46 protein-coding genes (2 of these 46 cut by a window edge) are annotated in these 57671 nt (G+C 61.3%); 17 read left to right on the forward strand and 29 right to left on the reverse strand.

The genetic code is table 11. The features are described from left to right. Window positions 1-460, reverse strand: the start of a protein-coding gene (locus tag E4P32_RS18525) for a LysR family transcriptional regulator (RefSeq protein ID WP_116435767.1). 560 nt of this gene lie to the left of the window's left edge; the window shows 460 of its 1020 coding nt (coding positions 1-460); its start codon is at window positions 458-460; its stop codon lies off the left edge, out of view. Window positions 461-802: 342 nt separating this feature from the next. On the opposite strand from E4P32_RS18525, the gene E4P32_RS18530 reads away from it, so the two are divergent. From E4P32_RS18530 to E4P32_RS18570, 9 genes are all read left to right on the forward strand, one after another. After that, window positions 803-1645 (forward strand): alpha/beta hydrolase, encoded by an 843-nt coding sequence (locus tag E4P32_RS18530; protein WP_116435768.1) that lies wholly within the window; start codon window positions 803-805, stop codon window positions 1643-1645. Between the two features lie 11 nt (window positions 1646-1656). Then, the gene (locus E4P32_RS18535) at window positions 1657-2880 is read left to right on the forward strand and encodes an efflux RND transporter periplasmic adaptor subunit (RefSeq protein ID WP_116435769.1); all 1224 of its coding nucleotides are present in this window, start codon (window positions 1657-1659) and stop codon (window positions 2878-2880) included. A 63-nt stretch (window positions 2881-2943) separates the two neighbouring features. Then, window positions 2944-6156 (forward strand): multidrug efflux RND transporter permease subunit, encoded by a 3213-nt coding sequence (locus E4P32_RS18540; protein WP_116435770.1) that lies wholly within the window; start codon window positions 2944-2946, stop codon window positions 6154-6156. 32 nt (window positions 6157-6188) lie between these two features. Then, the gene (locus E4P32_RS18545) at window positions 6189-7742 is read left to right on the forward strand and encodes an efflux transporter outer membrane subunit (protein WP_116435771.1); all 1554 of its coding nucleotides are present in this window, start codon (window positions 6189-6191) and stop codon (window positions 7740-7742) included. Between the two features lie 243 nt (window positions 7743-7985). Beyond that, window positions 7986-8489 carry a DUF1993 domain-containing protein gene (locus tag E4P32_RS18550; RefSeq protein ID WP_116435772.1) on the forward strand — a complete coding sequence of 168 codons (504 nt, stop codon included), beginning with the start codon at window positions 7986-7988 and terminating at the stop codon, window positions 8487-8489. Window positions 8490-9062: 573 nt separating this feature from the next. Continuing rightward, window positions 9063-9680, forward strand: a complete 618-nt coding sequence (locus E4P32_RS18555; RefSeq protein WP_116435773.1) for a DUF3304 domain-containing protein — start codon at window positions 9063-9065, stop codon at window positions 9678-9680. Further along, complete coding sequence (locus E4P32_RS18560) at window positions 9677-11518, forward strand: DUF2235 domain-containing protein (protein WP_116435774.1); 1842 nt, start codon at window positions 9677-9679, stop codon at window positions 11516-11518. The genes E4P32_RS18555 and E4P32_RS18560 overlap by 4 nt, the downstream gene beginning before the upstream one ends. 169 nt (window positions 11519-11687) lie before the next feature. After that, window positions 11688-12299 carry a superoxide dismutase gene (locus E4P32_RS18565; protein ID WP_116435775.1) on the forward strand — a complete coding sequence of 204 codons (612 nt, stop codon included), beginning with the start codon at window positions 11688-11690 and terminating at the stop codon, window positions 12297-12299. Between the two features lie 36 nt (window positions 12300-12335). Further along, the gene (locus tag E4P32_RS18570) at window positions 12336-12968 is read left to right on the forward strand and encodes a DUF2325 domain-containing protein (protein WP_116435776.1); all 633 of its coding nucleotides are present in this window, start codon (window positions 12336-12338) and stop codon (window positions 12966-12968) included. Here E4P32_RS18570 and E4P32_RS18575 read toward each other — a convergent pair. The 6 genes from E4P32_RS18575 to E4P32_RS18600 all read right to left on the reverse strand — a co-directional run bounded on the left by E4P32_RS18575 (window position 12965) and on the right by E4P32_RS18600 (window position 21849). Further along, window positions 12965-14473 (reverse strand): SulP family inorganic anion transporter, encoded by a 1509-nt coding sequence (locus E4P32_RS18575; RefSeq protein ID WP_116435777.1) that lies wholly within the window; start codon window positions 14471-14473, stop codon window positions 12965-12967. The genes E4P32_RS18570 and E4P32_RS18575 overlap by 4 nt on opposite strands. Before the next feature lie 294 nt (window positions 14474-14767). Continuing rightward, a complete protein-coding gene (locus tag E4P32_RS18580; RefSeq protein ID WP_199525672.1) occupies window positions 14768-16399 on the reverse strand; it encodes a methyl-accepting chemotaxis protein in 1632 nt (543 codons plus the stop codon). Window positions 16400-16445: 46 nt separating this feature from the next. Further along, a complete protein-coding gene (locus E4P32_RS18585) occupies window positions 16446-17429 on the reverse strand; it encodes a M14 family metallopeptidase (RefSeq protein ID WP_116435778.1) in 984 nt (327 codons plus the stop codon). A gap of 111 nt (window positions 17430-17540) precedes the next feature. Next, window positions 17541-18878, reverse strand: a complete 1338-nt coding sequence (locus tag E4P32_RS18590; protein WP_116435779.1) for an MFS transporter — start codon at window positions 18876-18878, stop codon at window positions 17541-17543. Between the two features lie 300 nt (window positions 18879-19178). Continuing rightward, on the reverse strand, window positions 19179-20093 hold the full coding sequence (locus E4P32_RS18595; protein WP_116435780.1) for a LysR substrate-binding domain-containing protein: 915 nt from the start codon (window positions 20091-20093) through the stop codon (window positions 19179-19181). A gap of 124 nt (window positions 20094-20217) precedes the next feature. Beyond that, a complete protein-coding gene (locus E4P32_RS18600) occupies window positions 20218-21849 on the reverse strand; it encodes an HD family phosphohydrolase (protein ID WP_199525673.1) in 1632 nt (543 codons plus the stop codon). A gap of 435 nt (window positions 21850-22284) precedes the next feature. Here E4P32_RS18600 and E4P32_RS18605 point away from each other — a divergent pair, with 435 nt between their 5' ends. Next, window positions 22285-23058, forward strand: a complete 774-nt coding sequence (locus E4P32_RS18605; protein ID WP_116435782.1) for a 3',5'-cyclic-nucleotide phosphodiesterase — start codon at window positions 22285-22287, stop codon at window positions 23056-23058. Between the two features lie 48 nt (window positions 23059-23106). Here the strand turns inward: E4P32_RS18605 and E4P32_RS18610 are convergent, their stop codons facing one another. From E4P32_RS18610 to E4P32_RS18645, 8 genes are all read right to left on the reverse strand, one after another. Further along, window positions 23107-23859, reverse strand: coding sequence for a FecR domain-containing protein (locus E4P32_RS18610; RefSeq protein ID WP_116435783.1), 753 nt, complete (start codon window positions 23857-23859; stop codon window positions 23107-23109). Between the two features lie 20 nt (window positions 23860-23879). Then, a complete protein-coding gene (locus E4P32_RS18615) occupies window positions 23880-28574 on the reverse strand; it encodes a filamentous hemagglutinin N-terminal domain-containing protein (protein WP_116435784.1) in 4695 nt (1564 codons plus the stop codon). Between the two features lies 1 nt (window position 28575). After that, window positions 28576-30180 carry a ShlB/FhaC/HecB family hemolysin secretion/activation protein gene (locus E4P32_RS18620; protein WP_233526723.1) on the reverse strand — a complete coding sequence of 535 codons (1605 nt, stop codon included), beginning with the start codon at window positions 30178-30180 and terminating at the stop codon, window positions 28576-28578. Window positions 30181-30729: 549 nt separating this feature from the next. After that, on the reverse strand, window positions 30730-32913 hold the full coding sequence (locus E4P32_RS18625; protein WP_233526740.1) for an adenylate/guanylate cyclase domain-containing protein: 2184 nt from the start codon (window positions 32911-32913) through the stop codon (window positions 30730-30732). Window positions 32914-33102: 189 nt separating this feature from the next. After that, on the reverse strand, window positions 33103-34353 hold the full coding sequence (locus E4P32_RS18630; protein WP_116435787.1) for an Hsp70 family protein: 1251 nt from the start codon (window positions 34351-34353) through the stop codon (window positions 33103-33105). Between the two features lie 160 nt (window positions 34354-34513). Then, a complete protein-coding gene (locus E4P32_RS18635) occupies window positions 34514-35860 on the reverse strand; it encodes an ATP-binding protein (protein WP_167735732.1) in 1347 nt (448 codons plus the stop codon). Beyond that, complete coding sequence (locus E4P32_RS18640; RefSeq protein WP_116435788.1) at window positions 35857-36555, reverse strand: response regulator transcription factor; 699 nt, start codon at window positions 36553-36555, stop codon at window positions 35857-35859. The genes E4P32_RS18635 and E4P32_RS18640 overlap by 4 nt, the downstream gene beginning before the upstream one ends. 9 nt (window positions 36556-36564) lie before the next feature. Further along, complete coding sequence (locus E4P32_RS18645; RefSeq protein ID WP_116435789.1) at window positions 36565-37359, reverse strand: MipA/OmpV family protein; 795 nt, start codon at window positions 37357-37359, stop codon at window positions 36565-36567. Between the two features lie 226 nt (window positions 37360-37585). Between E4P32_RS18645 and E4P32_RS18650 the strand changes: the two genes are divergently transcribed. The 3 genes from E4P32_RS18650 to E4P32_RS18660 all read left to right on the forward strand — a co-directional run bounded on the left by E4P32_RS18650 (window position 37586) and on the right by E4P32_RS18660 (window position 40062). Next, entirely contained in the window at window positions 37586-37966 is a 381-nt protein-coding gene (locus E4P32_RS18650) for a hypothetical protein (RefSeq protein ID WP_116435790.1), read from the forward strand. Window positions 37967-38077: 111 nt separating this feature from the next. Continuing rightward, on the forward strand, window positions 38078-38311 hold the full coding sequence (locus E4P32_RS18655) for a hypothetical protein (protein ID WP_116435791.1): 234 nt from the start codon (window positions 38078-38080) through the stop codon (window positions 38309-38311). A 206-nt stretch (window positions 38312-38517) separates the two neighbouring features. Beyond that, window positions 38518-40062, forward strand: coding sequence for a methyl-accepting chemotaxis protein (locus tag E4P32_RS18660; protein WP_116435792.1), 1545 nt, complete (start codon window positions 38518-38520; stop codon window positions 40060-40062). A gap of 47 nt (window positions 40063-40109) precedes the next feature. On the opposite strand, the gene E4P32_RS18665 is transcribed toward E4P32_RS18660, so the two are convergent. Continuing rightward, window positions 40110-40556 carry an Lrp/AsnC family transcriptional regulator gene (locus E4P32_RS18665; RefSeq protein WP_116435793.1) on the reverse strand — a complete coding sequence of 149 codons (447 nt, stop codon included), beginning with the start codon at window positions 40554-40556 and terminating at the stop codon, window positions 40110-40112. Window positions 40557-40688: 132 nt separating this feature from the next. Between E4P32_RS18665 and E4P32_RS18670 the strand changes: the two genes are divergently transcribed. Then, window positions 40689-41579 carry a DMT family transporter gene (locus E4P32_RS18670; protein WP_116435794.1) on the forward strand — a complete coding sequence of 297 codons (891 nt, stop codon included), beginning with the start codon at window positions 40689-40691 and terminating at the stop codon, window positions 41577-41579. Here E4P32_RS18670 and E4P32_RS18675 read toward each other — a convergent pair. From E4P32_RS18675 to E4P32_RS18710, 8 genes are all read right to left on the reverse strand, one after another. Continuing rightward, the gene (locus tag E4P32_RS18675; protein WP_116435795.1) at window positions 41576-42466 is read right to left on the reverse strand and encodes an IclR family transcriptional regulator C-terminal domain-containing protein; all 891 of its coding nucleotides are present in this window, start codon (window positions 42464-42466) and stop codon (window positions 41576-41578) included. The genes E4P32_RS18670 and E4P32_RS18675 overlap by 4 nt on opposite strands. Window positions 42467-42550: 84 nt before the next feature. After that, the gene (locus E4P32_RS18680) at window positions 42551-44110 is read right to left on the reverse strand and encodes an AMP-binding protein (protein WP_116436032.1); all 1560 of its coding nucleotides are present in this window, start codon (window positions 44108-44110) and stop codon (window positions 42551-42553) included. 31 nt (window positions 44111-44141) lie between these two features. Further along, window positions 44142-45893 carry an ABC transporter permease subunit gene (locus E4P32_RS18685; protein ID WP_116435796.1) on the reverse strand — a complete coding sequence of 584 codons (1752 nt, stop codon included), beginning with the start codon at window positions 45891-45893 and terminating at the stop codon, window positions 44142-44144. A 30-nt stretch (window positions 45894-45923) separates the two neighbouring features. Then, on the reverse strand, window positions 45924-46982 hold the full coding sequence (locus tag E4P32_RS18690) for an ABC transporter ATP-binding protein (protein WP_116435797.1): 1059 nt from the start codon (window positions 46980-46982) through the stop codon (window positions 45924-45926). A 14-nt stretch (window positions 46983-46996) separates the two neighbouring features. Continuing rightward, the gene (locus E4P32_RS18695) at window positions 46997-48070 is read right to left on the reverse strand and encodes an ABC transporter substrate-binding protein (RefSeq protein WP_116435798.1); all 1074 of its coding nucleotides are present in this window, start codon (window positions 48068-48070) and stop codon (window positions 46997-46999) included. 116 nt (window positions 48071-48186) lie between these two features. Then, window positions 48187-48960, reverse strand: coding sequence for an enoyl-CoA hydratase/isomerase family protein (locus tag E4P32_RS18700; RefSeq protein ID WP_116435799.1), 774 nt, complete (start codon window positions 48958-48960; stop codon window positions 48187-48189). A 339-nt stretch (window positions 48961-49299) separates the two neighbouring features. Further along, window positions 49300-49935 (reverse strand): LysE family translocator, encoded by a 636-nt coding sequence (locus E4P32_RS18705; protein WP_116435800.1) that lies wholly within the window; start codon window positions 49933-49935, stop codon window positions 49300-49302. Window positions 49936-49950: 15 nt separating this feature from the next. Beyond that, the gene (locus E4P32_RS18710) at window positions 49951-50655 is read right to left on the reverse strand and encodes an SDR family oxidoreductase (RefSeq protein WP_116436033.1); all 705 of its coding nucleotides are present in this window, start codon (window positions 50653-50655) and stop codon (window positions 49951-49953) included. Between the two features lie 363 nt (window positions 50656-51018). Between E4P32_RS18710 and E4P32_RS18715 the strand changes: the two genes are divergently transcribed. Then, window positions 51019-53130, forward strand: a complete 2112-nt coding sequence (locus tag E4P32_RS18715; RefSeq protein ID WP_116435801.1) for a TonB-dependent siderophore receptor — start codon at window positions 51019-51021, stop codon at window positions 53128-53130. A 90-nt stretch (window positions 53131-53220) separates the two neighbouring features. Here the strand turns inward: E4P32_RS18715 and E4P32_RS18720 are convergent, their stop codons facing one another. Further along, window positions 53221-53991 carry an SDR family NAD(P)-dependent oxidoreductase gene (locus tag E4P32_RS18720; RefSeq protein WP_116435802.1) on the reverse strand — a complete coding sequence of 257 codons (771 nt, stop codon included), beginning with the start codon at window positions 53989-53991 and terminating at the stop codon, window positions 53221-53223. Window positions 53992-54153: 162 nt separating this feature from the next. Between E4P32_RS18720 and E4P32_RS18725 the strand changes: the two genes are divergently transcribed. Further along, window positions 54154-54603, forward strand: a complete 450-nt coding sequence (locus E4P32_RS18725; protein ID WP_348533518.1) for a helix-turn-helix domain-containing protein — start codon at window positions 54154-54156, stop codon at window positions 54601-54603. Window positions 54604-54699: 96 nt separating this feature from the next. Here E4P32_RS18725 and E4P32_RS18730 read toward each other — a convergent pair whose 3' ends face one another. Together E4P32_RS18730 and E4P32_RS18735 are read right to left on the reverse strand one after the other, a co-directional pair. Continuing rightward, window positions 54700-54942: a hypothetical protein gene (locus E4P32_RS18730; RefSeq protein WP_233526724.1), complete on the reverse strand. Its 243-nt coding sequence runs from the start codon at window positions 54940-54942 to the stop codon at window positions 54700-54702. A 173-nt stretch (window positions 54943-55115) separates the two neighbouring features. Beyond that, a complete protein-coding gene (locus E4P32_RS18735) occupies window positions 55116-55973 on the reverse strand; it encodes an oxidoreductase (RefSeq protein WP_116435804.1) in 858 nt (285 codons plus the stop codon). A 178-nt stretch (window positions 55974-56151) separates the two neighbouring features. Between E4P32_RS18735 and E4P32_RS18740 the strand changes: the two genes are divergently transcribed. Further along, window positions 56152-57120 carry an AraC family transcriptional regulator gene (locus E4P32_RS18740; RefSeq protein WP_233526725.1) on the forward strand — a complete coding sequence of 323 codons (969 nt, stop codon included), beginning with the start codon at window positions 56152-56154 and terminating at the stop codon, window positions 57118-57120. 15 nt (window positions 57121-57135) lie between these two features. Here the strand turns inward: E4P32_RS18740 and E4P32_RS18745 are convergent, their stop codons facing one another. Together E4P32_RS18745 and fmdA are read right to left on the reverse strand one after the other, a co-directional pair. Continuing rightward, window positions 57136-57432: an FmdB family zinc ribbon protein gene (locus tag E4P32_RS18745; protein ID WP_116435805.1), complete on the reverse strand. Its 297-nt coding sequence runs from the start codon at window positions 57430-57432 to the stop codon at window positions 57136-57138. 79 nt (window positions 57433-57511) lie between these two features. Then, window positions 57512-57671: the 3' end of a formamidase gene (gene fmdA / locus E4P32_RS18750; protein ID WP_116435806.1), read on the reverse strand. It continues 1019 nt past the right edge of the window; 160 of the gene's 1179 nt are visible here — the last part of the coding sequence; its start codon lies beyond the right edge, outside the window — the gene reads right to left on this strand; the stop codon is at window positions 57512-57514.

Below are 57671 nucleotides of genomic sequence, written 5' to 3' on the forward strand. Positions count from 1 at the left end.
CCATGCTCGAATCCTGCAGGTCGCCGACGCGGATCACGCAGTCGACCGCCTCTTGCACCATGTCGACCGGACGGTCGCTCATGCCCATGACCAGCTCAATGTCCGGGTACTTGCTATAGAAGTCGCACAGATTGGGCAGCAACAGCAAGCGGCCGATCGATGCCGGCACGTCGATGCGCAGGCGCCCCTGCGGGCCGCGCGTGACGTTGCGGAACGAGGCCTCGGTCTCGTCGACCTCGGCCAGGATGCGCACGCAGCGCTCGTAATAAGCGGCGCCGTCGGGCGTGAGGCTGATGCGGCGCGTGGTGCGGTTGAGCAGGCGCACCTGCAACAAACTCTCCAGGCCCTGAACAATCGTCGTCACCGTGGTGCGCGGCAAATTGAGATTGTCGGCGGCGCGCGTGAAGCTGTTGGCGTCGACCACGGCGCTGAAGACCTGCATTGCTTGAAATCTGTCCATCTGATTCTCCTGAGCAACGATTTTGTCGTCGCATTTGTACAAATCACGTCCCGCGATTGTTTTGCAACAGCGGTAAAAGCGTGTTTTTCACTGCCAATTTGCCATCTTTTGCTGCCATTGGCGGGCTTTATCGCGCTTTCCAAGGTTTATCCAAAAACATTGGAGAACCGCATCGGCATTGACCGCGCGCCGATTTATCTCAAACTAATTCGAGTATTTTACGCCGATTGTTCGAACTCGGCGAACAGTGTTGTTGGATTTGCCTGCTTTATCCGCCCGCATGCTGTGGCGCACAATCCGCTTCAACTTAGCGAATCCGGCGTTAACCGCCGCCCAAATATTATGGAAGTCGAACAAGCTTCAACCGTCACCAACTTCACCGTCCCCGGTCCGATCGGCGCAATTCCCGTACGCCTGTATCAACCGCAAGGCCGCGTGAAAAGCGGCGACCTGCAAGCGCTGGTGCTGTACTTCCACGGCGGCGGTTTCGTCTCCGGCGGTTTGGACGACGCCGACCTGCAAGCCCGCTACATCGCAGAGCACAGCCGTGCCGTGGTGCTGTCGGTGGCCTATGCACTGGCCCCGGCCAAGCCGTTCCCGGCCGCGCCGGAAGACGCCTACGCCGCCGCCTGCTGGGCCGTCAAGAACGCCGGCATGCTGCACATCGATCCGCACCAGATCGCCGTTGCCGGTGACGACGCCGGCGGCAACCTGGCGGCCAGCCTGACCATGATCACGCGTGACCGCTGCTCGGCGCCGTTCGTCGCGCAAGTGCTGATCAGCCCGATGCTCGACCCCAGCATGACCTTGCTGGGCGACGCCAAACGCCTGAACTCGGACATGACCGCCGAAGCCTGCGCGCTGCGTTATCGCCAGTACCTGCCGCAGACCATGCAACGCCTGCACCCGTACGCCGCGCCGCTGGAAGCCAGCCGCCTGGCCGGATTGCCGCCGGCCTACATCGCCACGGCCGGCTGCGACGTGCTGCACACCGAAGCGGAAAAATACGCCGCCTCGCTGATCCACGCCGGCGTGCATACGCAAGTCGCGCGCTTCGCCGGCATCACGCACGACGCGCTGCGCAGCCATATTCCTTTGCTTAAAGAAATCGTCGAATTCCTGCGTCGTCGCTTCAGTGCGATCGCAGGCCCAACAAACCCAGCTCTCCAATTCCAACCGTCTTAATGAGGTCCATCATGTCCAGCAAAATTACCTTGCGTCACCGCTACACCGTCACGGCCGCCGTGTTCGCCGTCATCGCCATCGCCGTCGCCGGCACCCTGTCCGCCATCGGCGTCGACTCCACCGCCAACGCGCAGCAAGCGCCGCAAGCGGCCGGCGTCGATGTCGCCGAAGTCGTCAGCAAACAGATCACCGACTGGCAGCAATATTCCGGTCGCCTCGAAGCAGTCGACCGCGTCGAGATCCGTCCGCTGGTGTCCGGCACCCTGACCGCCGTCCACTTCAAGGATGGCGCCATGGTCAAGAAGGGTGACGTGCTGTTCACCATCGATCCGCGTCCCTACGCCGCTGAAGTCGCCCGCGCACAAGCGCAGTTGGCCGGCGCCGAAGCCCGTGCCGCCTACACCGCCTCGGATGTGGCGCGCGGTCAACGCCTGCTGGGCGACAACGCCATCGCCAAGCGCGACTACGAAGAAAAGCAGAACGCTTCCCGTGAAGCCGCCGCCAACGTGCAAGCTGCGCAAGCCGCCCTGCGTTCGGCCAAGCTGAACCTGGAATACACGCAAATCGTCGCACCGGTCTCCGGCCGCATGTCGCGCGCCGAAGTCACCGTCGGCAACATCGTTTCGGTCGGCTCCGCAACACCGTCGCTGTCGACACTGGTATCGATGTCGAAGATCTACGCATCGTTCGACGTCGATGAGCAAAGCTTCCTGAAGTACGTCAATCCGGCACGCGCCAAGGGCACCTCGGTCGCGGTTTTCCTGGGCCTGGCCAATGAAGATGCTTACTCGCGCGAAGGCAAGGTCGGTTCGATCGACAACCGCGTCGACACCTCCTCCGGCACGATCCGCGTGCGCGCTGTCTTCGACAACGCCGACGGCCAGTTGCTGCCGGGTCTGTATGCCCGCATCCGCCTCGGCGGCGGCGCCCCGCGCGACGCTCTGCTAGTCGATGAAAAAGCGCTCGGCACCGATCAGGACAAGCGCTTCGTGCTGGTGCTCGACAAGGACAACCACGCTACTTACCGTGAAGTCCGCGTCGGCGCCAACCAGGATGGCCTGCGCGTGATCGAAAGCGGTCTGAAGTCGGGTGAACGCATCGTCGTCAACGGCCTGCAACGCGTCCGTCCGGGCGACACCGTGGCGCCGAATCTGGTGCCGATGGTGAAGGTTGCCAGCGCTGCGGGTGCACCTACACCTGCATCTGCAGCGGTCAAGACCGACAAGAAAGCTTAAACAAGATCGATCCAAAAGATCCGCATCAAAGTTTGCATCAAAAATTATCAACGGGGAATTCCCATGAATATTTCTAAATTCTTTATCGACCGCCCGATTTTTGCGGGCGTGCTGTCGATACTGCTGCTGCTGGCCGGGGTGTTGGCCATGTTCCAGCTGCCCATTTCCGAATATCCGGAAGTGGTGCCGCCATCGGTCGTGGTGCGCGCGTCGTATCCGGGCGCCAATCCGAAGGTCATCGCAGAAACCGTGGCTTCGCCATTGGAAGAGCAGATCAACGGCGTGGAAAACATGCTGTACATGCAGTCGCAGGCCAACAGCGACGGCAACCTGACCATCACCGTCAACTTCCGTCTCGGCGTTGACCCGGACAAGGCCCAGCAACTGGTGCAGAACCGTGTTGCGCAAGCCTTGCCGCGTCTGCCTGAAGACGTGCAGCGTCTGGGCGTGACGACAATCAAGAGCTCGCCGACGCTGACCATGGTGGTCCACTTGATCTCGCCGGACAACCGCTACGACACCACCTATCTGCGCAACTACGCCGTGCTGAACGTGAAAGACCGCCTGGCGCGTATCCAGGGCGTCGGTGAAGTCGGCCTGTTCGGTTCCGGTAACTATTCGATGCGCGTCTGGCTGGATCCGAACAAGGTCTCGCAACGCGGCCTGACCGCGAGCGACGTCATCAAGTCGATCCGTGAACAGAACGTGCAGGTTGCCGCCGGTGTGATCGGCGCGTCGCCAAGCTCGCCTGACGTGCCGGTGCAATTGTCCGTCAATGCACAAGGCCGCCTGAAGACTGAAGAAGATTTCCGCGAAATCATCCTCAAGAGCGATGCCGGCGGCGCCATCACCAAGCTGGGCGACGTTGCCCGCGTCGAGCTGGCCGCCTCCGAATACGGCCTGCGCTCGCTGCTGGACAACAAGCCTGCGGTGGCGATTCCGATCTTCCAGGCGCCCGGCGCCAATGCGCTGGACGTGTCGACGCAAGTGCGCGCCGCGATGAAGGACCTGTCGAAAGACTTCCCGTCGTCGGTCGAGTACAAGATCGTCTATGACCCGACCCAGTTTGTGCGCGCCAGTATCGAAGCGGTGGTGCACACCCTGCTCGAAGCGATTGCACTGGTCGTGATCGTGGTGATCATCTTCCTGCAAACCTGGCGCGCTTCGATCATTCCGCTGCTGGCCGTGCCGGTGTCGATTGTCGGTACCTTCTCGCTGATGCTGGGCTTCGGTTATTCCATCAACGCCCTGTCGCTGTTCGGCATGGTGCTCGCCATCGGGATTGTGGTCGACGATGCCATTGTGGTGGTGGAGAACGTCGAGCGGAACATCGGCGCCGGTCTGAGTCCGCGTGAAGCGACTTACCGCGCCATGCAGGAAGTGTCCGGTCCGATCGTCGCGATTGCGCTGACGCTGGTGGCGGTGTTCGTTCCGCTGGCCTTCATGACGGGTCTGACCGGTCAGTTCTACAAACAGTTTGCGATGACGATTGCGATTTCGACCGTGATCTCCGCGTTCAACTCGCTGACCTTGTCGCCTGCACTGGCTGCCATGCTGCTCAAGGGCCACGGCGCCAAGCCGGACTGGCTGACGCGTCAGATGGATCGCTACCTCGGTGGTTTCTTCGTCCGCTTCAACCGTTTCTTCAACCGCGCTTCCGAGGGTTACAGCAAAGGCGTGACCGGCGTAATCTCGCGCAAGGCCTCGGCCATGGGCGTCTACGTTGTCCTGCTGGCGGCGACCATCGGTATTGCCTACATCGTGCCGGGTGGCTTCGTGCCGGGCCAGGACAAGCAATACCTGGTGGCCTTCGCGCAATTACCTAACGGCGCCTCGATTGACCGCAGTGAAGACGTAATGCGCAAGATGAGCGACATCATGCTGAAGGAACCAGGCGTGGACAGCGCGATCGCCTTCCCTGGTCTGTCGATCAACGGCTTCACCAACAGCTCCTCCGCCGGTATCGTCTTCGTTGGTCTGAAACCGTTCGATGAACGCAAGAGCAAGGAACTGTCGGGCACCGCCATCGCCACTTCGCTGAACAAGAAATTCGGCGGCATCAAGGAAGCCTTCACGGCCGTGTTCCCACCGCCGCCGGTGATGGGTCTGGGTACGCTGGGCGGCTTCAAGATGCAGATCGAAGATCACGGCGCCGTCGGTTACGCTGAACTCGACGCCGCGGCACAAGCCTTCATGCAGGCCGCCAAGAAAGAACCTGCACTGGGTCCGATGTTCTCGAGCTATCAGATCAACGTGCCGCAACTGGACGTCGAACTCGACCGCGTGAAAGCCAAGCAACTCGGCATTCCCGTGACCGACGTGTTCAACACCATGCAGATCTATCTGGGTTCGCTGTACGTCAACGACTTCAACCGTTTCGGCCGCGTTTATCAAGTGCGTGCCCAGGCTGATGCACCGTTCCGCGCCAAGGCCGATGACATCGGTCAGCTCAAGACCCGCAATGCCGCAGGCGACATGGTGCCGCTGTCTTCAGTGGTCAAGGTCAAGCAGACCTTCGGTCCTGAAATGGTGGTGCGTTACAACGGCTTCACCGCTGCCGACATCAACGGCGGCCCGGCTCCCGGCTACTCGTCGGATCAGGCCGAAAAAGCAGCTGAACGCGTTGCCAAAGCAACCCTGCCACGCGGCGTGCGTTTCGAATGGACTGACCTGACTTATCAGAAGATCCTCGCAGGCAATGCCGGCGTGTGGGTGTTCCCGATCAGTGTGCTGCTGGTGTTCCTGGTGCTGGCTGCGCTGTATGAAAGCCTGACCCTGCCGCTGGCCGTGATCCTGATCGTGCCGATGAGCATCCTGGCGGCGCTGACCGGTGTCTGGCTGACCAAGGGCGACAACAACATCTTCACCCAGATCGGTCTGATGGTGCTGGTGGGGCTGTCGGCGAAGAACGCGATCCTGATCGTCGAATTCGCCCGCGAACTGGAACTGCAAGGCAGCACCGTGATCCGTGCCGCGATCGACGCGAGCCGTCTGCGTCTGCGTCCGATCCTGATGACCTCGATCGCTTTCATCATGGGCGTGGTGCCGCTGGTGACATCGTCGGGCGCCGGTTCGGAAATGCGCCATGCGATGGGTATCGCGGTGTTCTTCGGCATGCTGGGCGTGACGCTGTTCGGTCTGTTCCTGACACCGGTGTTCTATGTGCTGCTGCGCAGCATCGGCGGCAGCAAGAAACTGCACTCCGCACACAAGCATGAAGCGCCGCTGACTGCAGGTTCGCATGTTGCAGCTGCTGATCCGCACGACGCCCGTTAATCCGGACATCGTGACTGATAAAGGAAAATAAAATGAACGCACTATCAATCAACAACTTCGGAGGCCTGGGCGACAAGCTGCTCAAGCCGCTCCAAGGTTTCAGAACTAGTTCGGCCCTGCTGGCAGCAATGCTGGTACTGGCAGGCTGCTCGCTGGCGCCGACTTACGAACGCCCTGCGGTGAACACCTCGGTCGCCTTCAAGGAAGCTGCGGACGCAAAAGCGGCTTCCGACTGGAAGACCGCACAACCTGCGGAAGACCTGGCCCGCGGCGAATGGTGGAAGATCTTCAACGATGAAGGCCTCAACGCCCTGGAAGCCCAGGCGCTCGACGCCAATCAGAACCTGAAGGCCGCCGCCGCCCGCCTGAGCCAGTCGCGCGCACTGCGCCAGGACGCCCGCTCCGGTCTGTTCCCGCAAGTCAACGCCGGCTTCGGCGCGACCCGTCAACGTCCATCGCCGGCCTCACAAGGTCTGGCGCCGGATGCCAACACCACGCCGAACACCCTCTGGCGTGCACAGTTGGGCGTGTCGTATGAAGCCGACCTGTTCGGTCGCGTCGCCTCCACCGTGGATGCCGCCACCGCCGATGCACAACGCAGCGAAGCGTTGTTCCACTCGGTGCGCCTGGCACTGCAAGCCGACGTCGCCCAGCAATATTTCCTGCTGCGCGAACTGGATGCCGAGCAAGAGCTGTACAGCGGCACCGTCGATCTGCGCACGCAATCGCTGAAGCTGGTGCAACGCCGTTTCGATGAAGGCGACATCAGCGAAGTCGACGTCGCCCGCGCCAAGTCCGAGCTGGCTTCCGCACAATCGGAGTCCTTCGGCATCGCCCGTCAGCGCGCCAATGCAGAACACGCACTGGCGATCCTGCTAGGCAAGACGCCGGCCGAGTTCGACTTCAAGCCGCAACCGCTGCAACGTCTGTCGATCACGATTCCCGCCGGCCTGCCGTCCGACCTGCTGGAACGCCGTCCCGACATCGCCGCTGCTGAACGCGCCATGGCAGCCGCCAATGCCCGCGTCGGCGTGGCCCGTTCGGCCTGGTTCCCGCGTCTGGATCTGACCGGCGGTCTCGGTTATGAATCGGCCAAGCTGGGCGACCTGTTCAACTGGTCCAGCCGCACCTTCCTGCTGGGTCCGTTGGTGGGCACTGCGCTGACCTTGCCGATCTTCGACGGTGGCCGTCGTGAAGCCGGCGTCAATCGTGCCCGCGCTGCCTACGAAGAAGATGTCGCCAACTATCGCCAGACCGTCCTGACGGCCTTCGGCGAAGTCGAAGACAACCTCGCCAGCCTGCGCATCCTGGGCGACCAGACCCGCGCGCAGGACGACGCGGTGTCGGCTTCCAACCGCGCCGCACGACTGTCGCATGTGCAGTACCGCGAAGGTTCGGTCAGCTACTTCAACGTGATCGACGCCGACCGCACCGTGCTGCAACAACAGCGCGCTGCAGTTCAGCTCGACGGCGAACGCGCACGCTCGACCGTCAACCTGATCCGCGCACTCGGCGGCGGCTGGCATGGCCCGTCGGCGCCTACCGATACACAGGCGAAGAACGACGCGGCCGGCAACAAGATGTAAGTATCTAAGTATGTAAGGGCGGTCCACTGCCATAGATGCCGTGGACCGCCATGAGGTGTTTCGTCCCCTTGCCGACCGGAGCGGTTGCCCATGCCGAGCTGGTCGGCTTTTTTATTCCCTGCGGCGGTGTTGCATTGTCTCTATGATGGACAAGTCAAATAGCCGTTGTTGTTCCCTGTTGTCATTAAAAAATGGCAGGCGTCATTGACGTCGCCAATCATTTCATTCATTCCAGGAGTCACCATGTCGCTCACCATGCATCAGATTTCCATTCCCGTCTTCATCCGCGCGCTGAACAATCTGTCGGGCTTGCTCAACAAGGCCGTCGCCCACGTTGAAGAAAACAAGCTCGATCCGGACACCCTCCTGACCGCGCGCCTGTTCGAAGACATGTACCCGCTGACCGGACAGATCCAGCGCGCCAGCGATGCCGCCAAGTTCGCCGCCTCGCGTTTGTCGGCGGTCCAGCCGCCCAGCTTCGCCGACGAAGAAACCACCTTCCCGCAATTGCAGGAGCGCATCGCCAAGACCATCGCCTTCCTCGAGACCGTGACGCCGGAACAATTCGAAGGCAGTGCAGAACGCGAGATCATCATCAAGCTGCGCGGCAATGAAACCAAATTCACCGGCCAGGCTTACCTGCTGACCTTCGCGCTGCCGAACTTCCTGTTCCACGTCACCACCGCCTACGACATCCTGCGTCACAAGGGCGTGAAGATCGGCAAGATGGATTACCTCGGGTTTTAGTTAGTAGTCCGACGCCCGTTCATTGAAAAAAACCAGCCTGGAGCTGGTTTTTTTCGTTGGAGATGAGCAAATTTCAAGACCAACTTGGCAATACTAAGTCATCGCAAGAATAGTTCTGAATATATACAAGCCCTCAAGGCAAGGTGATGAATCTTATGTTTATCGAACACGTTCGATATGCAGTCCAATATGGCTCCCTTAACATGAATACCAGCCGTCCTTTGCTGACATTTATTCACTATCGGAGCTTTCATGGTCTTATTCCAGCAGACGTACAGTCAGTTGCGTCATCCCCAGAAATCCCTCACCCATCCTCCATAGTTCCTCTGAAACCATACGACACAAAAGATCTCCTCTCATCGATGGTCGCAAACACCTTCTAATAAGTATTTTGTCCCGCGTAGGCAAATATCACCTCCCACATAGAAATGACGCCTGCGATCAGATGATGTACATCGCCTAGCTCTTCGATGACAGGGACAATCGCCGCCAGAAAGAGTGCATTGGTCACATGTGAGCCGTGTGTGACGCGTCTGCTTAATCCATATCTGCATCAATCACCAGGATAACGACATGCAAAACTCTCTCATTCGCTGGCTGCTGTCAGCCCTCTTTCTCATCAGTCTTGCCGCGTGCAGTACTGGTGCTCCGAAAACCGACTCAACCGCACCGGTGTTATACGGAGCAGCTCTCGTGGGCGTGGGGTATCTTGGGAGCAATGTCGGTATCTCTCAATACTATGTCAATGGTAAGTGGGGGGCCAGCGTCAGAGGCTGGGGCGCAGGCGGCGGTTCATTCATGTGCTGCGTCGCGATACCCCCGCGGCCGCCTGCCACGCCCTTCATGGTAACGGTGAAATGGGAAACCTGCGATGTTGGCCATATCACATATGTCAACAATAAGCGTGTCGATCCTGACGCCAGATGCAAACTCGCCTGGCACGAAGCCACGGTGCCGGTGCACTATGGCAGGCCGTCCGCAAGGGAAACCTACACGGATCTTAACGTCCACTTTTTACCCTACAACAAGATTGAAGTCTGGGCAGACGGGCGGGATCTTCTCGAATCCGGCTATCCCGGTCCGGCCTATCCCCGCGGCCCAGCGCCTGCACGCCTGGGTCCTGATTGCGCCCCGTTGCCCAGTGAATCGATTGGCGCATCGCCCTCATTCCAACAAAGAGTCATCCCATGAGCACCCCGGCCAGCATGGAAGCAATACAACTGACTTGCCCATTGCCGCTGCCTACGCGCAAGAATGGCCTCTGCGATGACGAGGTGAATATCGGCCTGTTCTTTGACGGCACCGGCAACAACAAGGAGACGGATCAGCCTCACAACAGCCACAGCAATGTGGCGCGTCTGTATGAGGCCTATAAGGAAAATGGGAAGAATCGAGATGACCCCACCGATCCCTATCCCAATTTTTACCGTTATTACATCGAAGGCGTCGGGACAGAGTGCGAACCGATCAACGACCCCGGTGGCACCGATGACGGCGCCGCGTTCGGCGTCGGCGGCAAGGCGCGCATTGTCCTGGGGCTGCTGCATGTGCTCAATTCCCTGTATCAGTTTGTGATGAACCGCCACAGGAAGCACCGCTACACGCCGCTGTTTGACAGAGACCGGATCGCAGCCCTGTGTTACGACAGCAACTACGTCAAGGTCGCCCCCGAGATCATGGCAAAGTACCAGCGCATCCTGCTCGAACTGAAGCTGAGCGACAGTCTGGTCGATGGTTCAAAAAACGCGCGCGAGGCGTTTTTCAGAGAGCAGGCGGGAAAGCTCACCGGCCTGCTGTCGCACTTCGACACGCGCCCGACGGTGACGTCGATCTATCTGGATGTGGTGGGTTTCTCGCGCGGGGCGGCAGAGGCGCGGGTATTTGCCAACTGGCTCAATGACACCATGATGCACAGCGAAGGGAAACTGTTCGGCATCAATGCGACGATCCGCTTCATGGGCTTGTTTGACACGGTGGCGGCGGTGGTGGGCCAGGGTGGGATGGGCAGCATCATGCGCGCAGCGACCTGGCGCGAAGGACACGACGACTGGGCCTGCATACGCGACTTGCAGGTCCCGGCCAAGCCCATCGTGCAGAATTGCGTGCATCTGGTGGCCTTACATGAGCTGCGCACCTCGTTTCCCGGTGACAGCGTCTACCGCGATCAGGTCGATCCCCACGACAGCACCAGGCATACCGAGATCAAACCAGACAACTGCGAAGAGCGCATCCGCCCCGGTTCGCACAGCGACCTGGGCGGCGGCTATGCGCCGGGCGAACAGGGCAAGGGTGTCGATCGCAACCTCAACCCGGTGCAAAGCGACGATGGCCACAAGTTGTCGCAGGTGTATCTCAATGAAATGTATCAGGCGGCGCTGGCGAGTTGCGAGCTTCATTTCGATAAAAAACCGTGGCTGACGTTCAGCGATAAACAGGCCGATACCCGCAATATGGATCAGCAATTCACCAGCAACCCACAAATAAAAAATGCCATCCAGAATTACTTCACCCAATGCGGCGTAGCGACGAATCTGTCGCTGGAGCACGCCTTGAAGCAGCATGGCCTACGCTATCTAGCCTGGCGCTATCAAGTCAATAAAGACAAGCGCTTTGAGCAGTTGCCCAGCATGCAGATTGCCTGGCGCACCGATCCGGGCAGGGTGAACTACTGCCTCGAAGGAGAAAAGGTGTTTGCCCAGCAGGTGAGTGATCTGGAGGATGACAGGGCCAGCAGGAATATGGATGAGGAAGGCCGGCGCAACCACCGCGAAGCAAAAGACATCCTGAGACAAATACGGGAGATGCGGAACCGGGATGGACTGGAATGGTTTTTCGATCAACACGTGCATGATTCGATCGCCGGCTTCAGGGAGCAGACCAAGTCCAACGTCAAATTCGATCTCGCCGAGCAGCAGCGCTACGTGCGTTATCGCTTGTTGTATCGCGGTGTCGATGCGGAAGGCAACTCGGTGCCGCTCAACTCGAAATTGAAGCCGCTTGATGCAACAACATTTACACACATGACTTAAAACCACTTCGGTGGCACAAGGCCTGCAATGCGCCTGACATTGCAGGCCCGGTCAAAGACCTACGTCGCGTAAGGATATGCCAGCGCAATTCTCATCTAAAATCGATATCCTTCGCTTCATCCGTGCCACCTAGCCGGCAGCCTCCCAGTATCCACCCTCGGAGAGAACCATGCCATACAGCCTGCCCGCCCTGCCTTACGCCTACGACGCGCTGGAGCCGCACATCGATTCCCAGACCATGGAAATCCATCACACCAAGCATCACCAGACCTACATCAACAACCTCAACGCCGCCGTCGCCGGCAGCGAGTGGGAAAAACTCAGCGTCGAAGAACTGGTGGCGCGCGTCAAGGACGTCCCCGACAGCATCAAGGCCGCCGTGATCAACCAGGGCGGCGGCCACGCCAATCATTCGCTGTTCTGGCTGGTGATGTCACCGACCGGCGGCGGCACGCCCGAAGGAAAACTGGCAGCCGCCATTGATGCCGAGCTCGGCGGTTTCGACACCTTCAAGGAAGCCTTCACCAAGGCCGCCATTTCACGCTTCGGCAGCGGCTGGGCCTGGCTCAGCGTCACGCCGCAAAAGAAGCTGGTGGTCGAAAGCAGCGGCAACCAGGACAGTCCGCTAATGAACGGCAACACGCCGATTCTCGGCCTCGATGTGTGGGAACACGCCTACTACCTGCGCTACCAGAACCGCCGCCCGGAATACATCGGCGCCTTCTACAACGTCGTCAACTGGCCGGAAGTCGCGCGCCGTTATGCCGCAGCCGTGCAGTAAGGCGGTCGGGTTTACGCAGGAAGGGAGGATCGCAACATGACCATGCACATTCAGGACGTGACGCTGCTGGAACAGGAGCAGCGCGCCATGGTTTCGCACCTGGCGCGCGTGCAGCATCGCTGCAGCGCGGTGATCCAGGAGCAGGCCGCCGAGATCGCCACGCTCCAGGCACAGGCCATGCGCCTGCGCGCGGCCGTGATCGCACGCGATTCGGCACTGGCCTGGGCGTATGAAGATCGCGCCGCGCTGGAGGCATCGATCCCCAACCTGCCGCAACGCGCGACGTTGGCGCGGCGTGTGAAGGAACTGAGCAAACGTCTGCAGGAGTTGATGCGGGAGAAGTTGCTGCCGGTGTATGCACCGGCGATTTCTTCGACGATGACCGACGAACGGGAGAAGAGAGGATCGGCGGAATCAGCGGAATCCGGCGAACTCTCAGGACTGGAAGCCAGCATCGTGGCCGCCGACCTGGTGATCTGCCAGACCGGCTGCCTCAGTCACGGCGCCTACTGGCGCGTGCAGGACCACTGCAAGCGCACCGGCAAGACCTGCATGCTGGTGGAACAACCGGCCAGCGTTCGCATCATGCGCATTCACCAGGACGGCGAAGGCGGGCGCAGCGGCGCACTGGAACAGCAAGCGCCGATGGCGCTTATCCCGAAGGATTAAGAACGCGCGCCGGCGACGTCCGGCTCGCCGACGTCCATGCCTACACGCTGCAGCAGTTGATGGCTGCGGCGTGACAGATGGGCCAGCTGCAGGTGCTTGCCGGCGCGGGTGTAGCGCTCGGACAGCGCTTCCAGCGCGGCGATGGCCGAATGATCGGCGAAGTGCAGATGGCGGCAGTCGACCACCACGCGCTGCGGATCCTGCGCCGGGTCGAACAACTCCTGGAAATGCGCGGTCGATGCGAAGAACAGCGTGCCGTGCGGGACGTAGGTTTTTTCGCCATCACCAGAATCCTGCACCTCGGCGCGAATCTCGCGCGCATGCTGCCAGGCGAAATTGAGCGCCGCAATGACGATGCCGCACAGCACCGCCACCGCCAGATCCGTGAACACCGTAATCACCGTGACCGCGACGATCACCAGCGCATCGTTGCGCGGCACCTTGCCGAGCACGCGCAGCGAACCCCAGGCGAAAGTCTGCTGCGCCACCACGAACATCACACCCACCAGCGCGGCCAGCGGAATGCGTTCGATCAGCGGCGACAGGAACAGGATGAACAACAGGATCATCACGCCGCTGACCGCTCCCGACAGCCGCGAACGGCCGCCCGAGCTGAGGTTGATCATGGTCTGGCCGATCATGGCGCAACCGCCCATGCCGCCGAACAGTCCCGACACCACGTTGGCAGCGCCCAGCGCCAGGCATTCGCGATTGGCCTGGCCACGCGACTCGGTGATTTCATCGGTGAGGTTGAGCGTGAGCAGCGTTTCCAGCAAACCGACGATGGCCATCAGCACCGCATACGGCGCGACGATGCGCAAGGTCTCCAGCGTCAGCGGCACCTCGGGGAAATGCCACATCGGCAAACCGCCCGCAATGTGCGCCATGTCGCCCAGCGTGCGCGTCGGCAAACCCGTTGCCTGACTCAGCACTGCCACACCGACGATCGCCGCCAGCGCCGGCGGGATAGCGCGCGTCAGGCGCGGCAACAGATAGACGATCAGCATCGTCGCCGCCACCAGCGCCGCCATGATCAGCAACGGCGTACCGTGCAACCAGTGCGTGCCGCTGGCGTCGGTCTGTTTGAAATGTTCGAACTGCGCCATCGCGATCACGATCGCCAGTCCGTTGACGAAGCCCAGCATCACCGGATGCGGCACCATGCGGATCAGCTTGCCCAGCCGCAGCGCGCCGAACAGTAGCATCAGCACGCCGCTGAGCACCACCGTCAACAGGAAGTACTGCGCGCCGTGCTGCGCCACCAGCGCCACGATCACCACCGCCATCGAACCGGCCGCGCCGGAAATCATGCCGGGCCGGCCGCCGAACAGCGCCGTGATGGTGCAAATGAAGAAGGCTCCGTACAAGCCCATCAAAGGATTGAGCTGGGCCACCAGCGCGAACGCGATGCACTCGGGCACCAGCGCAAACGACGACGTCAGGCCGGCCAGCACATTGGCTTTGCCGTGCGAGAACCACTCATCGCGAAAAGAAGTTGTAGTCATTGATCGTTATCCATAATCCGATGCCGGTGCGTACTTCGGTATCCATGCAAAAACATGACACCGGAAGCATGCAATATGCACACCAGCAACTGGGAAAACAGCGATGACGACCTGCAGGAAAGACGACGCCTGCGTAAAAACAGGCAGCGCTTCAGGGAAATGGAGATGTCAGATTGTTGCGCAGGAGGCAATGTACAAACCGGATCGACACCCGCGAGATGCGGCGCCGATCCGTGCATTTTACCGCATCTCGCTCCTTGGCCCGCGCCCTGTCCTCACCTCAGGCCGACAGCGTCAATGCGAAGGAAGCAACTTGGAAGGTCGCGCAGAAGACAACGACGAACCCAATGACGCCGTCGAACGCGATCCATGGTCGAGCGAAAACACGCTCACCAGTTGCGCCAGCGAAGCCGCCTGCGTCTGCATGGAAGACGCCGCTGCCGCCGCTTCCTCCACCAGCGCCGCATTCTGCTGGGTCATTTCATCCATCTGGCTGATGGCGTGGTTGACCTGCTCGATGCCGGAGGATTGCTCGCGGCTGGCCAGACTGATCTCGCCGACGATCTCCGCCACTTTGCGCACGCTGTCGACCACACGCTCCATGGTGGCGCCGGCCTGTTCCACCAGCACGCCGCCGTCGCCGACTTTTTTCACCGAGTCGTCGATCAGCAGCTTGATCTCTTTCGCCGCAGTGGCGCTGCGTTGCGCCAGGCTGCGCACTTCGCTTGCCACCACCGCAAAGCCGCGGCCCTGCTCGCCCGCACGCGCAGCTTCAACGGCGGCGTTCAAGGCCAGGATATTGGTCTGAAAAGCAATGCCGTCGATCACGCTGATGATGTCGACGATCTTGCGCGACGAGCCGTTGATGGCGCTCATGGTCGCCACCACACGCCCGACCACTTCGCCGCCTTCGACCGCAATGCCAGACGCCGCCGCCGCTAACCGGCTGGCCGTGTCGGCATTGTCGGCATTCTGGCGCACGGTGGAGATCAGTTCTTCCATCGCCGATGCGGTCTCTTCCAGCGCGCTGGCCTGCTGCTCGGTGCGCGCCGAGAGATCGTGGTTGCCGACGCTGATCTCGGCGGACGCCACCGCAATCGTATTGGTGCCCTGGCGCACATTGCTGACGATGTTGCGCAAGCTGCCGTTCATGTCGTTGAGGGAAGACAGCAACTGCCCGACTTCATCGGCGCTCTTGCCATCGCCACCGCTGACCTGTGTGGTCAGATCGCCGGCGGCGACGCGGCGCGAAATGTCCAGCGCGGCATTGAGCGGACGCGTGATGCCCACGGTCAGGTACCAGGCGCAGAAGCATCCCAGCAGCAGCGACAAGCCTTCCAGGATCAACAACAGGCGGCGACTTCCTGCGGCGATCTCCTCGATCTGCTGCGTGGTCTTGTCGATGTCGCGCTGCTCCAGTTCCAGCAGCTTGAGCATGGAATCCTGATAGCTTCTTGCCAGCGGCACGAACTCCTGGTCCACCATGCGATTGCCCTCCTCGATGTTGCCGGCCGACTTCAGGTCGAGGATGCGGTAGTGCGAGGCCAGATAAACCTTGCGGCGTTCGCCGATGTTCTGGAACAGGGATTTTTCTTCATCGCTGCTCAACAACTCGCCGACTTCCTTTTGCAGGCGCGTGGAGTTGTTGGTCGAGGCCTTGGCTTCATCGATGAAATAGGTCTTGAGCGTAGGATCAGCGCTACGAGAGATCGCAATCGTGCGCACAATGCCGGCGCGCAGGCTGCCATACCAGCTGGAGATCAGGCGCTCCTTGCGCGCCGATTGCTCCACCATCGCGCGCGTCACGTCCGACACCGCCTGCAGCCGCCAGATGCCGATGGCCGTGATGACGATGGACAGCAGCATGATCGCGGCAAAGCCCAGTGTCAGCCGTTTGCCGATTTTCATTCTTCCCATGATGCGCATATTTCCCCCGGTGGATGTAGCTGATGCCGCTGATGCAATGGATACCCTAGCGTGCGACGATATGACCCAGCCGCACCACGGTCACGCCGGGTCCGAGCTGGCGCAGCGACGGCATGACGATGACGCAGTTGTCGTAGGGCGTGACGAATTCACGTGCACCTTCGCGTGCGATGACGGTACCGGCCTTGGCGATGATCTCCATGCCGCGATAGTCTTCGGCAAATTCAAAATCGTAGGAGGTCGCCACCACCGGCTCGGTCACGCGGAAGAAACGTTGCGGTGCCGGTGCGCCCGCCAGCATGAAAGCGCGCAAATCGAGTTCGGTCATCACGCCGGTGGCGATCAGGAAGCGGCAAGCCGAATCCATCGCCACGTCCTTGCTGCGCGTGGAGAAATGCTGCCCGGTCTCGATCAGCAAGGCATTCCTGGCGCTGGCCGGATCGCCGAAGCCGGCGTAGTCGCGCATGCGCTTGCCGTTGGGATGGCCGACGTCGATGATCACGTGTTCCGGCGCGCCGACGTCGGCGGCAAATTGGATGCCTTTTTCCAGCGGACCGCTGACGATCAGCGGCGGTGCTTCTTCATGCATTGAATGCAGGTCGAGCATGTAGTCGACGGTGTCGATGATGGGTCGCAACTGGCGCGCGCGGCGCAGTTCGGCGCTGTCTTCTGCGCCGTCGAGACGCTCCGACGACCAGACCCGGTTCATGTCTTCATCAACGTAGCGCGTCGCATCCGGATTGCGCGCATCAAAGCGGCGATAGGCCTCGACGTTGGCGAAGCCGAGCGTGATGCGGCCCTTCAGCGGACGCAAACCGGCTTGCAGCAGGCGGCCGACGGTAATGGCGCCGCTGACTTCATTGCCGTGCATCAGCGCCATGATCATCACGTGCGGACCGGCGACGCCGCTGTCGATGCTGTGCACATAGTCGACGCCGGTATTGCCGTGCTGCCATCTGGCGATGTCGGGAAACTCCACCTCGACCGGATAGTGTTTCAGTTGTGCGCGTACTTGTTCCAAGGTTTTCATGCGATTGCTCCAGCATCCAGGCTGATCATGTGAACGGATGCGCTGTAGCGCATCCGGCCTGAAGAATGAAAAAATGAGTGGAAAAATAAATGAATGAGGAAGCCGCTCCGCTTACAGCGTCGGATTGCGGCCCATGCGGCGGCCCAGCACAATCACCGCAGTCAGGCTGATCAGCGCCGTCGCCATGACATAGAAGCTCGGCGCCATCTTGTTTTCGGTCGCGGCGATCATCCAGGTCACGATCAACGGCGAGAAGCCGCCGAACAAGGTCACCGAAAAGTTGTAGCTCAGCGCCAGACCCGTGCCACGCGTCTCTGTCGGGAAAATATCCGACAGCATCGCCGGGATCGGTCCAAGACTGGCTGCGATCAGCACGCCCACGATGCCCTGTACCGCAATCAGCGTGGTCACGGTCGGCCAGGTGTTGAGCAGCATAAACAGCGGGTACGAGGTCAGGCCGATAGCCAACATCGCCATCGTCAGCACGCGGAAGCGGCCGTAGCGATCCGATAGCGTGCCGAACACCGGCGCCGTCAGCATCAGCACCAACCCGGTGATCAGTGCACCGACGAAGGACGAGGTGGCGGGGATGTGCAGTTGCTTGAGCGCATACGTCGGCATGTACAGCTTGTGCACGTAGTTGAAAGCGGTGGCGCCGGCCACCACACCGATGGCGAGCAGCAACTTGACGCGGTCGCGCACCAGCACCAGCATCAGCGGCGATTTCTCGGCCTTGGCGACAGCAGCTGCGGCGGCGATCTTCTTGAACTCCGGCGTTTCATCAATCTGGCTGCGGATGTAAAGACCGACCGGACCCACCAGCAAACCGAAGCAGAACGCCACGCGCCAGCCCCAGTCGTTGAGCTGCGCATCCGTCAGGCTGTAGCTGAGCAAAGCGCTGATGCCGGCAGCGAGCACCGTCGCCAGGCCTTGCGTCGACAACTGCCAGCTGGCGAAGAAGCCGCGGCGCTTGGCATCGGCATGTTCCACCATGAAGGCGGTGGCGGCGCCGAATTCGCCGCCGGTGGAAAAGCCTTGCAGCAGGCGCGCCACGATGATGATCAGCGGCGAGGCGATGCCGATCTGCGCATAGGTCGGCGCAAACGCAATCATCGCCGTGCCGACCATCATGATCAGGATCGAGACGGTCAGCGACGCCTTGCGTCCGGCGCGGTCGGCATACGAGCCGAGCACGATGGCACCGAGTGGACGGATCACGAAGGAGATACCGAAGGTGCCCACGCTGAGCAGCAGCGAGGTGGTCTCGTCCTGCGTTGGGAAGAACAGTTTGCCGATCACCACGGCGAAGTAGCCGTAGATCAGCAGGTCGTAGAATTCCAGCGCGTTGCCGATGCTGGCGGCGCAGATTTCTTTCCAGGGATTTTTGCGTTTGGCTGCCGAAGGTGCGGTGGCGGACAGTGGTGACGACGACTCGAATTCAGCTGACATGCGGTGACTCCCATTCTCTCTCGTGCGGCGCATTCTGCTGAGATGGCAGTGGTGTCTGCGCCGCTTATTCTATTTGGCTCGCACGCCATGACATGTCTGACACGATGCTCGAAAATAGTGCGTTTTGTGCGCTATTGCACTCTATTTGTGAGCATCTTTCCAGACGTACCGGAAGACGTTGCGAGAACTTTGAGGGAGTATAGTGAGCGCGATTTTTTGCTTATTGCCGTTTCGGCACAGGCTTGTGCTTTTTACTGCGAAGCGTGTTCGCAGCAGGCGGATCAAGAGGCAGATCAACCGTCAGGAGCGATCAATGGCATCTGCAGCGACACCGTCCCAGATGGCGTTGACCAGTGCATCGTCATTGCCGCGCACGCGGTACAACGAGATGTCGAAGTTGACGCGCATCTCCGGTTCGCCGATGACCAGCAGGCGACGTTCGTTGACGTCTTCCTGCACCAGCCGCTGCGGCAGCCAGGCGACGCCGACGCCGCGGCGCGCCATTTCGTGGATGGATTCGTAAGAGTCGGCTTCATACACCATGCGCAGCGACACCTTCTTCGGCAGGCCGGCCAGATGCTTGGCCAGCACGCCGCGCAAGGTCAGCGATTGCGAGAAGCCCAGCCACGGCGTCGGCGTCGCCGCGTTGGCCGGCGCCAGCTTGAAGCGCGGCCGTCCCTTGGCGTCGGCGGCCACCACCGGCAACAGGATTTCGCGCGCCAGCGTCAACGACTCATAGCGCATCGGATCGATCAGCAGGCGCGTGGTCGGACTCGAATAAATCACCAGCAGGTCGGCGTCGCCGGCGCCCAGCCGCAGGATCACGTCCTGCGCGCCGCCGGTGCTGACCGACACCGGAAACGGACCGAAGCGCTGGTTGATGTTCTCGTACCAATCAGGGAAAAACGTCCGCGCCAGTGTGCGGCCGGTCGCCACGCGCAAGGTCTTCTCGGTTGGCCCGGAGCCGTCCTGCAACTGCGCCCGGGCGGCGTACAGCACGTCGGTCGAATGCGTCGCCGCGTCGAGGAACAGTTGCCCGGCCGCCGTCAGAGACACCGGATGCGTGCGCACCACCAGCTCGGCGCCGACCCATTGCTCCAGCGCCTTGATGCGGCGACCGAAAGCAGGATGCGTGACGAAGCGGTTTTCCGCCGCGCGCGAAAAACTGCGCGTACGCGCCAGTTCGATGAAGTCTTCCAGCCAGATCAGGTGCACCGTCTCACTCCTTGGTTTTGCAGATTCTATCCGAGCGCAGTGCGGACGGGCATCAGACATGCGTCGCCGTTCGAGGCAGGTTTCATGCCACGAACGGGGAAAGCAGTTTCAGACGCGAAGAAATTTAAGGAACGAAGCCCGGGATCTTGCTGTGGTCGACAACGTCGATCTGGCTGGCCGGCATGAACTTGTCGGCGTATTGCTGGTAGACCTTGCTGCGCACGAAGACGTCGAACAGGTCCGGATCGATGTGGTCGCGCTGACGGAAGCCGCCGAGGATTTCGAGCGCCTCGCTGAGCGTGTTGCCCTTCTTGTAAGGACGGTCGGCGGCGGTCAGCGCTTCGAAGATATCGGCGATCGCCATCATGCGCGCCTGCGGCGACATCTGGTCGCGCGTGAGTCCCTTCGGATAACCCTTGCCGTCCATGCGCTCGTGATGGCCGCCGGCGTATTCGGTAACGTTGCGCAGCTGCTTCGGCCACGGCAACGATTCCAGCATCTTGATGGTGACCACGATGTGGTTGTTGATGACCTGGCGTTCGGCGTCGTTGAGCGTGCCGGCGCGGATGCGCAGGTTCTCGGATTCGTCGGCGCTGAGCAGGTCCTGCATGCTGCCGTCCGGGCCGCGCCACTGGCGTTTGGCGATTTCCGCCACGCGTTGCTGGTCGTCCGGCTTCATGCCCTCGCCACCGACATTGCTCTTGCGCAGGAAATTGCGTTCGGCGTCGAGCGCCGCGCATTCCGCCGCCAGCGCAACGTCAAGCTCGGTGCTTTTCTCTGCGGTCAACGCTGCGCCGAGCGCGCATTTTTCCTTGAGCACGCGGATCTCGGCGTCGCGCTTGAGCACTTCGTAACGCGTGTCGACCAGGTGGATGCGATCGTAAATGGTTTGCAGCTTGGTCGACTTCTCGACGATGTGGTCCGGCGTGGTGATCTTGCCGCAGTCGTGCAGCAGACCCGCGACCCACAGCTCGCGGCGGTCGCGCTCGTTCATCTGGAAATCCGCCAGCGGACCTTCGGTGGCCTGATGCGAGGCTTCGGCCAGCATCATCGCCAGCTCCGGTACGTGTTCGCAATGGCGACCGGTGTGCGGTGATTTTTCATCGATGCCCATGTTGATGAGCTTGATGAAATGTTCGAACAGGTTTTCCAGGCGATAGATCAGTTGCTGGTTGGTGATGGCGATGGCCGCCTGCGACGCCAGCGCTTCGATGAAGTATTGATCGGTCTCGGAAAACGGATGCGGCTTGCCGGTCGCCGGATCGATGGCGTTGACCAGCTGCAGCACGCCGACCAGTTCGCCTTCGTGGTCCTGCATCGGCACGGTCAGGAAGGACTGCGAGTGGTAACCGAACTTCTCGTCGAACATGCGCATGCCGGAGAAATTGAAACCTTCAGCCTGGTACACGTCCGGGATGTTGACCGACTTGCGCGTGTTGGCGGCATAGGCGGCCACGGCGCTGAGGTTCTTGCTGCCGTCGGGGCTGGTCAGCTGGATGTTGGGAATGCTGATCTTCTGCGCGCTGCTACCGCCCTGGTGCATGCCCAGCGTGTCGTTGATCGAGATGTAGAACGCCAGGCTGTCTTCTTCTTCCACGGTGCGGTAAAGCGTGCCGCCGTCGGCCAGCGTGATGCTGCGCGCAGTCTGCAGGATGCGCTCGAGCAGCAGCGGGATGTTGCGATTGGTGCTCAGTTCGACACTGAGCTCGGTCAGCTTTTCCAGGCGGTGGGAGATATCGAGATGCTGGTTTTTCATGTTGTTCATCGGCTCAAGGAGACAGCTGGCCTGCATCGCATTGGTCGATGCAGTAAAAAGACGCACTGGGCGATTCTGGAAAGATACGCTTCAATACTGACAACAAAGTGTCAAGCAGAGCCTCTTTTTCCCGCCTGTTACCGTCACGAGACAGCGCACGCCCGCGTGGACGATGACGTACGGAAACTCTGCGCCTCACACGCCTGATCTGCCTCAGGTTTTCCTGTTGTTTCGCCGAAGCGGGCCGTGCTTTTTATTGATTTAGAGTGACGGATAACTTACCATCGAAACTGTTGTATAGATTGCTACATTTCCATTTCCAAAAGCAATCTTTCAAGACAAAAACAAGAGTGCAATCAGGGGGGCGCGGAACATTTCCGCACGAACATATTCGTTCGGGCTCGTAACAGTCATCACTTCAATCTGGTCCATACGATGCGCGTAGAAATTCTCGGCTGCAGTGGCGGCATAGGCGGCAACACCCTTCGCACCACGTCGCTGCTGGCGGACCGCGACATCCTGATCGACGCCGGCACCGGCGTCAATGACTTGCCGCTGGATGCCTTGGCCGCGATCGACCATGTCTTCATCACGCATTCGCACCTGGACCACATCGCGTGCCTGCCGTTCATCCTCGACAGCGTCGGCGACCAGCGCAACACGCCGCTGACCATGCACGCCACGCAGGCGACGCAGGACATCATCCGCAAGCACATCTTCAACTGGCAGATCTGGCCCGACTTCAGCGAAATTCCCTCGCCCGAAAATCCCTTCCTGCGCTTCAACACCATCGAAGTCGGCAAGTCGCTGGTGATCGGCGAACGCAGCATCACCGCGCTGCCGGCCAACCACACGGTGCCGGCAGTCGGTTATCAGCTGCAGGACCTGAGCAGCGGCGCGAGCATGGTGTTCAGTGGCGACACCACCACCTGCGATCCGCTGTGGGAAATGGTCAACGCCATCGACAATCTGCGCTACCTGATCATCGAAGCAGCCTTCCCCGACAGCGAACGCGAACTGGCGAAGCTGTCCAAGCATTTCTGCCCAAGCCTGCTGCTGGAAGAACTGGCGAAGCTGGAATCCGATCCGGACATCTATGTAACCCATGCCAAACCCGGCATGTTCAAACAGATCGAAGCGGAATTGCTGCGCGGCGCCGGACGGCGCCGGATCAACATGCTGGCGGCGGAGTCTGTGTTCGAGTTCTGAGCCGCCGCCATCGGGGCGCTGCCTGAGCAGCGCCCTTCCCCCACCATCTTATTGCACCATGCAGGAAACCGACTTTGATGCGTCGATCGATTTCGAGCCGGGCGCATTCTTGCTGATCGACTGCGGCATCTTGACCTGCAAGCCCTGCGTCGCTGGAACCGGCATCGGCGGCGTATTGAAGTTGGCGACGTAGCCGAACTGACCGGACTGGAATACTTGCGAGCCGGCCGGGTTCGACAGCACGATCGCACCTTGCGAGACGTCAACGTGCAAGCCGTTGGCTGGCGTCGATCCGTTCGGTGTCGGAACGCCGCCGCAATCGTTCTGACAGAACAGCGCACCGAAGTGGGTGCCGCGTATGCCGATGGTGGCCGTCGGCGTGTCGAAGCTGACCGCATCGTGGTTGCGCTTGCCGATCAGTCCCGTTACCGCACGCAGGCCGCCCTTGACCAAGCCGATGGCGACGTTGTTGCGTTCCGGCTTTTCGGCGTCGTACAGGAAGCTCTTGACCACCATCTCGGAGGCAGGGCGCAGCACGATCTCGGAGTTATCCATGAACTTCACGCGCGCATACGTGTTCGACTGCGTGATCAGGGTGTCGCCCTGCAGCACTTCCGATTTCGAGCTCATGATGCGCGTGCTGCCGTCCGGATGGCGCGCGGTCAGCACACCCGACAGATTGGTCACGGTGCCGACCATCTGCGCATACGCCTGGCTGCCCCAGCCCAACAACAACATCAGCGCCAGCAGGCGCCAGAATTTACCCATGGTGCGATATCCCGTTTGGATGGCGTGTTTCATTGTCTTGGTTCCTTGAGACATCAGGTGCACACCGGCAACGGCTTCTTCGCCGTGTTGGCAGTGTCGCCGCCGACAGGCGTGCCGCTGCCGCTGTCATCACCGCCGAAGCTGCCTTGCGTGCCGCCGGTGGTTTGCGTGTTGGCGGGCGTGGAGATCGAAGCCTTGGCTGGCGTGAACATCGTCGGCGGCAGATTGAGTGTCTGCGACGGCGGCTTTTGCAGGTTATTGATGACGTCCGTCGTTCCAATTTTGACCGGCGTATCCACCAGTTTCTTCAGATCCTCAGGCGGCGTTGCATTAACGATCTGAGTCACCACAACGGCAACCGGCACGACCGTACCGCTTGCGTCAGTGACGCTGACTCCCGGAGCATAAGTGAGTACGCCGTTGGTCACCGTGAACAGCGCGGTGCCCGGTGCCGAAGTCGAAATATTGGCATTGATCGACATGTTATTGCCGGCCACCAGCGCGATGTTGCCGCCTGCAGAAGAGATCACGCCGTTGACGATCAGGTTGTCGTTGGGCGATCCGCTATCGCCGGCAGTCAGGTTGATGTTGCCCGTCGCACTGATGCCGCCGACGCCAATGGTCAGCGGGCTATGCGTTTCCAGGGCAACTGAGTAACCGACGTTGTCGACGTTGGAACCGGCCACGCTCATGGTGCCGTTAGTGACGATGCCGAGCGTGGCGAGGTGTGCTGCGGCCGAGATCGGCGTGCCGCTCTCGGTCGGCATCGATCCCAGGAAGTCGGCGTTGCTGCCGATGGCAGTGGTCGCTGCGCCGCCGGTGTTGGAAATGTTGATGTTGCCGTTGGCGTTGGTGACGCCGTTGATCTGGACCACCGACGTGTCGGCGACTTCCAGGTTATTGACCAGAATGATGTCGCCCGAGACGCGGTTGTTGCCCGCGTAGGCCGCAATGCGATTGCTGCCGGTCAGCATGGTGCCGGTGGCCGACGAGGTCAGCAATTGTTTGGTCACGTGCAGGGAGGTGTCCTCCTGCCCGATGCTGCCGGTCTGCGCTTCCAGCACCAGATTGCGCGCCGTGATGGAACCCACGAACAGGTCACCGTCAGCTTGACTCAATGCCACGTCGCCGGCGCTGTTGATAGTGCCGCTGGTTTGGACGAAATTGTCGGTGACGTTCAGAATCGAATTGATGCCGCCGTTCAAGGTTCCGCCAAGAGAGAGCGAGTAAAGGCGCCCGGTGCCGAGTAGGGTGAGCGCCCCGCTGTTGATGCTGAAATTGCCTTGCGAACGAATTGTGTTGACGGTCAGATTGCCACCCGTCATGGCGAAATTCCCGCCCGAATTGACGGTGATCTTCTCCAGCGTTTCGGGCCGGGAACCCAAGTACACGGCGTAGCGGTCAGTCGGAATGACGACGGTGTCGATCGCGGTCGGGATGTAATGCGACGACCAGCTGTTGATGTCGCTCCACTGGCTTTCCACGCTACCGGTATAGGTAATCTCTTCCGGTGCCGACATGGTCAGGCGCAATGCGTCAGAACCGCTCTGGCCGCCGCTCAGGTTGTAGCCTGCCTTGATCATGTTCTTGACGCCGCCCGAGGTGACGATGTCGCCCTCGACGTAGCGGAACGAACCGGTGCTGCTGATCGCGCCTTCGATCGGCGTGAATGTCGTACCGACGGCTGGCCTGTAAGTGTCGAGCAGCTTGGTGATCAACGTGCCGCCCAAACCGAGCGATGAGCCGAGGACAGTGATCTTGTCATAGTTCGTGGCGCTGGCGAAGTCGAGCTTGAGGATGCCTTTGCCACCCTGTACGAAGTTGCCCAGGATGGACAAGGAACCGACGGCGTTGTCGCCGCCGGGCGACAGAATGCCGTTGTTGGTAAACACCCCCGTACCGCCACCGACTGTGATCGAACCGGTGCCACTGACGGTGCCGCTCTCTTCATTGGAGAACCCGTTCGACGCGAAGCTGGCGCCGCTCAGCGTCAGGCTGCCGCTGTTGCTGACCGATCCTCCCACCGTCGCCGAACCGCCGGAGCCGATCGTGACGATGCCGGAGTTGCTGAACTGCCCCATGTTCAGGGAAGTACCGGTGCCGGACAGCAGCATGGTGCCGGTCTGGTTGTTCATCAGGGTGCCGCCGAGGTTGACCTCGTTGCCCGCGCCAACGATGTTCAGCGTACCGTCGTTGCCCCAGAGACCGCTGCCGCTGAGGGTAGTCGTTTCGCCGGCGGCGCCGAGGTTGAGCGTGCCGCCCTGCGAGTTGGTCGCGGACGAATTGGCCATGATCGAACCCTTGAGGTTCATCAGGCCGGAATTGGTGAAGCCGTTTTCAAACGTGACAAAGCCGGCGGAACCGTAGGCGCTCACAAGGCCCTGGTTGTTGAAACTGCCGTTGATCTTGGACAGATAGTTCATGGTGAGCACGCCGCTCACCATATTGGTCAAACCATTGACTGTACTGATAGTGCTGTTGGTCGTGATGAACGTGCCGGCGTTGTGAACGATGTCCGAAGCACTCAGGATACTGTCGCTCAAGGTGACGGAAGCGCCAACAGCATTGGTCAGTGAAGCGACGTTCAATGTCGATGCGTTCACCGTAGTCCCACCGGTATTGTTCAGCGCTCCGGCTTGAAGTGTCGCGCCGTTGTTCACGGCTATTGCTCCCGCGTTGAATAGATTGGTATTGGCGTTCAGCGTGGAAGAATTGAGCGTGACACTGCCGCCAGCGGCGTTAGTAAAGGTACCGGTCGTAGTCAGCGTCGACGAACTGGTCAATGTCAGCGTACCGGAGTTACTCACACTAGTCGCGGTAACTGGAGAGAAAAGATTGCTCAAACCCAGCGTTCCCGAGTTCACCACGGTCCCTAACGTACCGCTGACATTTGCCAATGTCATGGAAGCGCTGTTGGTCATGCTGCCTGTGGAGATCTGCGAGTTCTGCAGGTTCAGTACGCCGTTGTTAAGAAGCGTTCCAGTGACGACAACGTTGGATCCAAAGATATTCGACAACGAACCGCCGGTGTTGATGGTCAAATTACCTGTCGCGACGTTGCCGCCCACCGGCAAGCCGACTGCTATGAGATTGCTACTCAGATTCAGGAAAGAACCGTTGTTGATCGACAGGTTGCCGTTGCCATTGCCGCCGCTGCCTTCACTGACAGTCAGGACGCCACCGTTAAGACCGATCGTCGCGCTGTTGACCTGGGCCGAATGGGTGCCGGACGTGAGACCGTTGACGTTGGTGTTCAGATTCAATCCCAGCTTGTTCGAAGTGCTGGTGATGTCGGCATTGATGATGATGTTGTTGTCGGCATTGAGCGTCAGCGCGGCGTCTGTCCCGGTGGTCTTGTTGATCGCTGCATTGACCGTGATGTTGCCGCCGTTGGCCGCGCCGCCCGCGCCGGTAGTCAGGGTAACGCTGTTGCCCAGATTAAGCTGGGTGACAATGGTTCCTGCTTCGATCGTGGCGCTGCCGCCGGTCGATGTGATCACGCTGCCGCTGTTGGAGACTGCCGATGTACCGGTGGCCACCACGGTGAGGTCATACGGATCGATCAGCCATTCGCCGCCGGTGCCGACGTCCGGCGCCTTGACGACATCCAGCGTTTTCTTGCCGGAGGTTTCGACAAAACCGCCCAGGCCCGGCGCACCGCGCGCCGAGACGTCGCCGTCGATATATGCCGCGCCGTCCGAATACAACACCACGCTGCCGCCCTTGGTGACGCCGTCGGCGGTGATCTTCGAGTTCGCGGTCGTAGTCAGTTTTTGCGAGGCGCGCAGGAAGATGCGGCCGCCTTCGCTGACCACACTGCTGGCATTGATGTTGCCGCTGTTGGTGACCAGGCCGGCAGCGATGCCGATGCGACCTGCTTCGGCGGTGATGGTGCCCAGGTTGGTGACGCTGCCGGCGGCGCCGGTGACGCATACCGTCACGCCTGGCGTGGCGGTGTCGATCAGTTGCACGGTCTGGCCGGCAGCCAGCAGGACTTCGCCGTTGGGGCTATGGATGATGCCGTTATTGGTCACGCTGGCGCCGATCAGATAGACGCTGCCGCCGGTGGCGCTCTTGATGGTGCCCTGGTTATCGATGTTGCCGGCATTGCCGCCGTTGACGAAAGTCAGGCGTCCCGCCAGGAAGTCGCTGTCGCTGATGTTGAGCGTGCTGCCGATGAACCGCGCGACGTCGACCACACCGCCCGGCCCGACCATGAGGCCGTTCTGATTGACCAGCACGACGGTGCCGTTGGACTTCAGCAAACCATAGATCTGCGACGGATCGGCGCCCGTTACGCGCGCCAGGAAGGCGTTGCTTGCGCTGGTCTGGCTGATATCGACGACGGCGTTGGCGCCGATGCTGAAACTGGTGAAATTGCCGATGGCGGCACTGGAACTCTGATTGATGTTCAGCGTATTGCCGTTCTGCGCGATGGTAGCGGTGCCGGCGGTGATGACGCCACCGGTCGGCAAGGTATTCACGCCCGGCGCCGCCGCCATGGCCGGCACGTTCCAGGCGGCGCAGATCGCCGCCGCCGTCACCGACATGCGCAGCGCGCTGCCGAACATGGCGCGCCACGACCGTCGCAACAGACCCGTCAGCAATTGCGGGACCGGCTTGCGCGGACGCCAGCTCATGGTCAGGCGGCGGTTTCCCACGCGCATCGTAAAGGAAGCCGGCATCAGTTCGATGCGGTTGAAATCTTGCGCCGGATTGGCCTGGCGCGTTTGGCTTTGTTCATTCATTTCAGAACCCCAGTGTCGCACTGACGTGCGCGTTCAGATCACCACGTTTTTCGGTGCTCGACGTTCCCGGCACGCTCACGCGCGCCACGTCCAGTTTCACGTTGAAGTCGCGGCTGAAGGTGTAGCGTGCACCGAAACCGATGCTCGAGACCGTCACGCTGTTGACCACACTGCCTCCGCCGACATTGTTGTTGTAGCCGCGGCCAATGTCGTAGAAGGCCAGCAGACGCAGGCTGCCTTTGGACAACAGTTCCGGCGTATAGACTTCGGCGTTGACGATAACGCCACCGTCGGCCGCCACCGCGCGTTCAGTGAATCCGCGTACGGCTGTGGAGCCGGCCAGGCCGAATTGTTCCGCCGAGACCAGTGCATCCTTGGCGATTTGCGCGGTGCCGGCCAGGCGCATCTGCCAGTCGTTGGCAAAGGCCTTGAAGAACGACGCCGCGCCGCGCAGGACGACGAAATTGTCGACGGTGTCGCGGCCGGTGATGTAAGAGTAATGATCGCTGCGACCATTGACGGTGTAGGTCGGTCCGATCGCGATATTGCGCGAAATGCCGATGTTGTAATCCACGTTCTGCGTCGCCGACCGCGTTTGTCCGCTGTAAGTCAGGCTCAAGGGCATGGTCTTGTAAGCCACGCAGGAACCGATGTTCAGGCTGACGCCCGCGAAGTCGCAGCGCGAGTCGATCTTCTTGTAGTCGAGGCCTGCCACCAGCTTGCTGGTGCTTTCGCCTTCGCGCGCGAAGAAGTGATTCCAGCGCAGGCCGACCACGTCGCCCTTGCCGGTAAAGCCGATCAGACCGTTCGGTGCGCCGACGCTGCCCGGTGTATTGACGCTGGACTTACCGTAGATGAATTCGATGCTGTCGCCGAGCGTGTACAGCGGAATGCGATAACCCAGCGAATACAGATTGACCTTGACGCCGCTCGGGCTGTCTGGCGACGTAGTGTAGGCCAGTGTGCCGACTTGGTCGCGGTCGAACAGGTTGGCGTGCTGGATCGCGATGCCGGTACGCCAGTTGCCGGTGGCCGGTGCGCCGGTGTTGTCGACCGTCATGAACACGCGCAACGGATTGTAGTCGGTCACCTTGACGTCGGCGTCGACCTTGCCTTCCTCGTCGCTGACGCTGAGTGCGACATTGACCTGCTTGGCCGGATTGTCATTGCTCAGTTGCACGGCCTGCGAAATGGCGGTGAGGTTGGGCGATTTGCCAACCTGCAGTTGCGGCAAGCTGTTGCGGATGTTCTGTTCGCTGAAGTACTTGTTGTCGCTGACGGTGATCTGACCGATGACCGATTCGCTGATGTTGATGATCACCACGCCGCTGGTCAGCTCCTGCTCGGGTACGTTGACCTGCACCGCGCTGTAGCCGGCCTTGCGATAGGCTGCTTCCAGCGCTTCGAGTGCTTGCTGCACGTCGCCATAGACACGGCCGGGACCGGTCAACGGCGCGACGGCGCGTTGCAGCTCCGCCTCTGACAGCAGCGTATTGCCCTCAATCTGGAAACGCGTGATGTTGAAACGCTCGTCGTCGGCCAGCACGCTCGCCGCGACGACGGTCAACGTCATCCCCAATAGACATTGCATCAAACGATGTTTCATTTTTTTATGCTTGGTTCAGGACCACGCCGGCCTGCAATCTGCAAACCGCCGTCGCCTCGATTTATCGTGAACTTCCCTGCCCTCTTGCGTCCGTGCGCATTCTTCATGCGCGCCAACGCCCCTGCATTCCTCCGGTCCGGATCGCCCGCTTCATCACACATCGCGCATATGCCATGCACACGTAAAACCGCCGGGTGCTTGCGCACGCAGCAATTCAGCGACAGAGACTATCCAGTGGAGAGAAATATGATGCGAAGGCGATCGTCATCGCCGCATCCGTAGCGCCTGCGCGTTTGTTTTTCTTTTTACGCGCGCTGCCCGATCCTGCGACGAAAACCGCCATCTGAGCGCCACCCACCCCGACGGCGCTACATACCGGCAAGTATAAGATTGCGTCTATTGCCTGTCGACAAAAATCGCGCATATTCGGTATGCGTTTTCGCTTAACTTACAACGCCCTGCTGCTTTAATTTCCACATGGAAATTTAATATGGTGTTTTGCCTCGAAACGCGTGTCCCGGGCGGCATTCGCGCCGCCCGGGAACGTTGTTATTTTGTCTCGAAGGTGGTCACGCCGTCCCAATCCGCCGGCAACGGATGCTCACGGAAATAGGCGATGCGTTGCAGGTAGAGATCGTACAAACCGTGCGCGCTTTCTTGCTGCAAGGCAAGGATTGCCTGTTCGGCCTGATCCCATTGTTGCTGGCGCACCAGCGCCAATGCCGCCGTCCATTTGTCGAGCGAAGCGCGTTGCGCAGATGTCAGTTCGCTATCCAGTCCCAGCGGTTCGAAAATCGGCACCGGTTCGTTCTTGCCTTTGACGCGCACGCGGTCCAGTTCGCGGTAGGCGAACTCGGGTGCGGCATCGCGCGTTGCCAGGCCGACCAGCACACCGACACCGTAGACCTTGGTGATCGATTCCAGGCGCGACGACAGATTGACGGCGTCGCCCATCACCGTGTACGCCTTGCGGATCTTCGAGCCCATGTCGCCCACGCGCATGTTGCCGGTGTTGAGGCCGATGCCGATCTTCAGCGGCGGCCAGTTGCGCTTAGCGAATTCTTCGTTGAGGACCAGGCAGCTTTGCTGCATTTTCAGCGCCGTCGTCACCGCGCGCGCAGCGTGGTCGGGCAACTCGATCGGCGCACCCCAGAACGCCATCACGGCATCGCCGATGTACTTGTCGAGCGTGCCGCGATTGCCGCGAATGTCTTCCGACATGGCGGTCAGGTAGGCGTTGATGTACTCGCGCAATTCATTGGGCTGGAGGCCTTCCGAGATCGTGGTGAAGCCGCGCACGTCGGAGAACATCACGGTCAGTTCGCGGCTCTCGCCTTCCATGTTGTAGCTGGCCGGGTTCGCCGCCATTTCGGCGACCAGTTCCGGCGCGACGTATTCGCCGAACAGGTTGACGATGGCGCGGCGGTTGCGGTATTCGAACAGGTAGCCCCAGCCCAGATTGCAGATGAACAGCGCCGCGATCAGCAGCAAGGCGGTGGCCATCGGCAGCACCAGCCCGGCGCTGTCATACAGCCAGAAGTTGAGCGCGCCGATGCCGACCGCCGTGCCCGACGCCAGCAGGATCGACCATAGCGGTCCCAGCAACGGCAGCAGCAGGCCAAGCACCAGGCCGATCACGAGGATCTGCACGAGGTCGAAGCCGATGGCGAATTCCGGGCGCTGCTTGAAGTCGCCGTCGAGGATGGAGGCGATGATGTTGGCGTGGATTTCCACACCGGGATAGTTCGGGCTCACCGGGGTGGCCCGCAAATCGTACAGGCCCGGCACCGTGGTGCCGACCAGCAGGACGCGGCCGGCCAGGTCGTTCTTGGGAATGCGGCCCTTTAGGATGTCGACCGCCGGCACGTAACGGAACGCGCCGCCGTGCACGCCGCCGCGACCGCGGTAGGTCACCAGCGTGGTCAGGTGGCGTTCGACCGGGATGAAGGTCGGGCGCGGTTTGGTGTCGAGCGCGATCGATTCAAGCGCACCGTAGTCGCGCAGCTGCTGGTCCGACATTACTGCATCCTGCTGCAGGAAGATCGGCTTCATGCGCGTGGCGCCGAGCGCTGAACGGGCGCTGGCCAGCGCCAGCGATTCGTAGAAGTTGTCGCCTACTTGCGCAATCAGCGGTACGCGGCGGATCAGGCCGTCGTTATCGAGCAAGGGATTGAAGAAGCCGCCGGCTTCGGCCGCCTCCTGCAGCTGTGGCAAGTTGGCGCCGTAGGCTTTCCAGTTGGTGACGTCGAGACGGCGACCGCCGAGGCTGGCCAGCGTAAACACCGGTTTCGGCAACTGGCCTTTGGCGATGGCGTCGGGTTCATTGGACAGGTTGTAGCCCATCACCACCGGGCGGCCCTGAATGGCGGCAGCCATGCGCGCGTCGAAATCGAGTTTGGATTTGAGCGTCAGCAATTGCTGGCCGAATTGCGGCAGGCCCTTGAGTTCACTATGGGCCAGGCTCTCCAGGGTGGCGTAGCCGGAGCTGTTGTCGGGTTCGGCGAACACCACGTCGAAGGCGACGGTCTGCGCTTCGTAGCTGTCGGTCATCTTGCTGATGAGGGCGGCGACGACGTCGCGGCTCCACGGCCAGCGACCGACTTCGGCGATGCTCTTCTCGTCGATGTCGACGATGATGATGCGCGGATCGGTTTCCACTTTGGCGATGCGCATGCGCATGTCGTAGAAGAACAGATCAATGCGCTCGGTCAGGAACGCCGGCAGCATGCCCATCACCTGCCCGCCCGCCAGTAGCGTCAGCACCAGCGCCAACGACCAGCGCGCACCATGTTTTGCAAAGAGACGACGCACGGCTTTCCCCTGAGAATATTTTGTTGCGATGATGCCAGCACTACCGGCGAATCACAACGGAATTCCGTATACGGGAAGCGGCGTCAGCGCGCCGTCAGTGGCAGAAACCGATCAAGAGAATTTCCGCACGGCATCTAAAGCGAGGCCGGCGCCGATGCTGCCGAACAAATCGCCTTCGACTTGTTTGGCATTCGGCACCAGCGCGGCGATGCGCTTGCGCAGCAGGTGCACGCCGCTGGAGCCGCCGGTGAAGAACACCGAATCGATGGCGTCGGCCTTCACGCCGGCGTCGGCCAGCAGCTTGCCGACGGTCTGCTCGACCGACTCCACCAGATGGTCGATGCTGGCGTCGAAACCGGCGCGGCTCAGTTGCAGCGTCTCGGGCGGACGCAGGCGGTCGAGCTCGAGCGTGAAGGTTTCATCCGCCGACAGGCCGATCTTGGCCGCTTCCACCTGCAGCGCCAGCCAGTGGCCTGCGCGCTGTTCGACCAGGTCGAGCAGGCGCGCGAACTTGTCGCGCTCGGCGACTTCGCGGTAGACGTCCTGCAATTGCTGCCAGGCCTTGCGCGTGTAGATCAGGTTGATGGTGTGCCAGGTCGCCAGGTTGAAGTAGTAGCTCGACGGCACTTCGCTGTTGCTGGTCAGCTTGCTGCCGAGACCGAGCAATGGCATGACGCTGGACAGGCTCAGGTATTTATCGAAGTCGGTGCCGCCGACGTGCACGCCACCGGTGGCGAGGATGTCGTCGAGGCGGTCAGTCTTTTTGGCGCGCTCGGGCGACAGGCGCACCAGCGAAAAGTCCGAGGTGCCGCCGCCGATGTCGGCGATCAGCACCAGTTCTTCGCGATCGATGGTGGATTCGTAGTCGAAGGCAGCGGCGATCGGTTCGTACTGGAAGGCGATGTGCTTGAAGCCGACTGCACGTGCGATTTCTTCGAGCGTGTCTTGCGCCAACTGATCGGCCTCGGCGTTGTCGTCGACGAAGTGCACCGGACGACCCAGCACCACGCTGTCGAAGCGACGGCCGGCGGCGCGTTCGCCGCGCTGCTTGAGTTCACCGATGAATTGCGACAGCAAGGCGCGGAACGGCAGCGCACGGCCGCCCACTTCAGTCTGGCCGTCGATCATGCCCGAGCCGAGCAGGCTCTTGAGCGAACGCATGAGCCGGCCCTCGTAGCCGGCCAGGTAGGTCGACAACGCGGCACGGCCGTAGCTGAATTCATTTTCATCGGCGTTGAAGAACACCACCGACGGCAACGTCATCTTGCCGTCTTCGAGCGCGAGCAAGGAAGGTTGTCCCTGCCGGCTCCAGCCCATCGTGGAATTGGAAGTGCCGAAATCCACGCCGCAAGCGTCTGACATGCTTATCCCTGCTTTTTTGCAAAGGCGCGATGATATAGAAAAGCACGGCGCGTGTCTGTAGTAAAGCGGATACCGGAGGCGCGGCTTTTCGCAATGCGGGAAATATTATGCAAACGACAATGAAATGACTGCAAAAGCAGCCAAAGAGGACGTCTGATCCTCAGACTGCCGCGGCCTTGAAGTTGATCCGGAAACGCGCGCCCGGCCCGGCGTTCTCAGCCTGCAGCGTCCAGCCATGGGCATGGGCGATCTCCTCGCAGATGGACAAACCCAGCCCGGCGCCTTCGTCGCGCCGATGCGCGCCGCGCCAGAAGCGTTTGAACAATTGCGGCATGGCGTCGGCCGCAATGCCGTCGCCGTAGTCGCGCACGGCGACGCCACGTACGCTGACGTCGACATCGACGGCGCTACCGGGCGGCGCGTGATGCACGGCATTTTCGATCAGGTTGCGCATCAGCACGAACAGCGCGCCGCGGTCGGCCGCGATCATTACCGGTTCTTCGTTGGCCGGGCCGACGATATGCACTTCGCGTTGTTGCGCCAGGCGCTCCAGTTGCGCGGAGGCTTCCGCGGCGATGTCCTTGAGGTCGATCTGTTCCATCACGTAATTCTGGCGTTCGCTGGCTTCGGCCAGATGCAGCAACTGATGCACCTGACGCGCCATGTGGTCGAGGTCGCGCAGCAAGGCGCCGCGGTCGCCGCGCTCATCCAGCTCGATCTGGCCGCGCATCAGTGCCAGCGGCGTCTTCAGCTCGTGCGCGGCGGTGGCGAGGAATTCACGCTGCACCCGATAGCCGTCCTCGAGCCGTTGCAATGCCAGGTTGAAGGCGTTGAACAGCGGCGTCAGTTCGCTCGGCACGTCTTCCAGCGACAAGCGTGCCGACAGGTTGTCGACCTGGATCTGCCCGGCGGCGGCGGAAGCCTTGCGCAGCGGCTTCAGGGCGCGATGCAAGGTGGCCACCACGATCAGGCTGAACAGCAGCATGGCGACAACGGCGACGGCAATGGCGATCTTCTGTGCTTTTTCGCTGTCGCTGCCGACCATGATCCGTTGCATGCGCTCGCTGCGCATCAGCTGCACGTAGAAGGTGCGATCGTCATGCGTGAAAGGCACGGTCAGGACTTGTTGTCCTTCGCCGTTGCTGACCACGCGGAAGCGGCTGCGCTGCGGATCGAAGTTCTCGCCGGCGGGTGTATAGGCTGTGACGGCGTGGTCCGACGACAGCAAGGCGACGCCGCTCTGATCGACCACACGATAGGCGGCATCCTGCAACAGCACGGAATAGATCGCCGTCATTTTCTGATTCAACTTGACGCTGTCGGGCACGCCGGCGGCATTGAAATGGACGCCTGCGACGATGCGCGCCGCATTGTGCTCCAGATCCAGATTGATCAGCATGTCCGGGCCCCAGCGCAACAATACGGCCAACACCAATACGACGATGCCGCTGATGCAGCTCAGTGCGATGGCCGTCGTGGTCAGCAGCCTTGAAGAAAGACTCTTCATGATGGCGCCTGCTCCGGCTTTGCGGCATCGAGCAAGGCATAGCCGTGGCCGCGGATGTTGCTGATCTGCAGCGGCGATTCAATCGCCGCGAGTTTGCGCCGCAGCCGATGCAGCGCGACGTCGAGTGCGTTCGGCGTGACCGGCTCCGACAAACCCCAGGCCGCCGCTTCCAGCGCGGTACGCCGCACAGATTTTCCCGCAGCGCGCACCAGCGCCAGCATCAGTTGCAATTCGGCGGCGGCCAGCGACACCGACTCGTCACCCTGTCGCATGCAGGCGGCATCGGGCTCGATACGCAGGCCGGCGAATTCAGGCGAGAGGCTTTGCAGCTGGGCGGGACGGCGCATCAGCGCACGCACGCGCGCCACCATTTCTTCCATGGAAAAAGGCTTGGGCAGGTAATCGTCGGCGCCGGCTTCGAGACCGGCCACGCGATCATGCAAGGCGTCGCGCGCGGTCAGCATCAGGCACGGCGTGAGCACGCCGCGTGCGCGCAACTGCCTCACCAGGTCGAGGCCGTCGCCGTCCGGCACATTGCGGTCCAGCACCAGCACCGGATACGCCATCTGCGTGCAGCCGGCGGCGGCGTGCGCGATGGTGGCGTAAATATCGGTCTCGATGCCGGCCGCAGCCAGCGCCTTCGCAATCAGCGCCGCCATGCGTTCATGATCTTCCAGCAGCGCGATGCGATTCATTACCGGTCCTCAGAATTTATACACATACCCCAGCCGCAGCGACGGCGAGGTGGAACGATCAACCAGCGGACTATCGGTGATGCCGCTGCCGTAATGCGTGACACCGAGGTCGAGGAACACCGACTGCGCCGTGGTCAGGCTGTAGTCGGCGCGCACCCCGGCATCGACGTTGGCGGTCGACTTGCCGTTGTAGGCCGCGCGGGTGGAGGTGGCTTCCGACGACTTCACGCCATAGTAATAGTTGACGTATTCGTTGTTCATCCATGTCACGCCCAGATGCGGCGTCAGGCGCACGCTGCCGGTCGTGAAGCCGCGCTCGGCGCCCAGTTTAACCGTTTGGCCGTTGCTGTTGCCGGCGGCCTTGAGCCACTCCAGCGTGAACTTGGCGAACGGCGCGCGCCAGGTCGCCGTGCCGCCCAGATGGAAACCGTCCTTGCGCTCGTCCATACCGTTCAGGACAGGCGCGTCGCCCGACTTGTAGCCGTCATTGGCATATTTGGCGCGCAAGGTGAAATCAAACTGGCCGACGCTGCCGAGCTTGAAGTCGACAGCCGGGCCGGCGACGCGGAAGTACGCGCCGTTGTACAGAAGGATGGGCAACGCCGAGGTCTTGGTGCCGTAGCCGCGATACAGGCTGCGCGAGAAGCCGGCGCCGATGCCGACGCCCCAGCCCGGCTCCTGCTTGCCGGCGACGTCAGTGCCGGCGGTGGCGTCTTGCGTTGCGGTTTGTGCGGACGCTGCGTAAGCGGCGCCGAGGGTGACGCCCAAAACGATGGCGCGAAGGACAACTGTGGTGTGCCGCATGAGAACTCCCGGGGAGAGTGGTGAATGAAATGCACCACGATCATCGAAAACTCCCGGAAATCGTGGTGGATGGAATGCGCCACGATCATCGGGCAGGCCGACTTACCAGTTACTTACCGGGCCTTTCGCCTGTTTCTCCAAGGGAAGCATTCCAACATACCTCTCAGGATTTCTCCGATATGGCATGGCAGAAATGTCAATTAAAGTTAAATCAAAGGGAGGGGAAATGATGACCAAACAAACCTGTTCATTCGCACTGCTCATGCTGGCAATCGGCATGCAACTTCACCTGAGCCACGGTCCGCGCGCAGCGGGGACGGGCCAGCTGGGTGCGTCGGCGATGGTGGCGGAACGCTGCCGGATCGACTTCAGCGAAGGCAGCGCGGACTACTTCGAGACCTGCAACAGCGTACAGGTTGCAGCGACCGAACGCGCGAAAAACGTGCTCGGCGAAATCGTCGCGGTGGCGGCGTCGGCCGATCCCTATTATCTGGATCGCGATCCCGAATCGGCAAGCATGGCCAGACCGGCCACGTCAGTCCCTGGCATGGCGTCCGCCGGCGGCGACCGCAGCAAGGCGCCGCGCGTCGTCACCATCAACTATTGACCAAGCTCTGGTTACCGGCCGCATTGCGCGGGCCGGCCAATTCCGTAGTACCGTTAAATGGCACGCCGGGGCCACGGCGCACATTACCGCACGGCACTCCAGAGACCAGCCATGAACAAGAACGTGATCCTCAGCATCGAAGACGACAGCGGCATGCATTGCGTCGACTTCATCGAAAACGACGACGGCAGCTTCAGCTACAAGGCGTTTCGCAAGGATCCTGAAGACGAAGGGAAATGGACGCTGACGGCGGACTACTCGGCGACGCGCTTCGCCACGCAGCCGGAGGCCTTCGAGTCGGCCGGCCGGCGCATGCCATGGCTGGCGGCCTTTCTGCCGTCCTGATCCTGAAAAAAGGAACGGAGCTCCGTTCCGGCGGAGCTTTTTTACGTGCATGGTGCATAACTTGCTGCGCCTATTGAAAAAATAGTGCCATACACGAGAAATATTTCAACGTAATGACAACAAGCTTTCATACAATACAAGCTCACAACAACGCCAACGACCAGGTCGCAGTCGGCGGCTGAATCACCACCACGGGGGGAAGCATCTTGAAGCTCAGCACCAGAATCGTTCTTTTATGCGCACCGACTTTGCTCGGCATCGTGATCATCGCGATGGTCTCGCTCAACACCCTGAAGAACACCATGCTGGAAGAACGCACCGCGCAGCTGTCGCTGCTGGTGACGCTGGCCGACGCTTCGCTGAACAAGATCTACGCGCTCGAGCAATCCGGCAAGATGACGCGCGAACAGGCGCAGGCGCAAGCCAAGCTCATCATCGGCAGCTTCGCCAAGGATCAGAACTACTTCTTCGTGCGCGGCTACACCGACGACGTCAATTATGTCCATCCGAACCCCAAGCGCGTCGGCATCCAGGACAAGACCGCGCGCGCCGATGGCGACCGCTACCGCGCAGCGCTGGCCGGACATGACATCGGCATCCTGCAGGCCGAAGGCACGCGTCCCAACACGGTGGAAAAAGTGCAGAAACTGTATGCCGTCATCAAGTTCGCGCCGTGGGACTGGACCGTCGGCTTCGGCGCCTACATCGACGACATCAACACCCAGTTCTATCGCAACGCCCTGATCCTGCTGCTGATCGGCGGCACGCTGATGGCGGTGATCGGCGTCATCGCCTATCTCACGCTGCGCACCGTCATGAGACAGCTGGGCGGCGAACCGGCCGACGCCATGGGCGTGGTCGACCGCATCTCGCAAGGCGATCTGTCGACCCCCATCGCCCTGCGCAAGAACGACCGCCACAGCCTGCTGCTGTCGATCCGCTCGATGCGCGACAATCTGTCGAAGATCGTCAGCGGCGTACGCAGCGGCACCGACACCATCGCTACCGCCTCCAGCCAGATCGCGGCCGGCAACCTCGACCTGTCGTCGCGCACCGAACAGCAAGCCGGCGCCCTCGAAGAAACCGCCTCCGCGATGGAGCAGCTCACCTCGATCGTGCGCCAGAACGCCGACAACGCCAAGCAAGCCAACCAGCTCGCCATCTCCGCCTCGGGCGTGGCGGTCGACGGCGGCGCAGTGATCGGCCAGGTAGTAGACACCATGGAAGAAATCAACGCTTCCTCACGCAAGATCGTCGACATCATCGCGGTGATCGACGGCATCGCGTTCCAGACCAACATCCTGGCCTTGAACGCCGCAGTGGAAGCGGCGCGCGCCGGCGAACAGGGCCGTGGCTTTGCCGTGGTCGCATCGGAAGTGCGCACACTGGCGCAACGCAGCGCCGGTGCGGCAAAGGAAATCAAGGCGCTGATCGAGGACTCGGTCGGCAAGGTCGACATCGGCAGCAAGCTGGTCGAGCGTGCCGGCGTCACCATGCAAGACATCGTCACCAGCGTCAAACATGTGTCGGACGTGGTCGCGGAAATCAGCGCGGCGACGCAGGAGCAAAGCTCAGGCATCGAAGAAGTCAATCGCGCCATCAACCAGATGGATGAAGTCACGCAGCAGAACGCCGCGCTGGTGGAGCAGGCTGCAGCAGCGGCCGCGTCGATGCAGGAACAGGCCGCCAACCTGGCGCAACTGGTCAGCGTGTTCGTGCTGGCGGAAGAAAGCAGCGCTGTGCACGCCTGATCGCTGCAAAGCATTCCGGACTGCAGTTATGCGGTCCGGGAGCATCCTCACTCTCCGCCAGACAGCGGCGGCAACCTGCGCTTGAGCGGCGTGCTCTTGATGATCGCCGTATTGGTCTGCGCGCTGGCCGCGAAGCGGTCCAGCACCAGGTCCAGCTCCGGCAGCGTGCGCACCAGCAGCCGCGCAATGTAGCAATCCTCTCCCGTGACCTTGTCGCATTCGGTGAATTCCGGCGTTGCCAGGATTTGCCGCTCGACCGCGTGCAGCTGCCCCGGCAAGGGGCGGATACGCACGATGGCCTGGATCTGGTAACCCAGCGCATGCGTGTCGATGTCTATCGTGTAGGCGGTCAGGATGCCGCGCTCTTCCAGCCGTTTGAGACGTTCGGTCACGCTCGGCGCCGACAGGCCGCTGGCCTGCGCCAGGGCCTTCAGCGAGGCGCGCGCATCCGCCGCGAGCAGCTGGATCAACTTCTTGTCGATATGGTCGAGCATCTTTTCTTTACTCCTGAATGCCGGTAAACACCATCAATAATAAAGGCCGAATCCAGCTTTTGCCTAATTTAATGCATGGAGTCCGCGCCCCCGGTCCGGCACAATATCGGCTTCTGCATACGGGGAATGTCCATGGAAAAAAACATCAGGCGCGGCGCGCTCGAAATGACCGGCGCCATGCTGATTTCGGGCAGCATCGGCTGGTTCGTGCTGGCGTCGGGAATGTCGGTGCTCAACGTGGTGTTCTGGCGCTGCGTGTTCGGCACGCTGGCGCTGCTGGCGATCTGCGGCTGGCGCGGCTTGCTGCGGCGCGAGTTGATCAGCGCACGCGTGCTCGGCTGGGCCGCGCTGGGCGGCGTCGCCATCGTGTTCAACTGGGTGCTGCTGTTCGCCGCGTATTCCCATGCGTCCATCGCCATCGCGACGACGGTCTACAATACCCAGCCGCTGATGCTGGTGGTGCTCGGCGCCGTGCTGCTGCGCGAGCGCATCGCCGCCGACAAGCTGGTGTGGCTGGCGACCGGTTTCATCGGCATGCTGGTGATCGTCAATGCACGCGCGGACGCGGGTTACGCCAGCGGCAGTTATCTGGCGGGCGTGGCGCTGGCGCTCGGCGCGGCCTTCCTGTACGCGATCGCGGCGCTGATCGCCAAGCGCCTGAGCGGCACCCCGCCGCATCTGATCGCGCTGATCCAGGTTGCCGTGGGTATCGTGCTGCTGGCGCCGCTGGCGGATTTCTCCGCCCTGCCGCAGGGCTCGGGATGGAGCTATCTGATCGTCATGGGCATCGTCCACACCGGCGTGATGTATGTCTGGCTGTACGGCGCCATCCAGAAGCTGCCGACCGTGATCACCGGCACGCTGGCGTTCATCTATCCGGTGGCGGCGATTGCGGTTGATTGGGTGGCGTTCGGGCACCGGCTGCAGCTGCTGCAATGGTGCGGCGTCGCGGCGGTGCTGCTGGCGACGGCGGGCATGAGCCTGGGCTGGCGCGTACTTGGGCGCAAACGCGCAGGCGTCTAGCGTCCCTGGATGGAAATCGCGCGCGCCGCCAGCATCACCAGATCAGCATGGCGACGTTCGTCGCTCTCACCGTTCCAGCGCGCCGTGGTAACCGCCATGTTGACGGCGCCGAGCGCGCGACCCAGGCGAGAATCGCGGACCACTGCGGCGGTCGAAATATCGCCCAGAAAATATTCCTCGCGGATGTGCGCATAGCCCTGCTCGCGGAACTGCATCAGGCGCTGCTTGATCTGGCCACGGTCGGCAATGGTGAACGGCGTGTACATCTTGAGGTCGCTGCGGTCGAGGATGTCGTCGATCTCGGCGTCATCCAGCGTTGACATGATCGCCAGCCCCGAGGCCGTGCAATAGGCCGGCAGGCGCGTGCCGGTGACGACGTTGGGATTGAGCACGTTGCGGCTGACGATACGCTGCACGAACACCACGTCGGCGCCGTCGAGGATTGTCAGGTTGGTGGTCTCTTCGGTTTCCTGGCTCAGTTGCTGCAGATAGGGCGTGGCGCGACGCACCAGGTCGCTCGAGGTCAGGTAGTGATAGGCGAAGTTGAGCACTTTGGGCGCGAGCTCGTACTTGCGGACTTCGTCATCCTTGGTCAGGTAACCCAGTGTCATCAGCGTATAGGTGAAGCGTTGCGCCGTGCTGAGGTCGAAACCGGTCAGCGCGGCGATCTGCGACAGCGACAGCTGGCGCTGCTGGCCGTCGAAGGCCATCAGCACGCGCATGGATTTTTCCACCGAATTGACGTACAGCGGCGAGTTGATGCCGGTGTTGTCGGTCGCGGGCGCCGCCACGCCGGCTTCGTCAGTGTCGGCGGCAACTACCGCAGTAGCGCGCTTGGCCGGCTTGGCGCGCGTCTTGATTTCAGCGCCGTCGGTTTTCTTCGTCATAAGTTGGCTTGTCGGCTTGGTGGCTTGGTGGCTCTGCGGCGTGGACGGATAAAGGCCCGCGTGAAGGTTTGATTGAAAGAGCTATTATCGTCGTTCTGCCCGCACCGGGCTACTGTCCCACGCGGCGGCGAGGTCGGGCTTGAGCAGGTGCTTCTTGATGCGCTCGCTGAGCGTGGTCTCGAAACCGTCGGCCTGGACGTAATAGCGTGGCAGCTGGTAACTGGCCAGCTTCGATTTGGCCCAGTCCGCCAGCGCCGGGAAGCCAATCGCCTGCCCTTCCTTGTACTGCACGTAAAGCAGGATTTCCTGTTCGCCGATGTCGCCCGTGACACCCACTGCGGCGGCGGCGGCCACCGCCGGATGCATCACGAAGACGCGTTCGATTTCCCAGGCCGAGACGTTCTCGCCGCGCACACGCATGCTGTCGGTCTTGCGGCCGACGAAATACAGGTCGCCCTCCTCGTCCATGCGCGCCATGTCGCCGGTGTGCAGCTTGCCGCCCTGTAGTGCTTCGGCGCTGGCCTTGGGATTGTCCAGATAGCCCGGCAGGAAGCAGCCTTCGACATCGCTGGAGACCACCACCTGGCCGATCTCGCCGACCGGCGTCGGCATGCCGTCGGCATTGAGCAATTCCACCTTCAGCCACGGCAGCGCGCGACCGATCGATCCGACTTTGCCGCTGGTGTTGACGGTGGTAAAACTGGACCCTTCGGTCATGCCGTAGCACTCGCGCAGCGACAGTTTCAAGCGTGCCAGGATGCCGTTCCAGGCGCGCGGCGAAACGCCTGCGCCCCATGCCACGCGCAGCGTGTGATGCGGCGGTTGCACGGCCGGCGGCAGCTGCGTGAGGATGTCGAGGATGCCGCCGAGGTAGTGCAGATGCGTGGCCTGCGCCGCCTCGACCTGCTGCCAGAATTTGCTGGACGAGAAGCGCTCGACGATATGCAGTTCGGTCTGCTGCAGGAACGGCACCAGCAGCATCTGGGCGCCACCGATGTGGCACAGCGGCTCCCACACGAACATCCGATCGCCGGGACGCACGTCCGACACCAGCAGCGTGCCTTCGCTGGCGATGCGCATCATGCGATGCGTGAACACCACGCCCTTGGGTGCGCCGGTGGTGCCGGAGGTGTAGATCAGGCAAAGTGTCTCGAGTGGCGCGATGTCGGCGGCACGCGGACGCGGCTGTTCCGGCGCCGACATCTGGCCAGCGAATTCATCCAGCCACGCCAGCCGGTCCTGCAACTCTGGCAGCTCGGCTAGCGGCTCGGCGAAGCTGCGCTGGGCGATAAACAACGTGGGGGCGCAATGCCCCAGCAGGTAACTGATGCCGGGCGCCTTCAGACGCATGTTGACCGGCACCCACACCACGCCGCCCAGCATCAGCGCATAGATCAGCGCCATGTGGTCGAGGCCGTTTTCCAGCATCAGCGCGACGCGGTCGCCGCGGCGGATGCCGCGGGCGGCGAGGCGTTGCTGCATGGCGGCGACACGCACCGCCATCTCGGCGAAGGAAGTCCTGCGGCCATTGAAGACGATCAGCGTGCGGTCGCTGTTTTCAAGCAAGCCTTTGAGCAGCAGCGAAACGACGTCAAGCTGGTCGTCGCCGCAACGGGACGGGAAATAGTGTGTATAGCGATGCATGGCAGATTCGGAAGTATTCAGTAATTGTTGGTCAATGGACGGCATGCGTACGGCGACGCGCCATCTTGTAGAACGCCGGCAGCAGGACCAGCAACGCGATCACGATCACCATGACCAGCGACACCGCGGCCAAGGTCGGATTGACCTGCAGGATCATGTCGTCCCACATCTGTTTGGGCAGCGTGTTCTTCATGCCGCCGCTGACGAAAATCGCAATCGTCAGTTCATCGAAGGAAATGATGAACGCCATCTGCAGCGCCGCCGCCACGCTGCCGATCATCATCGGCAACTGGATCGTGCGCAGCCGGGCGAACGCCGATGCGCCGAGGATCCGGGCTGCGTCGTCGAGGCGCCAGTCAAAACGCTTGAGCGCCGCCGCCATGGTGACCACCACATACGGGATCGCCAGCACGGTGTGGCCGATGGTCAGGCCGAGGTCGGTGCCGACCAGGCCCATCCGCGAGAACAGATAGAACAAGCCGACCGCCACCACGATACGCGGCACGATCAGCGGCGCCAGCAGAAAGGCGAACACCGGTTTGGTCCAGCGCGGCGGCAGACGCGTCAGCGCCAGTGCTGCGCCGATGCCGAGCGCGGTTGACGCCAGCGCGGTGACGATGGCGACGCCGAACGAACGCAGGAACGAGGCCTGCCATACTGGCGAAAAGATGAAGGCTTCAAACCAGCGCAGGCTGAAACCCTGCGGCGGAAACGACAGGAACGGCGAATTTGTGAAGGCGATCGGGAACACCACCACGATCGGCAGCGACAGCAGCGCCACCGCGAGCACGCTGTACAGCTTCAATCCCTTCACCTTTTGCAGCACCGGGCCGGTCGCGCCGTAGCCATTGCCGCACAGGCGGCCGATGCCGATCAACAGCGCAGTGGTAGCGGCCGAGCTGTTCTTCTTCGGCGCCGCGCGCGCATCGCCGCTGAGCGAAGACAAACCCACCAGCTTGTCGTACAGGATGAACACCGCCACCGCAAAGATCAGCAGGATGGTCGACAGCGCCGCCGCATAGGGCAGATTGAACAGATCATTGATCGCCGAGATCACCAGCTGCGCGACCATGGTTTCCTTGGGCGTGCCGAGCAGCGCCGGCAGGATGAAGAAGCCCAGGCTGGTGATGAACACCAGCAGACCCGCCGCCGCGATGCCGGGTCCGGCCATCGGCAGGAAGACCGAGAAGAAGGCAATCGATCGATTGGCGCCCAGCGTCTCCGCCGCTTGCAGCAGTTGCGCGTTGACGCCGCGCATGATCGGCAACATGTTGATCACCGCCAGCGGCAACATGGCGTGCACCATGCCGATCATCACGCCCATCATCGACGGCGCCAGCGCATGCGGATCGTCGACCAGGCCGAGGCTGGCGGCCAGCGTCAGCAGGATGCCGGTCTTCGACAGCATCAGGATCCAGGCGAAGGTCTTGACCAGGTAGCTGGTCCAGAACGGCACCATGATCCAGATCATCCAACGCTCGCGGAAGCGATCGCTCAACTGGCTCAGGAAATACGCCACCGGAAAACCCAGCGCCACCGACAGCAGCGCCGTCAGTCCTGAGATCAGGAAGGTGTTGCCGAGTACCTTGGCGAACACCAGGTCATTGGTCATGCGGCGGAACTGGTCAAGCGTGGCGTGACCGTCGGCGTTGACGATGCCGGTCTGCAGGATCTCGACCACCGGCACGCAGAAGAAGCAGATCAGGAACACGAAGCACGGCAAGGCGGGCAGCCACGCACGCAGCGATTTTTTCGCCGCGCTCGGAAGGAAGGAACTGGACATGGAGAATCCTCGTATCGGTGGAACTGAGGCTTAGCAGGTCACGACGGCGGCATGTTCCGCATGCCAGCGGATGCCGACGCCATCGCCCACCGCAGGCGCTTCACGACGAGCGCAGCGCAGCAGGAAAGGCTGGCTTTCGCCGATGTCGACCATCACGCGGATATCCGAGCCGGCGAACACGACTTCGCTGACGACGCCCTTGACGTAGGCATCGTCGACGCCGGCCAGGCAGGCTTCTTCCGGGCGCACTACCAGCGAGATGTCGGCGTTGATACCCGCGCCGTCCGGACGCTGCGCGGGCAACGGCACGTCAAAGCGGCCGTTGTTCAGACGCGCGCCGGCGGGACTGTCCTGCACCCGTCCCGACAGCAAGTTGGAGTAGCCGATGAACTGCGCCGAAAAGGCCGTGGCCGGCCGGTCATACAGATCCTGCGGCGTGCCGATTTGTTCGATCTTGGACTGGTTCATCAGGCAGATGCGGTCGGACAGGTTGAGTGCTTCTTCCTGGTCGTGCGTGACGTAGATGAAGGTCGCACCGAGATCCTTGTGCAGGCTGCGGATTTCGGATTGCATGTGCTCGCGCAGTTTCTTGTCGAGCGCGCCGAGCGGTTCATCGAGCAGGATCACCGACGGCTTGTAGACGAAGCAGCGCGCCAGCGCGATGCGTTGCTGCTGGCCGCCGGACAGCTCGCGCGGCAAACGGTTGGCGTAGCTGCCCATCTGCACCATCTCCAACGCGTCGCGCACGGCGACCGTCATCGCCGCCTTGTCCATCTTGCGCATGCGCAGCGGGTAGGCAATGTTTTCCCACACCGACAGGTGCGGGAACAGGGCGTAGCTCTGGAACACCATGCCGATGCCGCGCTCGCCGGCGGCCGTGTGGGTAGCGTCCTTGCCGTTGATGAACAGCGAACCGCCGCTCGGCTCGACCAGGCCTGCAAGTATCTGCAGCAGTGTGGTCTTGCCGGAGCCGGACGGTCCCAGCAGGGTCAGGAACTCGCCGTCCCTGACGTCGAGGTCGGTCGGCGACAGCGCCGTGACGCTGTCGTAGTGCTTGCTGATTGCACGTGTTTGCAGTCTGGCAGTCATAACTTGGATCGCTATCAGGAAAGTAACCAGGCGTTGAAACGGTCCGATACGGCGTTGCGGTTCTTGTGCCACCAGAGACCGCTGGGAGGACGCATCAAGGCGATGTTGGCGGGTGCTGTCGGCAGGATGGCGGCACGCGCGGCGGGGATGTCCTTGTAGGCTTCCAGTGCGGTCGGCCCGTATGCCAGCGTGTCGGTAAAGCCGCTCTGGCGCTTGGCGTCGGCACAGAACTTGACGAACTCCTTGGCGACCGCGGCGCGCGGATTGCCCTTGGGCACGCCCCAGCCTTCGATCGAATACAAACCCTGGTTCCAGTTGATCGCCACCGGTGCGCCGCCCTCGATGGCGGTTTGCGCACGTGCATTCCAGGTCGAGATCATGTCGACTTCGCCGGACTGGATCAGCTGCATGGCCTGGGCGCCGCTGGTCCACCAGACCGCCACGTGCTTCTTGATGCGGTCGAGGCTCTTGAAGGCGCGGTCGAGGTCGAGCGGGTACAGCTTGTCGGGTGCGACGCCGTCGGCCATCAGCGCTTGCTCAAGGGTGTCGATGGCGTTGCGACGCAGCGAGCGGCGACCGGGGAATTTCTCGACGTTCCAGAAATCGGCCCAGGTCTTGGGTGGGTTCTTGGCGAACTTGTCGGTGCGGTATGCCAGGATGGTGGCGTACACGTCGACGCCGACGAAACTCGATGTGATGGAACCGGGCAGCATGTTCTTGAAGTCGGTCGGCACGATGCCGAGCGGCTCCAGCATGCCGGCTTCTTCGAGAATCGGAATGTCCTGCGCCAGCGTCAGCGTAGTGACGTCCCACACGAAATTCTTGGTTTGCACCATGGCGGTCAGTTGCGCAACAGGCTGCGCTTCGCGGGCGACGTTGACGATCTTCACGCCGGTGGCTTTTTCAAACGGATCGTAGAAGGCCTTGCGATAGGCGGCCGTGTACGGACCGCCCGGATCGGCGACCACCAGTTGCTTGGTTTGCGCCATGACCGACGGCGCGACGCCGGTGACGCCCGCAGCCGCGATGCCTGCGGCGCCGGCCATTTTCAGGACGGTGCGGCGGTGATTGTTGAATTGCTGAGTCATACGTACTCCCATAAGTGGTTGTTAGAGGAATTGCCGACCTGCGACTGCCGTGGTGCCTTGTACTTCCCTGTACTTCCGTGTGCGTCTCTGAACTGCAATGTGATGCCGGATCTTGTTCAGGCGCCGATGGTGCGGCCGCGCTTCTTGAAGAACTCTTCCATCATGCGGGCCGGTTCGCCGGTGGCGTAGGCTTCGCCCTGGATGCGGCGGCCGGCGGCGATGGCGTCGACAAAACTCGGTTCGGTGATTTCGTAGAAGCGCTGCTTGTCGAGGCGCATGGCAACCGGCGGCTTGGAGGCCAGTTCACGTGCAATGGCGAGCGACTTGCTCATCACTTCGGCGGCCGGCACCAGGTGATGGATCAGGCCAAGGCGATGCGCTTCTTCGGCTTCCATCATGCGGCCGGTCAGGGTCAGTTCGATGGTGCGCGACAGGCCCAGCATCTGGGTCATGATCCACGGACCGGTGACGCTCGGAATGCCGGAATTGATTTCCGGCTGGCCCATGCGCGAGCCGGCGTGGCCGACACGGATGTCGCCAAGCAACGTGACCTGGAACGCCGAGCCGGCGGCGGTGCCGTTGAGCGCCATGACCAGCGGCTTCTTGAGCGAGCGCAGCGTGCGGTAATAGTTTTCCCACTCGGTCATCCATTCGTCGGCGCGCTGCTCGTCGAAGCCGTGCGCTTCTTCCAGGTCCTGCCCTGCGCAAAATGCGCGATCGCCGGCGCCGGTCATGATGATGGCGCCGATGGCCGCATCCTGATCGCTGCGCTTGAGCGCGGCGATGATCTCGGCGCGCATTTCGCTGTTCCAGGCGTTGAGCTTTTCAGGGCGGTTGAGGGTGATGATGGCGACGTTGCCGTCGAGCGAAACCTTGATGAATTTTTCCATAACTATTCCTATGCAATAAGTAATGTTTTATACCGCTAATTCATGGTACAGCAATTACTATGCCTGTCTATATGCAATGCAAAACGGCCTGTTTAGCTTGTAAACAGTGCATTTCCTCTGCTTTTACGGTGCAGTGCACTACGATTGCGCCGCGCGCGATCAGCCGCGGTGCAAGCAAACGCGAAGCAAATGCGGGGAGTAGAAACGAGGAGAAAGAAGAAAGTGAGAAGTGAGGGATCGATCAGACGAAGCGACGCCGCCCTGTCAGGGCAACGTCGCTACAAGGCAAGAGAGTCAGGCGGGAATGACGGCGAGATGCGAAAACAAGTACGGGTCGGCTCAGCGCGCCAGTTGACGAATGCCAAGCGCGACGATGACGCCGCCGCAGAGACGGTCGATCCAGAGTTTGCCGGCGCGGTAATGCGAGGCAATGCGCGCGTGCGACATCAGGATCGCCACCATCGAATACCACGACGAGGCAACCACGCCGACCACGCCCAGCATGGCGGCGAAGGTCGGCCATGAGACATGCGCCGGCGTCGCCGAGGCGAACACCGCAGCGAAGAAGGCCATCGATTTCGGATTGACGATATTGGTCAGGAAACCTTGCACGAAGGCCTGGCGCAGTCCCGCCGCTTCTTCGTTATTGACCGTAGCGGTCGCATCGCTCGGCGAGGCAGACCCGCTGCCGGCCTTGAGGATGAGATTGCCGCCGAACCAGATCAGGTAAGCAGCCCCTGCGATCTTGACCGCCAGCGCCGCCCATGGAAACGCCGCGAACACGATGCCCACGCCAAGGATGGCGCAGGTGGCCCAGAACAGATTCACGATGACAATGCCGGCCACCAGCGCCAATGCTGCCGCACGCGTGGAAGACACTGCCTTGTGCACCACCGCGACGAAATTGGGACCGGGGATCGTCACGCCGGTGATATAGACGGACAACACCGCGAGCACGGCAGGCCATTGCACCATGTCGATCTCCCTCTCTTACAGTGAACGCGTGATGCCGCCGTCGATGCGGATGTTCTGGCCGGTGATGTAGGCCGCCGCATCGGACGCCAGGTGCGAGGCCAGCGCCGCGACTTCGCTCACCTTGCCGTAGCGCGCCATCGGAATCATCTCCTTGATGCCGGGCTTTTCCGGCAGGCTGTCGATGAAGCCCGGCAGGATATTGTTCATGCGGATGTTTTCCGGCGCGTATTTGTCGGCGAACAGTTTGGTATAGGCCGACAAACCGGCGCGGAACACGCTCGAGGTCGGGAACGACTGCGACGGCTCGACCGCCGAGAAGCTCGAGATATTGATGATGGCGCCGCCGCCCTGCTGCTGCATCAGCGGCGTCACCAGGCGCGCGCTGCGCACCACGTTCATCAGGTAGACCTCCATGCCGAGCAGCCATTCTTCATCGCTGAGCTCGAGCACCTTGCCCTTGGGACCGTGGCCGGCGCTGTTGACCAGCACGTCGATGCGGCCCCAGCGCGCGAGACAGGCGTCGACGGCTTTTTGCAAGTCGGCGACGGATCGATTGGAGCCGGTGACGCCGACACCGCCCAGGCTGTTGCCGAGCGACTCGCCTTTGCCGGAGGAAGAAAGAATGCCGACGCCGAAACCGTCGGCCGCCAGTTTTTGCGCCACGCCGGCGCCCATGCCGCTACCGCCGCCGATGACGAGGGCTACTTTGGTTGTGCTCATTTGCTGCTCCGTATAGATGCGACCGGAGAACGATCCGATCAGAACGCGACAGCGTACACGATCACCCGGATATTTGCCGGACGCCATCATTCCCGAGGAAAACGCCTCGGCTGTGGCTATCCCCGATTGACATTTTGGCTCGCGGCAATTTGTAGACGATTTACAACGCTTTGAGGAAGCACAGGCCAGCATTGGCTTTCCAGAGCCTATCAAGATACATGTTTGGTTTGATCATGCAAATGTAAATGGTTATGATTCTTATCCATTACAGATGCTTACGTTTTCTTTGCATGCCTCCGGCTGCGTCGAACGAGGAAAACGCTGGCGTCGCCCTGCTCGCTTTTTATCCTTCCTGAAGACACCATGACATCGCTCCCGCTTCCTCGCGCCATTGCCGCGCAAACCCGCTGCGCCACCGCCATCGCCGCCGCGCTGATGACGCTTTCCGGCGCCGCTTATGCGCAGCAGGCCGCTACGCCGGCCGAAACGCCGAATACGCTTGAGACTATTCAGGTCAGCGGCGACTGGCTGGGCAGCAATAGCCTGGACGCCAGCGTGAAGACCTTCCCGGGCGCGCGCACGGTGGTCAAGAAAGCTGAAATCGAAAGCACCGGCGCGGTCAACATCGGCGACGTGATGCGCCGCATCCCCGGTGTACAGGCAACCGACAACTCCGGCACCGCCGGCAGTGCGATCTCGCTCAACATCGGCGTGCGCGGCCTGACCGGACGCTACTCGCCGCGCTCGACCATTCTGCTTGACGGCCTGCCGATGTCGGTGGCGCCTTACGGCCAGCCGCAAATTTCGTTTGCGCCGGTCAGCCTCAACAATATGGAGTCGATCGACGTCGTGCGCGGTGGCGGCGCGGTGCGTTATGGTCCGCAAAACGTTGGCGGCATCATCAACTTCAAGACACGCTCGATCCCGACCAAACCGGGCCTTACCAGCGATGCCAGCGTGCGCTACAACAGCTACAGCCAGGGCGGTTCCAGCACGCAGTACAGCGCTTTTGCAGGTACTCAACTGGATAACGGCCTGGGCCTGGCGATGCTGTATTCCGGTACGGAAGGATCAGGCTGGCGCGACAACAGCAACGAGCGCCTGAACGATTTCGCGTTGAAGTTCCGCTTCGAAATCGATCCAAGCTCCGAGATCTACGGCAAGGTGTCCTATTACGACGTGCTCTCGCGCACTCCCGGCGGGCTGACGGTTGCGCAATACAATGCCAATCCGTTTCAGAACACGCGCAAGCATGACTTCTGGTCGGGCAACCGCAAGGCCATCGACCTCGGCTACCTGAACACCATTTCGGACACCAGGGAATTTGAAATCCGCACTTACTATGTCGAGAGCTTCCGTCAGAGCGTACTGATCGGCAGCTCCACGACTGCTTATCAGCACCAGCCGCGCGACTATCAGACCACCGGCATCGAGCCACGCTACACGCAACGCTTCTTCACGGGCAAGGCTGCCAACGACGTAACCATCGGTTATCGCTACATTGGCGAACGCGGCGCCGACAAGTCTTTCAATGAATCGATCGCAACTGGTGCGAACGGTGCAGTGACTTCGTTCAAGAACACCACCGATGCGCATTCGGTCTACATCGACGACAAGATCTCCATCGGCGCATGGCGCATCACGCCTGGCGTGCGTTACGAGCACATCAATTCCGTCCGCGTTGATAACTCGACCAACGGCAAGTTTGAAGTCACCAACAACAAGCCGTTGCCGTCGGTGAATATCGCCTACCTGTATTCGCCTGAACTGACGCTGTTCACCAACTACAACACCTCTTTCGGCGTGGTACAGAACACCCAGCTCAACTCGCTGTCGGCCAGCAATCCGCTGTCGCCTGAACTGGCAAAAACCGTCGAAGCCGGTGCGCGCTGGAAGGGCAATAATCTGTCGGCTGAACTCACCGTATTCGATATCCGCTTCGACAACCAGATCTCGCAAATCCCCGGCACCAATCCTGCGCTGTTCCAGAACATCGGCAAGACCCAGCACGACGGTGTTGAAACTTCGATCGATTACAGCTTCGACAAGGACGGCGCATTGCGCGGCCTGAACGTGTACGCGACCTATGCTTACACGCGTGCACTGCAACGATCCGGCTCGACCACCGGCCTTGACGTGCCGTTCTATTCACGTCAGACCGACACCATCGGCACACGTTACGAGACGGGTCCCTGGGCTTTCAATCTGTCGACCACGCATCAAAGCCGCCAGTTCATGGATGTCGCCAATACCATCAAGGAAAGTGCGGACGGCAGCGTCGGCGAAATCCCCGGCTTCCGCACCTGGAATGCACAGGTCAGCTGGAAGATGCCTAACGCCAAGGGTTTCGATGTCATGGCCGGCGTCAACAACCTGACCGACCGCCGCTACTACACGCGCAACATCGACGGCAATGCCGGTCGCATGGTCGGCGCGCCACGCACGATTTACGTGCAAGGCCGCTACGCATTCTGATAGGTTGATCGGTAATGAGAAGTACACCGAAGTACGCAAGAAGCCTCGCGTTCTTCGGCCCTCCTCTTCAGCGACGCCCGGGCAGCATCTTTACACCCGGGCCGGCCTGAAACTCTTCGCCAGCTGATTCAGCATGAACTCCGGCGCCAGCCGGCTCATCAGCTTGAGCACGTTGCTCAGTCCCGGACGAATCTCCAGTTTGCCTGCTTCGATACCCTTGATCGCATGGTCGGCAAGCACTTTGACGTCCATCGCCTTCATGTCCTTCACCTCGTCCTTGAACTCGTCACGGAACAAGGGCGTCTCGGTGCCCGGCGGCGCCAGTTCGATCACGGTTACGCTGCTGCCGCGCAATTGCACGCGCAAGGCCTGTGAGTAGGAATGCAACGCGGCCTTGGTGGCGCTGTAAATGGGCGAGGAGACAAACGGCACAAAGGCCAGCCCTGATGACACGTTGATGATGGACGCGTCCTTCTGCGCTTTCAGATGCGGCAGAAATTGCTGCACCATGCGCAGCGGCCCACTCAGATTGATATCGATCTCGCGTGTAATGTCGGCGACGCCATGACGCGTATCGTTGAGGTCGAGGTTGCGCATGATGCCCGCATTGTTGATCAGCACGTCCAGTGCCGGGAACTGCGTGGTCACCTGGGCATGCAAAGCGGCAATCGCCTCGACGTCGCTGACATCGCTGCGGATGATGTGCACCGCCGGCAGCTCGCGCTTGGCGGCCTCCAGCTTGTCGGCGTCGCGACCGGTGATGATCACCGTGTTGCCGAGCGCCAGCAAGCGGCGTGTCAATTCGAAGCCGATGCCGCTGCTACCGCCGGTGATGAGGATGGTTTTGTTCTTCAATTGCATGATTGCTCCCGTAGATGGATCCGGCGTTGTAGCGATGGCCGCTTCATAAGGTTTACCTCACAAGTTTTACTTGCCAACAAACCCGCTGAAACCCAGTATAGGGACTACGCTCTCTTTTAGAAAGTAGGCACTCGACAGTGCGAGAGTTACCAAAAGGAGAGCATGGAAATGAAGATCGCACCACCCACCAAAGAACAGATTGCCAAAGCGCACTACTACACCACGCAAGCGCCGCCGAAAGAGCTTGATCCGCGTCTGGAAGCGCTCGTCACCGACGTCATCGGCCGCGTCGCCGACAAGTGGACCATGTTGATTCTGGAAGTGTTGGCCGAGCACGGCGAATCGCGTTTCACCCGCATCGGCGAACTGGTGGGCGGCATCAGCCAGAAGATGCTGACGCAGACGCTGCGCCAGATGGAGCGTGACGGCCTGCTGATTCGCACCGTCCATCCGGTGGTGCCGCCGCGCGTCGAATACAAGCTGACCGATCTCGGCATGAGCCTGGGCGCGGCGTTTTGCGGCGTCTGGATCTGGGCGGCGGAAAACCTGCAAAGCATAGAACAGGCACGCCGCGAATTCGATCAGAGAGCGGACAACAAAACCGCAAAGTAAATGCTGAAATGCAAACGCCCTGCATTCCTTTTATGAAATGCAGGGCGAAAATCAAGGTGAGAAATCAGCGACGGCATTCAAGCCGCCGCCATCAACTCAACGCCAGCCGCGATGCCAACCGTATTGCGGATGACGCCAGCCCCAACCGTAGTGTGCGTGGTACTCCCAGACATAGCCCGGCCCGGGCGATGCATAGGCCGGCTGCACATACACCACGCCCGGCGGCGCCGCGTAAGCCGGCTCGACATAGGCGGGGCGCACCGACGGCGGCGTTACGACGCAGCCGCTGACGGCGACTACTACCGCCGCCGCAGACAACAGGCCTGCAATTCTGATCATTCGGGTATTCATTTTTTCTGGCTCCTCGTCAGGAAATCGGGAAGGGATACCAGCCTTGCATTGCTTATCCGACAAGCGCCGGAGGCAATGCGGCTGCTGTTCTCTTAACGTGGACAGGCAGAGAAACGAAGACTGTAAAGTTGTATTAATCTGTAAGAAGAATCAGCAAATTGTCAGGTCGCATGCGGCTCGGCATCCGTCGAACATGTCAGCGCTTCCCACTGCGCCAGCTCCTGCGTCAGTTCCGCCAGCTTCTTTCTGACCAGCGCCAATGCATCGCTGCCCAATAGCAAATGCGTAGGCGGCGACGGACTATCCACCAACGCCAGCATCGCCTGCGCCGCCTTGCGCGGATCGCCCGTTTGTTTGCCGCTACGCTCGGAGCGCGTAGTCCGGATCGGATCGAACAGCGCGTCGTAGTCGGCAATGCTGCGCGGCGAACGCACCATCGAGCGCCCCGCCCAGTCGGTACGGAACGATCCCGGCGCCACGGCAGTGACGAACACATTGAAGGTCTTGAGTTCCTTTGCCAAGGTTTCCGAAATCCCCTCCAAGGCGAACTTGCTCCCGCAGTAATAGGCAATGCCCGGCATCGTGATGAAGCCACCCATCGAGGTGATGTTGATGATGTGACCACGCCGGCGCTGACGCATGAAGGGCACGAACCCCTTCGTCACCGCCACCGCACCGAACACGTTGACGTCGAACTGGCGTTGCAGCGCGTCCATGCCGGACTCCTCGAAGATGCCTTCGTGGCCGTAGCCGGCATTGTTGACCAACACATCGACCGGGCCGACGTTCACTTCCACCTCGGCGGCGATACGTTCCGCTGCGGCAAAATCGGTGACGTCGAGGATGCGCGCGAACGCCTTTCCAGGGTAATCGGAGAATTGTTGTTCGAAAGCGCGGCGGGCGTCTTCGCTGCGTACTGTGCCGACCACACGATGACCGGCGGCGATGGCGGCTTCGGCAAGCGCAAGGCCGAAGCCGCTACTGACGCCGGTGATGAAAAAAGTTTTGGATGCAGACATGGCAATTCCTTTGCTGGGCGTGAAAGACGAGAACAAAAATCGACAAGGCCATTATCGATTTCCGCGCACGTCGCGGCTGCCGGTTCTTCTGGCATGTTTGCCTGATTCTCTGAGAAGCTGGCGAGGAGACGCATTCAATGGCAAAGTAAACGCATCACCACTTGCCGGATTCAATGACATGCCAACCGACCTGTCGCTCAGCACGCCGAAGGAAGTCCGCCGCCGCATGGCAGAACGTATGGTCGAACTGTTGGCGGCATTGACGCCCTTGGAAGGCTACAACCTGTCGCCGCTGGCCGACGTGCGCTTCCTGCGCTCCAACCGTCCGCTGAAACGCATGCCCGTACTGTACGAGCCGGGCATCGTGATCGTCGCGCAGGGCCGCAAGCGCGGCTATCTCGGTTCGGAAGTGTATTTGTACGACGCCCAGCACTACCTGGCGGTATCGGTGCCGGTGCCGTTTTCGATGGAGACCGACGCCAGTGAAAAGGAACCGATGCTGGCGATCTACCTGCGGCTGGATTTCAAGGTTGCGGCCGCGCTGATGATGGAGATCGATGAATGCGCCGGCCCCGTCATCGCCAAGCCGCGTGGCATGGTGTCGACGCCGATGGAGAGCGCGCTTTCTGCATCGGTGCTGCGTTTTCTGGAAGCGATGAATGATCCGCTGGAGTCAGCGGTGCTGGGTCCGTCGCTGGTGCGCGAAATTTATTTCCGCGTGCTGACCGGTCAACAAGGTGGAACGATGCGCGCCGCGCTGACGATGCAAGGTCAGTTCGGCAAGATTTCGCGCGCCATCGGCATGATCCATCGCAGCTACGACGAAGCGCTGGGCATCGAACAACTGGCGAAGGAAGCCGGCATGAGCGTGCCGACCTTCCACGCGCATTTCAAGACCGTGACCGACACCTCGCCGATGCAGTACCTGAAATCAACACGGCTGCACCAGGCACGCCTGCTGATGCTGCGCAACGGCATGACGGCGGGCGCCGCCTGTGCACAAGTCGGCTATGAAAGCGCGTCGCAATTCAGCCGCGAATTCAAACGCCTGTTCGGCCGCACGCCGGTGGAAGAAGTCGATCGCATGCGCAAGAGTTTTGCGCTGCCGCCGCAGGAAGACGGCGCGCAGTTTGTGTCTTCACACTGAGAACCGCTGCAAATCCTACGTCAAACAAATGCTGCAGCTATGTCCCTTGCAATTGTGCAGCACGCTGCTGCGCCCTGCACCTGCATGCGCGCCGGGACCTGCCGCGCCCTTCCCTGCAAGCTGCTCGGCGCCGTTGCGCGGACGCCAGCTTTGCATGACCTGCACGCCGACGCGCGCACCGGTCAACATCGGCGCGGCAATGGTGTCTTCTTTGCAGTAGGGACACTCGACCTGGCCTTGCAAGGCCTGCATCTTGAGCAGTTTTTCGAAGATGCCTTCGCAGTGGCTGCAGCGGATATCGTATAAGGGCATGTTCTGCTCCGGTGTGAAAAGGACTTGGATGTTCGGATCGCGGATGGAGACAGATCTCCATCCGCAAAAAGCCAATCGGCTATGGTTTTCGGCCCCAGTACGACTTGTCGTTCAACATCCCCTTCGGCGTGATGTCCTGATCGAAGATCGAGGTCGGCAACGACACCGTGCACGCGCAGTTCGGAATATCCACGATGCCGCCGATGCGTCCTTCCACCGGCGCGGCGGTCAGCAGCATG

Origin of the sequence: Herbaspirillum sp. 3R11 (assembly GCF_004563925.1) — a bacterium.
GTDB lineage: Bacteria > Pseudomonadota > Gammaproteobacteria > Burkholderiales > Burkholderiaceae_D > Herbaspirillum.

Coding starts and splice junctions, on each gene's coding strand:
- E4P32_RS18530 (WP_116435768.1), top strand. CDS start 803: ATGGAAGTCGAACAAGCTTCAACCGTCACCAACTTCACCGTCCCCGGT.
- E4P32_RS18535 (WP_116435769.1), top strand. CDS start 1,657: ATGTCCAGCAAAATTACCTTGCGTCACCGCTACACCGTCACGGCCGCC.
- E4P32_RS18540 (WP_116435770.1), top strand. CDS start 2,944: ATGAATATTTCTAAATTCTTTATCGACCGCCCGATTTTTGCGGGCGTG.
- E4P32_RS18545 (WP_116435771.1), top strand. CDS start 6,189: ATGAACGCACTATCAATCAACAACTTCGGAGGCCTGGGCGACAAGCTG.
- E4P32_RS18550 (WP_116435772.1), top strand. CDS start 7,986: ATGTCGCTCACCATGCATCAGATTTCCATTCCCGTCTTCATCCGCGCG.
- E4P32_RS18555 (WP_116435773.1), top strand. CDS start 9,063: ATGCAAAACTCTCTCATTCGCTGGCTGCTGTCAGCCCTCTTTCTCATC.
- E4P32_RS18560 (WP_116435774.1), top strand. CDS start 9,677: ATGAGCACCCCGGCCAGCATGGAAGCAATACAACTGACTTGCCCATTG.
- E4P32_RS18565 (WP_116435775.1), top strand. CDS start 11,688: ATGCCATACAGCCTGCCCGCCCTGCCTTACGCCTACGACGCGCTGGAG.
- E4P32_RS18570 (WP_116435776.1), top strand. CDS start 12,336: ATGACCATGCACATTCAGGACGTGACGCTGCTGGAACAGGAGCAGCGC.
- E4P32_RS18575 (WP_116435777.1), bottom strand. CDS start 14,473: ATGACTACAACTTCTTTTCGCGATGAGTGGTTCTCGCACGGCAAAGCC.
- E4P32_RS18580 (WP_199525672.1), bottom strand. CDS start 16,399: ATGCGCATCATGGGAAGAATGAAAATCGGCAAACGGCTGACACTGGGC.
- E4P32_RS18585 (WP_116435778.1), bottom strand. CDS start 17,429: ATGAAAACCTTGGAACAAGTACGCGCACAACTGAAACACTATCCGGTC.
- E4P32_RS18590 (WP_116435779.1), bottom strand. CDS start 18,878: ATGTCAGCTGAATTCGAGTCGTCGTCACCACTGTCCGCCACCGCACCT.
- E4P32_RS18600 (WP_199525673.1), bottom strand. CDS start 21,849: ATGAAAAACCAGCATCTCGATATCTCCCACCGCCTGGAAAAGCTGACC.
- E4P32_RS18605 (WP_116435782.1), top strand. CDS start 22,285: ATGCGCGTAGAAATTCTCGGCTGCAGTGGCGGCATAGGCGGCAACACC.
- E4P32_RS18610 (WP_116435783.1), bottom strand. CDS start 23,859: ATGAAACACGCCATCCAAACGGGATATCGCACCATGGGTAAATTCTGG.
- E4P32_RS18615 (WP_116435784.1), bottom strand. CDS start 28,574: ATGAATGAACAAAGCCAAACGCGCCAGGCCAATCCGGCGCAAGATTTC.
- E4P32_RS18620 (WP_233526723.1), bottom strand. CDS start 30,180: ATGAAACATCGTTTGATGCAATGTCTATTGGGGATGACGTTGACCGTC.
- E4P32_RS18625 (WP_233526740.1), bottom strand. CDS start 32,913: ATGGGCATGCTGCCGGCGTTCCTGACCGAGCGCATTGATCTGTTCTTC.
- E4P32_RS18630 (WP_116435787.1), bottom strand. CDS start 34,353: ATGTCAGACGCTTGCGGCGTGGATTTCGGCACTTCCAATTCCACGATG.
- E4P32_RS18635 (WP_167735732.1), bottom strand. CDS start 35,860: ATGAAGAGTCTTTCTTCAAGGCTGCTGACCACGACGGCCATCGCACTG.
- E4P32_RS18640 (WP_116435788.1), bottom strand. CDS start 36,555: ATGAATCGCATCGCGCTGCTGGAAGATCATGAACGCATGGCGGCGCTG.
- E4P32_RS18645 (WP_116435789.1), bottom strand. CDS start 37,359: ATGCGGCACACCACAGTTGTCCTTCGCGCCATCGTTTTGGGCGTCACC.
- E4P32_RS18650 (WP_116435790.1), top strand. CDS start 37,586: ATGATGACCAAACAAACCTGTTCATTCGCACTGCTCATGCTGGCAATC.
- E4P32_RS18655 (WP_116435791.1), top strand. CDS start 38,078: ATGAACAAGAACGTGATCCTCAGCATCGAAGACGACAGCGGCATGCAT.
- E4P32_RS18665 (WP_116435793.1), bottom strand. CDS start 40,556: ATGCTCGACCATATCGACAAGAAGTTGATCCAGCTGCTCGCGGCGGAT.
- E4P32_RS18670 (WP_116435794.1), top strand. CDS start 40,689: ATGGAAAAAAACATCAGGCGCGGCGCGCTCGAAATGACCGGCGCCATG.
- E4P32_RS18675 (WP_116435795.1), bottom strand. CDS start 42,466: ATGACGAAGAAAACCGACGGCGCTGAAATCAAGACGCGCGCCAAGCCG.
- E4P32_RS18680 (WP_116436032.1), bottom strand. CDS start 44,110: ATGCATCGCTATACACACTATTTCCCGTCCCGTTGCGGCGACGACCAG.
- E4P32_RS18685 (WP_116435796.1), bottom strand. CDS start 45,893: ATGTCCAGTTCCTTCCTTCCGAGCGCGGCGAAAAAATCGCTGCGTGCG.
- E4P32_RS18690 (WP_116435797.1), bottom strand. CDS start 46,982: ATGACTGCCAGACTGCAAACACGTGCAATCAGCAAGCACTACGACAGC.
- E4P32_RS18695 (WP_116435798.1), bottom strand. CDS start 48,070: ATGACTCAGCAATTCAACAATCACCGCCGCACCGTCCTGAAAATGGCC.
- E4P32_RS18700 (WP_116435799.1), bottom strand. CDS start 48,960: ATGGAAAAATTCATCAAGGTTTCGCTCGACGGCAACGTCGCCATCATC.
- E4P32_RS18705 (WP_116435800.1), bottom strand. CDS start 49,935: ATGGTGCAATGGCCTGCCGTGCTCGCGGTGTTGTCCGTCTATATCACC.
- E4P32_RS18710 (WP_116436033.1), bottom strand. CDS start 50,655: ATGAGCACAACCAAAGTAGCCCTCGTCATCGGCGGCGGTAGCGGCATG.
- E4P32_RS18715 (WP_116435801.1), top strand. CDS start 51,019: ATGACATCGCTCCCGCTTCCTCGCGCCATTGCCGCGCAAACCCGCTGC.
- E4P32_RS18720 (WP_116435802.1), bottom strand. CDS start 53,991: ATGCAATTGAAGAACAAAACCATCCTCATCACCGGCGGTAGCAGCGGC.
- E4P32_RS18725 (WP_348533518.1), top strand. CDS start 54,154: ATGGAAATGAAGATCGCACCACCCACCAAAGAACAGATTGCCAAAGCG.
- E4P32_RS18730 (WP_233526724.1), bottom strand. CDS start 54,942: ATGATCAGAATTGCAGGCCTGTTGTCTGCGGCGGCGGTAGTAGTCGCC.
- E4P32_RS18735 (WP_116435804.1), bottom strand. CDS start 55,973: ATGTCTGCATCCAAAACTTTTTTCATCACCGGCGTCAGTAGCGGCTTC.
- E4P32_RS18740 (WP_233526725.1), top strand. CDS start 56,152: ATGCCAACCGACCTGTCGCTCAGCACGCCGAAGGAAGTCCGCCGCCGC.
- E4P32_RS18745 (WP_116435805.1), bottom strand. CDS start 57,432: ATGCCCTTATACGATATCCGCTGCAGCCACTGCGAAGGCATCTTCGAA.